Source organism: Paucibacter aquatile, from assembly GCF_002885975.1.
In the GTDB taxonomy this organism is placed as follows: domain Bacteria; phylum Pseudomonadota; class Gammaproteobacteria; order Burkholderiales; family Burkholderiaceae_C; genus Paucibacter_A; species Paucibacter_A aquatilis.
In genome coordinates this window covers 2,159,491-2,215,610 of the sequence record NZ_POSP01000003.1, presented here as the reverse complement: position 1 = coordinate 2,215,610, position 56,120 = coordinate 2,159,491, and the positions used below count along the sequence as shown (strand labels likewise).

50 protein-coding genes and 1 pseudogene (2 of these 51 only partly in view) are annotated in these 56,120 nt (G+C 65.7%); 28 read left to right on the top strand and 23 right to left on the bottom strand.

What is annotated here, in order from left to right:
- The gene (locus C1O66_RS12770) for an IS3 family transposase (protein WP_102767821.1) occupies positions 1–607 on the top strand (it extends 613 nt beyond the left edge of the window). Within the gene, positions 1–607 belong to an annotated coding region that runs on past the window's edge; the region does not span the whole gene.
- A gap of 286 nt (positions 608–893) precedes the next feature.
- Here C1O66_RS12770 and C1O66_RS12765 read toward each other — a convergent pair.
- The 6 genes from C1O66_RS12765 to C1O66_RS12740 all read right to left on the bottom strand — a co-directional run bounded on the left by C1O66_RS12765 (position 894) and on the right by C1O66_RS12740 (position 5,078).
- Positions 894–1,748 (bottom strand): AraC family transcriptional regulator, encoded by an 855-nt coding sequence (locus tag C1O66_RS12765; RefSeq protein ID WP_102769629.1) that lies wholly within the window; start codon positions 1,746–1,748, stop codon positions 894–896.
- Positions 1,749–1,829: 81 nt separating this feature from the next.
- Positions 1,830–2,300 carry a DoxX family protein gene (locus tag C1O66_RS12760; RefSeq protein ID WP_243392787.1) on the bottom strand — a complete coding sequence of 157 codons (471 nt, stop codon included), beginning with the start codon at positions 2,298–2,300 and terminating at the stop codon, positions 1,830–1,832.
- Between the two features lie 94 nt (positions 2,301–2,394).
- On the bottom strand, positions 2,395–3,171 hold the full coding sequence (locus C1O66_RS12755) for an HvfC/BufC N-terminal domain-containing protein (protein WP_102768227.1): 777 nt from the start codon (positions 3,169–3,171) through the stop codon (positions 2,395–2,397).
- A 149-nt stretch (positions 3,172–3,320) separates the two neighbouring features.
- Positions 3,321–4,154: an MNIO family bufferin maturase gene (gene bufB / locus C1O66_RS12750; RefSeq protein ID WP_243392786.1), complete on the bottom strand. Its 834-nt coding sequence runs from the start codon at positions 4,152–4,154 to the stop codon at positions 3,321–3,323.
- A gap of 31 nt (positions 4,155–4,185) precedes the next feature.
- Positions 4,186–4,500 carry a BufA1 family periplasmic bufferin-type metallophore gene (locus C1O66_RS12745; protein ID WP_102768225.1) on the bottom strand — a complete coding sequence of 105 codons (315 nt, stop codon included), beginning with the start codon at positions 4,498–4,500 and terminating at the stop codon, positions 4,186–4,188.
- 74 nt (positions 4,501–4,574) lie between these two features.
- Positions 4,575–5,078 carry a YHS domain-containing (seleno)protein gene (locus tag C1O66_RS12740; RefSeq protein WP_102768224.1) on the bottom strand — a complete coding sequence of 168 codons (504 nt, stop codon included), beginning with the start codon at positions 5,076–5,078 and terminating at the stop codon, positions 4,575–4,577.
- A gap of 561 nt (positions 5,079–5,639) precedes the next feature.
- On the opposite strand from C1O66_RS12740, the gene C1O66_RS12735 reads away from it, so the two are divergent.
- The 3 genes from C1O66_RS12735 to C1O66_RS12725 are packed head-to-tail and all read left to right on the top strand — an operon-like array spanning position 5,640 to position 7,901.
- Positions 5,640–6,014 carry a DsrE family protein gene (locus C1O66_RS12735; RefSeq protein WP_102768223.1) on the top strand — a complete coding sequence of 125 codons (375 nt, stop codon included), beginning with the start codon at positions 5,640–5,642 and terminating at the stop codon, positions 6,012–6,014.
- A gap of 22 nt (positions 6,015–6,036) precedes the next feature.
- Entirely contained in the window at positions 6,037–6,969 is a 933-nt protein-coding gene (locus C1O66_RS12730; RefSeq protein WP_102768222.1) for a pyridoxamine 5'-phosphate oxidase family protein, read from the top strand.
- Positions 6,966–7,901 carry a PDR/VanB family oxidoreductase gene (locus C1O66_RS12725; protein WP_102768221.1) on the top strand — a complete coding sequence of 312 codons (936 nt, stop codon included), beginning with the start codon at positions 6,966–6,968 and terminating at the stop codon, positions 7,899–7,901. Before C1O66_RS12730 ends, C1O66_RS12725 begins: the two co-directional genes overlap by 4 nt.
- Positions 7,902–7,926: 25 nt before the next feature.
- Here the strand turns inward: C1O66_RS12725 and C1O66_RS12720 are convergent, their stop codons facing one another.
- Positions 7,927–8,946 (bottom strand): zinc-dependent alcohol dehydrogenase family protein, encoded by a 1,020-nt coding sequence (locus C1O66_RS12720; RefSeq protein WP_102768220.1) that lies wholly within the window; start codon positions 8,944–8,946, stop codon positions 7,927–7,929.
- Between the two features lie 140 nt (positions 8,947–9,086).
- On the opposite strand from C1O66_RS12720, the gene C1O66_RS12715 reads away from it, so the two are divergent.
- Positions 9,087–9,755, top strand: a complete 669-nt coding sequence (locus C1O66_RS12715; RefSeq protein WP_165794593.1) for a TetR/AcrR family transcriptional regulator — start codon at positions 9,087–9,089, stop codon at positions 9,753–9,755.
- 113 nt (positions 9,756–9,868) lie between these two features.
- Here C1O66_RS12715 and C1O66_RS12710 read toward each other — a convergent pair whose 3' ends face one another.
- From C1O66_RS12710 to C1O66_RS12695, 4 genes are all read right to left on the bottom strand, one after another.
- Positions 9,869–10,354, bottom strand: a complete 486-nt coding sequence (locus tag C1O66_RS12710) for a nuclear transport factor 2 family protein (RefSeq protein ID WP_102768218.1) — start codon at positions 10,352–10,354, stop codon at positions 9,869–9,871.
- Between the two features lie 98 nt (positions 10,355–10,452).
- A complete protein-coding gene (locus C1O66_RS12705; protein WP_102768217.1) occupies positions 10,453–11,064 on the bottom strand; it encodes a glutathione S-transferase family protein in 612 nt (203 codons plus the stop codon).
- Between the two features lie 8 nt (positions 11,065–11,072).
- The gene (locus tag C1O66_RS12700; protein ID WP_102768216.1) at positions 11,073–11,696 is read right to left on the bottom strand and encodes a glutathione S-transferase family protein; all 624 of its coding nucleotides are present in this window, start codon (positions 11,694–11,696) and stop codon (positions 11,073–11,075) included.
- A gap of 37 nt (positions 11,697–11,733) precedes the next feature.
- Entirely contained in the window at positions 11,734–13,176 is a 1,443-nt protein-coding gene (locus C1O66_RS12695) for a dihydrolipoyl dehydrogenase (RefSeq protein WP_102768215.1), read from the bottom strand.
- A 316-nt stretch (positions 13,177–13,492) separates the two neighbouring features.
- Between C1O66_RS12695 and C1O66_RS12690 the strand changes: the two genes are divergently transcribed.
- The gene (locus tag C1O66_RS12690; protein WP_102768214.1) at positions 13,493–14,152 is read left to right on the top strand and encodes a pyridoxamine 5'-phosphate oxidase family protein; all 660 of its coding nucleotides are present in this window, start codon (positions 13,493–13,495) and stop codon (positions 14,150–14,152) included.
- A gap of 22 nt (positions 14,153–14,174) precedes the next feature.
- Here the strand turns inward: C1O66_RS12690 and C1O66_RS12685 are convergent, their stop codons facing one another.
- The gene (locus C1O66_RS12685; protein ID WP_102768213.1) at positions 14,175–15,074 is read right to left on the bottom strand and encodes a LysR family transcriptional regulator; all 900 of its coding nucleotides are present in this window, start codon (positions 15,072–15,074) and stop codon (positions 14,175–14,177) included.
- Between the two features lie 145 nt (positions 15,075–15,219).
- Between C1O66_RS12685 and C1O66_RS12680 the strand changes: the two genes are divergently transcribed.
- Positions 15,220–15,774 carry a carboxymuconolactone decarboxylase family protein gene (locus C1O66_RS12680; protein ID WP_102768212.1) on the top strand — a complete coding sequence of 185 codons (555 nt, stop codon included), beginning with the start codon at positions 15,220–15,222 and terminating at the stop codon, positions 15,772–15,774.
- Between the two features lie 61 nt (positions 15,775–15,835).
- On the opposite strand, the gene C1O66_RS12675 is transcribed toward C1O66_RS12680, so the two are convergent.
- Positions 15,836–16,738, bottom strand: coding sequence for an HD-GYP domain-containing protein (locus tag C1O66_RS12675; RefSeq protein WP_102768211.1), 903 nt, complete (start codon positions 16,736–16,738; stop codon positions 15,836–15,838).
- 196 nt (positions 16,739–16,934) lie between these two features.
- Between C1O66_RS12675 and C1O66_RS12670 the strand changes: the two genes are divergently transcribed.
- From C1O66_RS12670 to C1O66_RS12655, 3 genes are all read left to right on the top strand, one after another.
- The gene (locus C1O66_RS12670) at positions 16,935–17,423 is read left to right on the top strand and encodes a GreA/GreB family elongation factor (RefSeq protein WP_102768210.1); all 489 of its coding nucleotides are present in this window, start codon (positions 16,935–16,937) and stop codon (positions 17,421–17,423) included.
- 178 nt (positions 17,424–17,601) lie between these two features.
- Positions 17,602–18,624: a tRNA pseudouridine(13) synthase TruD gene (truD, locus tag C1O66_RS12660; protein WP_102768208.1), complete on the top strand. Its 1,023-nt coding sequence runs from the start codon at positions 17,602–17,604 to the stop codon at positions 18,622–18,624.
- A gap of 93 nt (positions 18,625–18,717) precedes the next feature.
- Positions 18,718–19,068, top strand: a complete 351-nt coding sequence (locus C1O66_RS12655; RefSeq protein ID WP_102768207.1) for a DUF1428 domain-containing protein — start codon at positions 18,718–18,720, stop codon at positions 19,066–19,068.
- A gap of 55 nt (positions 19,069–19,123) precedes the next feature.
- Here C1O66_RS12655 and C1O66_RS12650 read toward each other — a convergent pair whose 3' ends face one another.
- On the bottom strand, positions 19,124–20,365 hold the full coding sequence (locus C1O66_RS12650) for a GTP-binding protein (protein WP_102768206.1): 1,242 nt from the start codon (positions 20,363–20,365) through the stop codon (positions 19,124–19,126).
- A 49-nt stretch (positions 20,366–20,414) separates the two neighbouring features.
- Complete coding sequence (locus C1O66_RS12645; protein ID WP_165794592.1) at positions 20,415–21,161, bottom strand: ZIP family metal transporter; 747 nt, start codon at positions 21,159–21,161, stop codon at positions 20,415–20,417.
- 413 nt (positions 21,162–21,574) lie between these two features.
- Here C1O66_RS12645 and C1O66_RS12640 point away from each other — a divergent pair, with 413 nt between their 5' ends.
- Genes C1O66_RS12640 through C1O66_RS12625 form a run of 4 tightly spaced genes read left to right on the top strand, consistent with a single transcriptional unit; the run spans position 21,575 to position 27,396 of the window.
- On the top strand, positions 21,575–23,776 hold the full coding sequence (locus C1O66_RS12640) for a TonB-dependent siderophore receptor (RefSeq protein ID WP_102769628.1): 2,202 nt from the start codon (positions 21,575–21,577) through the stop codon (positions 23,774–23,776).
- A 16-nt stretch (positions 23,777–23,792) separates the two neighbouring features.
- Positions 23,793–24,554 carry an ABC transporter ATP-binding protein gene (locus C1O66_RS12635; protein ID WP_102768204.1) on the top strand — a complete coding sequence of 254 codons (762 nt, stop codon included), beginning with the start codon at positions 23,793–23,795 and terminating at the stop codon, positions 24,552–24,554.
- A complete protein-coding gene (locus C1O66_RS12630; RefSeq protein WP_102768203.1) occupies positions 24,551–25,981 on the top strand; it encodes an ABC transporter permease in 1,431 nt (476 codons plus the stop codon). Before C1O66_RS12635 ends, C1O66_RS12630 begins: the two co-directional genes overlap by 4 nt.
- Before the next feature lie 5 nt (positions 25,982–25,986).
- The gene (locus C1O66_RS12625) at positions 25,987–27,396 is read left to right on the top strand and encodes an ABC transporter permease (RefSeq protein WP_394341040.1); all 1,410 of its coding nucleotides are present in this window, start codon (positions 25,987–25,989) and stop codon (positions 27,394–27,396) included.
- Between the two features lie 11 nt (positions 27,397–27,407).
- Here the strand turns inward: C1O66_RS12625 and C1O66_RS12620 are convergent, their stop codons facing one another.
- On the bottom strand, positions 27,408–28,154 hold the full coding sequence (locus tag C1O66_RS12620; RefSeq protein WP_102768201.1) for a copper homeostasis protein CutC: 747 nt from the start codon (positions 28,152–28,154) through the stop codon (positions 27,408–27,410).
- Positions 28,151–29,185: an ROK family protein gene (locus C1O66_RS12615; protein WP_207795948.1), complete on the bottom strand. Its 1,035-nt coding sequence runs from the start codon at positions 29,183–29,185 to the stop codon at positions 28,151–28,153. The genes C1O66_RS12620 and C1O66_RS12615 overlap by 4 nt, the downstream gene beginning before the upstream one ends.
- A 540-nt stretch (positions 29,186–29,725) precedes the next feature.
- On the opposite strand from C1O66_RS12615, the gene C1O66_RS12610 reads away from it, so the two are divergent.
- From C1O66_RS12610 to C1O66_RS12585, 6 genes are all read left to right on the top strand, one after another.
- Entirely contained in the window at positions 29,726–32,872 is a 3,147-nt protein-coding gene (locus tag C1O66_RS12610; RefSeq protein WP_102768199.1) for a TonB-dependent receptor, read from the top strand.
- Positions 32,873–33,022: 150 nt separating this feature from the next.
- Positions 33,023–34,585, top strand: coding sequence for a tryptophan halogenase family protein (locus C1O66_RS12605; protein WP_102768198.1), 1,563 nt, complete (start codon positions 33,023–33,025; stop codon positions 34,583–34,585).
- On the top strand, positions 34,582–37,239 hold the full coding sequence (locus C1O66_RS12600) for a beta-mannosidase (protein WP_102768197.1): 2,658 nt from the start codon (positions 34,582–34,584) through the stop codon (positions 37,237–37,239). Before C1O66_RS12605 ends, C1O66_RS12600 begins: the two co-directional genes overlap by 4 nt.
- On the top strand, positions 37,239–39,716 hold the full coding sequence (locus C1O66_RS12595) for a glycoside hydrolase family 31 protein (RefSeq protein ID WP_102768196.1): 2,478 nt from the start codon (positions 37,239–37,241) through the stop codon (positions 39,714–39,716). Before C1O66_RS12600 ends, C1O66_RS12595 begins: the two co-directional genes overlap by 1 nt.
- A 51-nt stretch (positions 39,717–39,767) precedes the next feature.
- Positions 39,768–41,576 (top strand): PNGase F N-terminal domain-containing protein, encoded by a 1,809-nt coding sequence (locus C1O66_RS12590; protein WP_207795947.1) that lies wholly within the window; start codon positions 39,768–39,770, stop codon positions 41,574–41,576.
- Positions 41,577–41,876: 300 nt separating this feature from the next.
- Entirely contained in the window at positions 41,877–42,713 is an 837-nt protein-coding gene (locus C1O66_RS12585; protein WP_165794591.1) for a DUF3667 domain-containing protein, read from the top strand.
- A gap of 173 nt (positions 42,714–42,886) precedes the next feature.
- Here C1O66_RS12585 and C1O66_RS12580 read toward each other — a convergent pair whose 3' ends face one another.
- On the bottom strand, positions 42,887–43,918 hold the full coding sequence (locus tag C1O66_RS12580; RefSeq protein WP_165794590.1) for a glycoside hydrolase family 18 protein: 1,032 nt from the start codon (positions 43,916–43,918) through the stop codon (positions 42,887–42,889).
- 311 nt (positions 43,919–44,229) lie between these two features.
- Positions 44,230–44,445, bottom strand: a complete 216-nt coding sequence (locus C1O66_RS24720) for a helix-turn-helix transcriptional regulator (protein WP_394341039.1) — start codon at positions 44,443–44,445, stop codon at positions 44,230–44,232.
- Between the two features lie 47 nt (positions 44,446–44,492).
- Here C1O66_RS24720 and C1O66_RS12570 point away from each other — a divergent pair, with 47 nt between their 5' ends.
- Positions 44,493–44,930, top strand: coding sequence for a peptide-N-glycosidase F-related protein (locus tag C1O66_RS12570; protein ID WP_207795946.1), 438 nt, complete (start codon positions 44,493–44,495; stop codon positions 44,928–44,930).
- Positions 44,931–46,141: 1,211 nt separating this feature from the next.
- Here C1O66_RS12570 and C1O66_RS24405 read toward each other — a convergent pair.
- The 3 genes and pseudogenes from C1O66_RS24405 to C1O66_RS12560 all read right to left on the bottom strand — a co-directional run bounded on the left by C1O66_RS24405 (position 46,142) and on the right by C1O66_RS12560 (position 48,780).
- Positions 46,142–46,981 (bottom strand): AAA family ATPase, encoded by an 840-nt coding sequence (locus C1O66_RS24405; protein WP_243392783.1) that lies wholly within the window; start codon positions 46,979–46,981, stop codon positions 46,142–46,144.
- 600 nt (positions 46,982–47,581) lie between these two features.
- Positions 47,582–47,773 (bottom strand): annotated as a pseudogene (locus C1O66_RS24715) (AAA family ATPase); the annotation flags it as partial.
- A 176-nt stretch (positions 47,774–47,949) separates the two neighbouring features.
- On the bottom strand, positions 47,950–48,780 hold the full coding sequence (locus C1O66_RS12560; protein ID WP_102768189.1) for a helix-turn-helix transcriptional regulator: 831 nt from the start codon (positions 48,778–48,780) through the stop codon (positions 47,950–47,952).
- Between the two features lie 172 nt (positions 48,781–48,952).
- On the opposite strand from C1O66_RS12560, the gene C1O66_RS12555 reads away from it, so the two are divergent.
- Positions 48,953–50,053 carry a serine hydrolase domain-containing protein gene (locus C1O66_RS12555; protein WP_207795945.1) on the top strand — a complete coding sequence of 367 codons (1,101 nt, stop codon included), beginning with the start codon at positions 48,953–48,955 and terminating at the stop codon, positions 50,051–50,053.
- 164 nt (positions 50,054–50,217) lie between these two features.
- Here C1O66_RS12555 and C1O66_RS12550 read toward each other — a convergent pair whose 3' ends face one another.
- Positions 50,218–50,661: a hypothetical protein gene (locus tag C1O66_RS12550; protein ID WP_102768187.1), complete on the bottom strand. Its 444-nt coding sequence runs from the start codon at positions 50,659–50,661 to the stop codon at positions 50,218–50,220.
- A gap of 416 nt (positions 50,662–51,077) precedes the next feature.
- Between C1O66_RS12550 and C1O66_RS23920 the strand changes: the two genes are divergently transcribed.
- From C1O66_RS23920 to C1O66_RS12525, 6 genes are all read left to right on the top strand, one after another.
- Positions 51,078–51,248, top strand: a complete 171-nt coding sequence (locus tag C1O66_RS23920) for a hypothetical protein (protein WP_165794589.1) — start codon at positions 51,078–51,080, stop codon at positions 51,246–51,248.
- Complete coding sequence (locus tag C1O66_RS12545) at positions 51,245–52,246, top strand: LacI family DNA-binding transcriptional regulator (protein ID WP_102768186.1); 1,002 nt, start codon at positions 51,245–51,247, stop codon at positions 52,244–52,246. The genes C1O66_RS23920 and C1O66_RS12545 overlap by 4 nt, the downstream gene beginning before the upstream one ends.
- A gap of 90 nt (positions 52,247–52,336) precedes the next feature.
- Entirely contained in the window at positions 52,337–53,581 is a 1,245-nt protein-coding gene (locus tag C1O66_RS12540; RefSeq protein ID WP_102768185.1) for an AGE family epimerase/isomerase, read from the top strand.
- Positions 53,574–54,515 (top strand): carbohydrate kinase family protein, encoded by a 942-nt coding sequence (locus C1O66_RS12535; protein WP_102769627.1) that lies wholly within the window; start codon positions 53,574–53,576, stop codon positions 54,513–54,515. Before C1O66_RS12540 ends, C1O66_RS12535 begins: the two co-directional genes overlap by 8 nt.
- On the top strand, positions 54,512–55,996 hold the full coding sequence (locus C1O66_RS12530; protein ID WP_102768184.1) for a glycoside hydrolase family 47 protein: 1,485 nt from the start codon (positions 54,512–54,514) through the stop codon (positions 55,994–55,996). The genes C1O66_RS12535 and C1O66_RS12530 overlap by 4 nt, the downstream gene beginning before the upstream one ends.
- A gap of 24 nt (positions 55,997–56,020) precedes the next feature.
- Positions 56,021–56,120: the beginning of a GH92 family glycosyl hydrolase gene (locus C1O66_RS12525; protein ID WP_102768183.1), read on the top strand. 2,378 nt of this gene lie beyond the right edge of the window; the window shows 100 of its 2,478 coding nt (coding positions 1–100); the start codon lies at positions 56,021–56,023; its stop codon lies beyond the right edge, outside the window.

The following is a 56,120-nucleotide window of genomic DNA, read 5'->3' as shown; positions in this document are numbered from 1 at the left end:
TGTGCGCCGAGGCAAGGCCGTGCGCACCACCATTCCCGATCCCAAGGCGCCATGCCCGTTGGACCGCGTCAATCGGCAGTTCCGGGCCGAGCGGCCGAACCAGCTGTGGGTCTCGGACTTCACCTATGTCTCAACCTGGCAGGGCTGGGTGTATGTAGCGTTCGTCATCGACGTGTTCAGCCGGCGCATCGTGGGTTGGCGTCAGAGCAGTTCGATGCACACCGAGTTCGTACTCGACGCATTGGAGCAGGCGCTGTACGACCGCAAGCCGTCCGATGGCCTGGTGCATCACTCCGACCGTGGGTCGCAATACGTGTCTATCCGCTACAGCGAGCGGTTGGCCGAGGCCGGAATCGAGCCCTCAGTGGGTTCCAAGGGCGACAGCTACGACAACGCACTGGCCGAGACCATCAACGGGCTGTACAAGGCCGAGGTCATTCACCGGCGCGGGCCTTGGAAGACCAAGCAGGCGGTGGAACTGGCAACACTGGAATGGGTCGCCTGGTTCAACCATCACCGGCTGATGGGGCCGCTGGGCCATGTGCCGCCTGCTGAGTTCGAAGCCAATTACCATCGTCACCGCGCTGGTCAGGCCGCGACCGCCTGACTTAAACCAACAGGCCTCCTCGGAACCCGGGGCGATTCAGTCAGCAACCGATCTATTGGCCGGCATTGATCCCACAATGCAAAAAACGTCCGACGAACTTTCTTTTTATCCGACGGACTTTGTTTGTTGGCGTCATTGTTTTCTTGGAAAGAAGCAAAGCCTGTCACTGCTGAAGCAAGTCAGTCGGGGCTGAAGAAGAGGCCGAAAGGCCTCTTCTTCGTTTTGGGCTGGTGATTGATTGAGTGAGTGAATGAATGAGTGTGTGTGCGAGCCTGCGAAAAAGGCATCAGGTGCTGTGGAGCGCAGCGCGTGCACCTGCTCGCTTGCTTGCCAACCATTCGGTGGGCGCCAGACCCGTCTTGAGGACGAAAGCCCGGGTCAGCGCAGAGGCACTGCCGTAGCCCACCTCGTCTGCGATGTTCTTGACCTGGCGGCCCTTGCCGAGGAGGCTCTGTGCCAGGCCAATGCGCCAGCTCGCGAGGTAGTCGCCCGGTGATTGCCCGATGATCTGAGTGAACTGCGCTGCAAAGCGTGCGCGCGACATGCCAGCCACGATGGCCAGCTGCTCCAGCGTCCAGGGTCTTGCCGCGTCGGTGTGAATGGCGTGCAAGGCCCGGGCCAGGCGAGGATCGGCCAAGCCGCCGAGTACGCCGGCTTTCAAGTGCCCTTGCTTCAGCACCTCCCTCAGCAGATGGATGAGCACCAGCTCGCTCAAGCGGTCGACGGCGGCCGCTCGCCCCTGGCGTTCGGCGAAGGCTTCGTCAAACAGCAGCTGCAGGCTCATTTGCAAGCCAGGGTGGTCCTCCAAGGGCACGGCCAACATGGCGGGCAGCTCTGCCATCAGCTGCTGACCCAGCGCCGCACCGCAGACCACCGATGCGCAGATCAGATCGGGCCCGTCGACCTCGGGCGCGCGCAGACGGTGCGGCGTGGCGCGCGGAAAGAAGAGGGCTGCCGGAGCACTCACGGTTTGTACCGAGCCGTCGGGCAGCAGGACATCGAGCTGCCCCTTTCGCATCACATGCAAATGGCCCACACCCTGTCCGTCATCGAAGTTCGCGACGCCGCAGAGTTGCCCTGAGAAGAACACACGCGTTCTCAGCTCGAAGCGTGTCAACAAGGTATCGATTTCGTCTGACATGGAGGCCTGCATCTGTGCCGGGGAGATGCCGCATCATCGACGGCATGAGCCATCGGCACCAAGCGCATCCATCGCAAGAGCTCATTGCATGGGGCGGAACAATCGCTTGGACAGCATGGCGTCGACGGACAGTGCTCCGGCACCCCGGGCCAGGATCAAGGCCTGCAGGCACAACCAGCTGAGGTGCGTGGGCCACGCGTCCGGGTAGACCAGAAACTGGATCACCAGGGTCATGACGAGCAGACCCATGGATGCATAGCGTGTGGCCAGACCCAGGATCAACAGGATCGGCAGCGCATGTTCGGCCAGCGCGGCCAGCAAAGCAGCCTGCCCAGGTTCCACCCAAGGCAGCTGGTACTCCTCCGCGAACAAGGCCACGGCCGAGTCACTCAGGGTGAACCATCCGTCGACCTTGGTTCGCCCGGAGCGCCAGAAGATGCCCGCGAGCGCCAGGCGAGCTGCCAGCAGGAGGACGGTGTCAGAGAAGAGGCGTCCGGCCCCGTGAATCAGGGCTTGGTGCGCATGCGAGAGCGTGGGAAGGCGGGCGTTCACGATGGGTTCCTTGTGGGGGGATGCTCGGTGACATGAAAGTTGCGGGTGGGGGCGGCGAGGCGCAGCCGCTTGATTCCGTCAGGGTCAGGGGTGCCTAGGGCATCAGCAGGGCGCCCTTGTCCAGCAAGGGGCTCAGCGCCGCCTGCAGATCGAAGGGACGGTCTGGCGATGCCTTGCTGCTGGCATGGGCCGCGGCTTCGGCAAGGCATTGCCCGGAGGCCAGCGCTTCCAGCAGATGCAAGCTCGCCAGCGGAACCTCGTGCACCCAGACATGGTCCTCAGGCCGGGTCACCAGCACGCCGGTGAGCTCCTGGGGCTTGATTTCGATCTCGGTGCGCCCGGCGCGTGCCTCGCGCCAGAGCTCGACCAGTGCATATCCAGGCGCAGGCTTCCAATGGGTCGACGGTGCCACCTTCAGTTGCAGGCCTGGCAAGGCATCGGCTGGAAGCGTGGCCAAGCGAGTCGCGGTCAGCGGGAGGTGGTCGCCTGCTGCATGGGCGCGCATGCACATCCAGTCGACCCAGGCCAGATCGCTGGTGTAACGGGCCAGTTGAGCGTGCTCCAGCGCGGCCAAGAACTCGGGGAAGCCATCGCCGTACAGAAACAAGCGGCCTTCTTGAGGCGGGTGGGCACGCGCGAATGCGGTCGCCGCCGGCCAGAACCAGGGGCCGCCCAACCATTGGGCGACGCTGAGGAAGTTGGCTTCCAGGGCCTCGATGGCCGCGCGCAAACCGGTGTTGGCATACACCGCGGTGGCCGCTGGCGCCGGGGCCAGCCCGGCTTCGACGTCGGTTCCGGCCAGCAAATGCCAGCCGTCGATGCTGGTCAAGAACTGGGTGTAAAAGCTCGAAGGGCTAGGGAAGCTCTGCATAAATCGGGGCGACACCGTGGAGTGCGGATCGGGATGGGCTGCAAGGCGCAGCTGGAAGCCAATAGCCGTAGCTATTGGCGAGAGGTGCAAGGCGGCAGACCGCCCGAGGCCGCGCTGGCAGGGGCCGGCCTGATGGATGCAGAGCTTCCCTAGTCATGGGCGAAGCTCCAGGCTGGAGTGGCGGCCTGCACCCGCTCGCGCTCTTGCCAGAGCACCGAGAACTCAGGCACGTCTGCGTCCCACTCCAGCAGCGTGGGGCGCGGACCGATGCGTTGGCACAAGGCGGCGTACAGAGCCAGCACCTCCTCAGAAACGGGGCGATCGTGGGCATCGATCAGCAACCGGGGGCCGAGTTCGGGATCCTCGCTGTGCCCCGCGAGGTGGATCTCGCTGATGGCCTCGATGTCAATCTCCGCCAGCCAGTCGCTGGCGTGCTGCTGGATGTTGACGGCGCTGACGTGGAGGTTGTTGACATCGACCAGCAAGCTGCAGGCCGTGCGTCGCACCACCTCGTTCAGGAACTGCGCTTCGCTGAACTCGTGGCCCTCCAGGCTCAGGTAGTGACTGGGGTTCTCCAGCGCCAGGCGCATGCCTGTCAGCTGCTGCACCTGGTCGACATGGGCGACGACCCGTTCCAGCAAGGCGCGGGTGCGCGGTGCCGGCAGCAAATCAGGCACATAGCGTGTTCCGAGGCGAGACCAGGCCAGGTGCTCAGACAGCCGGACCGGTTTGATCCGGTCGATCAGATGTCGAAGGCGGCGCAGGTGCTGCAGATCCAAGGGCTCCGGCCCGGCCAGTGAAAGCGAAACACCGTGGAGCGCCACCGGGTGGCGCTCGGCCAGCGCTGCCAGCATGCGCGGGCGCGGCCCGCCGTCGGCCATGTAGTTCTCGGGGTGGACCTCGAACCACAGGCCTTGGGCTTGCGCCTGCATGGCTTGCTGAAAATGCTGAGGCTTGAAGCTCAGCCCGATACTTGGCTGCACGATGGCGCTCTCTCTTGCGGCGAAACAGGGGCTAGATCGGGGTGACCCGCGTGATTCGCGTGATCGCCGTGATCGGCGTGAGCGATCCCTGGCCTTTCGGGGTCTTGGTGGTGACGCAGGTACCGACGGGCACCTTCTTCCAGGCATTGCCTTGATAGTCCACCTTGGAGGTCCCGGCGCAACTGGTGCCAGGGCCAGCGGCGCAGTCGTTCTGCCCGGCCAGTGAGATGCCGTAACACTTTTCCATGGCAGGCTTGCTGCTTGGCTTGTTCTCTGCGGCCTGGGCTGCGCCCTGCACAGCCGCAGCCAAAGCCAGGGCTGTGATCACATGTCGTCGAGTGCTCATGATGTGTAGGGAGTCGGTTGGGGAGAGGGAAGGAAGGACGCGCCGGGCTCAAGTCAGCGCGCCCCGCTTCAGGATCAAGCCAGGGACTTGGGGGTCTTGGCCTTGATCGAGGGCCAGTTCGCATCGGCCTTCTTGTTGTTGCCCGGGACGTCTTCCAGCCACTTCTTTTGAACGTCCTTGTTGACGTTCAAGTGCAGCTTGCCGTCCACCAGCTTCCAGGCTGCCGGGTCGCCGTCCAGCTTCTTCTCCAGGGCCACACCCATGGCGCAGAAGCCGCCGTAGGCCGGTTCGTACTTGTCCGGGTTGGCATTGAAGGCATCGCGGTTGGCGGCGCTGGCGAACAGATAGGTCACGCCCTTGTGTTTGGCGGAGAACTCAGCCTTGCCCGCCGTCGGCGCGCCCACGGTGTGATAGGCCACGGGGTCATGGCCACGCAGGCCAACACCCTTGCTGTCGATATTCACGACAGCGGCAGAGTTCTCGTCATAGGCGAAGGCCGCAGACGGGGCGAGGCCGGCCGTCAGTGCGGCAGCGGCGGCGATGGAAATCAGGGAAACACGGAAATAGCTCTTGGACATGATGTGCCTTTCTTGGGCGGATCGGTTGGTGGTTTTGAATGACTCGGCTCAGGCCAACCCCTGAGTACAAGCTGAAGTGCTGAAGTTGCTCGGCGTGCAACGATGAAAGTCGCCGCGACTTCGGGTGTCACAGCAGCTGGGGCAGGGCTTCTTGCGTTTGCATGTCCTGGCCCGACTGCATGGACTGAACTTTAGGAATCGAAGCGCTTGCTGAGGTGACTGCGCGTCTCGTTCGCTGTCCCATTCGTCTCGGGCGGCCGAAAAGGCGTTCACTGCGCCTTGCGCGGCGCAGGAGGTGAACGGGTTTCGCCTGGGGCCAGGCCGCACATCCGTGGCCATCGCCGTGATCTCCCATCCCATCTCATCTCATTCCACCTATCCGAGGCTGCCGAAGCAAGCCCAGCAGGCCTGCAGCAGGGCGGCCATTCTTCCGCGCGCCGTAACAGCCCATTGCCGTGCAAGTGATTTCTGAAGTGAGGCTCGATCCCTAGAGTTCAGTCCCAGGCCTGCAGCACACCGCAGGACCTGAATCACTCTGAATCCAACCCACCAAGGAACCCCATGAAAGCAGCCATCATCATCTTGTCCGACCCGAAGAACGGCGGCGAAGACGCGCTCGGTCGCATGTTCAACGGCCTGGCCGCCGCCTATGACTTCAAGCAGCGCGGCACGGACGTGTCCATCTACTTCCAAGGCGCAGGCACCCGCTGGCCCGGTGTGATCAGCCAGGCCGACCATCCCGTGCATGCCCTGTTCAAGGCGGTGGAAACCGAGATCGCTGGCGTGTCCTGCGGTTGTGCCGATGTGTTCGGCTCGCGTGAAGAGGCGGTGAAGAGCGGCTTTGACCTGATCACCGACAACAGCGTGCCCGGCACCTCCGGCCTGCCCAGCCTGGGCAAGCTGGTGGCCGACGGCTTCACCGTCTTCACGTTCTAAAGCAAGACAAAGGGAGACGACCATGGCCTATGCATTCCATGAAGGCGAGCGTGCCGTGCAAGCACGCGCCGGAGAGTCTGCGATCGCAGTGCGCAATGCCGGTGTGATCACCGACACAGTGATCGCCGGCGCCCGCCCCTTCATCGAAAAGCAAGTCATGGTCGCCACCGCGACCCGTACGGATCGCGGCCAGGTCTGGGCTTCGCTGCTCTTCGGGCCACCTGGCTTTCTGCGCAGCCCCGAAGGGCGCCGCATCGAGATCGCGTCGGCGCGCGCGCAGCGCCAGGCCGACGACCCCTTCTGGCAGGAGCTGGACCTCGGCTCGCAGGCCGGCCTCTTGTTCATTGAGCTCTCGACCCGGCGCCGCTACCGCGTGAACGGCCATGTCGAGCATGTCGATGGGCAGCACGTACGTGTGGCCATCGATGAGGCCTACCCCAATTGCCCCAAGTACATCCAGCGACGCCATCCGCAAGGCGTCGTTGATGAAGCATCTCCTGCGCAGCCCGCGAGCGTGCAACGCGGCCAGGCCCTCGATGAAGCCAGTGCTGCACTGCTCGATGCGGCAGACACGCTCTTCATCGCCAGCGGCGCACCGGGCGGCTCGCTCGATGCCTCGCACCGTGGCGGCCCCGCTGGCTTCATTGAGCGCCTCAGCGCACGTCGCTTGCGCGTGCCCGACTATGCCGGCAACAGCATGTTCAACACCCTGGGCAATCTCGCTCTGGATCCGGCCTGCGGACTGGTGATTCCGGACTTCGCCAATGGCCGCCTCCTGCATCTGACGGGCCGCGCCGAGCTGCTCTGGGATCAGGCAGATCCGAAGGGCCTCACCGGGGGCACCGGTCGCTTTTGGGAGTTCGAGATCGAGGCCTGGTTGCTGCGCGAGCACGCCATGGCTCTGAGCTGGGAATTCCTGGACGCTTCGCCTTTCAACCCCAAGGTCACTGCATGAAACTGATCGTCCACCAATTGCAGCGTCACGGCACGGACGTGCTTGAAATCCGCCTGCGTCATCCGCAGGGTCAGGTCTTGCCTCCGTGGTCCGCTGGCGCACATCTTCGGCTGCAACTGCCGATTTCCGACGGCCAGTGGCTGGAGCGTCATTACTCCCTCATCGGCACGGAGGGCGCCGCCGAGGAGTACCGCATTGCGGTGCTGCTCGACCCGGCCTCGCGCGGCGGCTCGCGCTGGATCCATGAACAACTGGCGGCAGGGCAAGCCCTCGATGTGGACGGCCCTTTCGACAGCTTTCCCTTGCAAGCCGAGCAGGGCCGGACCGTGCTGGTGGCCGGCGGCATTGGCATCACGCCCATGCATGCCATGGCCCACGCCTTGAATGCAGCCGGCCAGCCCTTTGAGCTGCACTATCTGGCGCGCAGCGAGGACCGGCTGGTGCTGCTCGACGAGCTGCGGGCGCTGTCCCACGCGCAACTTCATCTGCATGTGGGTGCGAACCCGCCGGCGTTGGAGGCGCTGCTGGGTACTTTCAGCGCCGGCGCCAGCCTGCACGCCTGCGGTCCGGTGCCTCTGCTGAATGCGCTGCGTGAACGCGCTGCAGAGTTGGGCTGGCCGGGCGCTGCCTTGCACTTCGAGAGCTTTGGCGTCCGATCGCAGCCAGGCGACCGGCCGATTCGCGTGCATCTGGCGCAAAGCGGCATCGCAGTCGAGGTTCAGCCGGGCACCAGCATCCTCGATGCCTTGATTGCCGCCGACGCCTTCGTGGCCTACGACTGCAAGCGCGGTGAGTGCGGGCAATGCCACAGCCGCGTGCTGGAGGGCAGCCCGCTGCACCGTGACGTCTGCCTGAGCCCCGCGCAACGCGCCGAGGGCCTGTGCACCTGCGTGGGCTGGGCCAGCAGTGAAAGCCTGACCCTGGATCTTTGACCCGATCGCAGGGGCAGACAGGCCATCAGAGGCAGATCACCAGCTTGCCGAAATGCTGCCCGGAGGCCAGGTGCGTGTAGGCCGCAGGGCTGTCCTCGAAGTCAAACACGCGATCAATCACGGGGCGGATGCGGTGCTGCGCCATGAACTGGTTCAGGCGCCGGAGCTGGGCCACCGAGCCCACGCAGATGCCGTCGATGCGGGCGTTCTTGAACTGCAGCGACTGGATGTCGGGGCGCGCATTGAAGCCGCTCAGCACGCCGATCTGTGCGATGCGCCCACCCGAGGCCACGGCACGGATGGAGCGGTCATAGGTGTCCGGGCCGCCAAGCTCGAGGATGTGGTCCGCGCCCAGCCCCTCGGTCAAGCTCAGAACTTGCTGGTCCCAGTCCGGCGTTTCGCCGTAGTGGATGGTGGCCCAGGCGCCCAGTTGACGGGCACGTTCCAGCTTGGCATGCGAGGAAGAGGTGACGATCACCCGAGCCCCCACGGCTGCAGCCAGTTGCAGCCCGAACAGCGCCACACCACCGGTGCCTTGCACCAGCACCGTCTCGCCGGCTTGGACCTGGCCGCGCTCAAACATGGCGTGCCAGGCGGTCAAGCCAGCACAGGGCAGGGTGGCGGCTTCTTCATCGCTGAGGTGCGCAGCGGGTGCCACCAGCGACTGAGCCGACACCAGCAGCTTCTGGCTCAAGACCCCGTCGGTGTTGCCGCCGCCCAGGGCTTGTTGCAGATGGGAAGGGTCGAAGCGGCCATCCACCCAGGCCGGGAAGAAGTTGGGGCTGGCGCGATCGCCCACCTGCCATCCCCGCACGCCGTCGCCCACGGCCAGCACCGTCCCGACGGCATCAGACAGAGGCACAAGGCCATCGCGCGCCGCCCCGCTGGCAGCGCCTTGCAAAGTGAGCAGGTCGCGGTAGTTCAGGCTCGCCGCGCTCACCTGCAGAAGCACCTGGCCGGCAGCGGGCTCGTGAGGGGCTGCGCCGGTATGCGCCTGCAGCTGCGCTTTGGCGTCCTTGATGCGAATCTGGAATTGCTGATTCATGATTTCCTTGTTGTGTAGTGATCGATACAGAAATGGTACTTTCAAAAGCGGGTCGAGGTGTTCCGCGTGGCGAAAGACTGAATTTCTCGCGCCTGGAATCTCCGCGCATTCATTTGTGTAGGGATCAATACAATTCATCCATGCCTAAGCCGAGATCAGCCACCACCTCTACCCATGACTCAGAGGGCAGCCGCCTGCCTGGGCGCCCGCGCGGCTTTGATCGTGCCTCGGCCCTGGACTTGGCGCTGGATCTGTTCTGGCGGCATGGCTACGAGGGCGTGTCCACGGCCACGCTGGCGAGCGCGATGGGCATCGCGCCGCCCAGCCTGTATGCAGCCTTTGGCAACAAAGAATCGCTCTATCGAGAATGCCTGGATCTCTATGCGCAACGCCACGGCGCATTTCTCGGTGACGCCTTGTTGTCCGATCTGCCGGCGCGTGCTTGCATGGAGCAGGCCTTGCGGGCGGCCTGCCGCCAGTACACCGACCCCAGTCATGCGGCGGGTTGCATGGTGTCGGCCGCCGGCCTGCAGGGGGCGCCCGCCCATGCAGCCCAGCATGCACAGACCGAAGCCATGCGCTTGCAGGCCAGGCAGGCCATCGAGCAAAGGCTCAAGCGCGCTCGCACCGAGGGTGAGTTGGCCGCAGGCACCGACTGCGCGGCCCTGGCCGGCTACTTTGCGCTGGTGATCCAGGGCTTGGCGATCCAGGCGCGCGATGGCGCCAGCACCAGCAGCTTGCTGCGCATGGTGGACGTGGCCATGGCGGCCTGGCCGGCAGAGGCGAGCACAGGGGTTCGTGGCGGCTAGGGCGAGCCGCTCGCTGTCTTGCGTGCGCCCGAGTTGCGGCCGCCTAAGAAAAAAAGGGCGCCCCAGCTGGGGCGCCCTGTGGCGAGAGCTCGTCTGAAATCAGGCCCGGGTGTTCACAGGCCCAGATCACTCAGCGAGGGATGATCATCCGGGCGGCGGCCTTGGGGCCAGTGGAACTTGCGCTCTTCGGGCTTGATGGGCAGGTCATTGATGCTGGCATGGCGCACCGCCATATAGCCCAAGGCGTCGAATTCCCAGTTCTCGTTGCCGTAGGCGCGGTACCACTGGCCCGAGTCGTCGCGCCATTCGTAGGCGAAGCGCACGGCGATGCGGTTCTCGCTGACGGCCCACAGTTCCTTGATCAGGCGGTACTCCTGCTCCTTGGCCCATTTGCGTTCCAGAAAGGCCTGGATGGCCTCACGACCCTGGAAGATCTCTGCCCGGTTGCGCCATCGGCTGTTGGCCGTGTAGGCCTGGGTCACGCGCTTGGCATCGCGCGTGTTCCATGCGTCTTCTGCCGCGCGGACCTTTTGAATCGCCGTCTCACGGCTGAACGGAGGCAATGGGGGGCGCGGGGCGTCGGGGGATGTTGTGCTCATGGTGTTCGCAAAGCTGGGGTGGAGAAATCCGGCGGCGGCGCTTGCGGCGCCAGCCACAAGCAAGTCCCGCCGGGTGAGATCGGGGCTAAGGGTGTTGTTCATTCTTTGGGGCTGGGGCGCCACAGGCCCGGCATGTCCACATGGCCGGGCAGGGCCTGCATGCGAGACAGCCAAGCCACCAGATGGCGGTGAGGTGAGAGATCTAAGCCGCCCTCGGGTGCGAGTGCGATATAGGGGTAGACGGCCAGGTCGGCGATGCTGGGCTGATCGCCCTGCACCAGCCAGGGCTGATCGCGCAACTGCGCATCCAGCAGCTTGAGCAAGGCCTGGCTGCGCTGCGTGGTGGCCTCCAGATCGATGGGGCGGCCGAACTTGCGGTGCATGCGCAGCAGGGCCGGCCCATGCGCCACCTCATTGGCGGCCGTGGACAGCCAGGCCTGAATGGCCGCCAAGCGGGCCGGGTCCGCCGGCCACCAGGCCGGGCCGCCGTAGCGAGCCGCGAGATAGACCAGGATGGCCTGGCTGTCACGTACCACCACCTCGCCGTCCACCAGCACCGGCACTTGGCCGAAGGGGTTCATGGCGAGGAACTCGGGCTGCTTGTGCGCGCCGCCGCTGGGTACTTCTGCCTCATGGGGCAGCCCCAACAGGGACAGCATGAGGCGCACCTTGTGTGCATTGCCGGACAGTGGGAAGTGATACAGCTTCATGAGCTTCCTCAGTTGCTAGGGACGGGGTGGAGGGCTCGCTGAACCGCGGGCCGACTTGCGATGCGTTGGAGCCAGTCCTGTACCGCAGGGTAGTGATCAAGTTGAACGCCGGCATAGTCGGCCACGCGCAGCCAGCCGAAGTGGGCAATATCGGCCACCGAAAAGCTCTCGCCGGCCAGCCAGCGGGCTTCTTGCAGCCGTGTCTCCAGCACGGCCGTCAGGCGGCGCGATTCCGCCTGATAACGGTCAATGCCCACGGTGATGCGCTCGGGCTGGCGCATGAACCATCCTGCTTGCCCGAACATGGGGCCGACGCCGCCGACCTGGAAGAACAAATACTCCAGCGCCCGAATGCGCTCCCTTGGATCGGAAGGCATCAAGCCGCCAAACTTGTCGGCCAGGTAGAGCAGGATGGCGCCGGACTCGAACACCGACACCGGCTCGCCGCCCGGCCCATCGGGGTCGACGATGACGGGGATGCGGCCATTGGGATTGAGCGCCAGAAAGTCCGGGCGCTTTTGCTCTTCACGGCCCAGATTGACGGGCACGAGGCGATAGGGAACGCCCAACTCTTCGAGTGCGATGGGGATCTTCACGCCATTGGGCGTGGGGGCGTAGTAGACGGCTATCATGGTTGACGGTGTTTTGGAGGTGATCAATGGGTGGCACTCAAGCGCCCGGTCCGCAGTCCAGGCAACGTTCCACGGGCGGTGGGCCCATGCGCAAGTCGCGCTGCAACAAGCGCAGCGCGGTGCGCAGGCCTTCTTCGATGACCGGGTGGTAGAAGGGGCTGTCCAGCATCTGCTGCACGGTGTCACCGCGCTGCACCGACCAGGCGAGCAGATGGGCGAGATGCTCGGCGCGTGGCCCTAGCATCTCTGCGCCCAGCAAGCGCCCGCTGCCCACTTCGGCGTAGATATGCAGCGCGCCGCGGTTGACGCCCATCACGCGGCTGCGGCCCTGGTCGGCAAAGGACACCTGGCCGGCGAGAAACGGCGTGCCCGCCGCCTGCAATTCGGCGTGGCTGCGCCCGGCGATGGCCATTTGCGGATCGCTGAACACGATGGCCAAGGGCGCACGGCGTGGCCGCACGCGCACATCGGGCCAGCGGCCGGCGTTGTCGCCCGCAATGCGGCCTTCGTCGGCGGCCTCATGCAGCAGCTCCCGCTCACCATTGGCATCGCCAGCGATGAAGACCGGGCTGTTGCCGACCTGCCCGGTGTGGGGGTCGAAGGGCAAGCGCCCATCGGCTTGCAGGGGCAGGCCGCTGTGCTCCAGCCCCAGGCCTGCCAGTAGCGGATGGCGCCCTGCGGCCGCCAGGGCGAAGTCAAAGCGCTCCACACGCCCGTCCAGTTCCAGCAGGACCTCATCGCCCTCGCGCCGCAGATGGGGGGTGGCTTGGTTCAGGGACAGCGCCAGTTCGCTGCTGAACAACTCGCGTGCCAAGGCCTGCAGCGCCGGGTCGGTCAGCGGGCCCACGCGCTGGCTGCGGCCGAGCACGCGCACCCGAACACCCAGGCGATGCAAGGCCTGGGCCAGCTCCAGCGCAATCACGCCAGTGCCCAGCACCAGCACCGCTTGGGGCAGGGTCCGCCAATCGAACAGTTCATCGTTGCGGATCAGCCGGTCACCCAGTGCTGCTGACCAGGCCGGCTCGATATGAGGCTCGGAGCCGGTGGCGATGACGATGCGCGCTGCATGCACCCGATGCAGTTCGCCGTCATGGCCTTTCACTTCTAGCGTCTGGGGTGCGGTGAAGCGCGCCCAGCCCTGCAGGCGGTGTTCCGGTGCCCAGGCCTGTACGGCTTCGGTGACAAAGCCCACAAAGCGATCGCGCTCGCTGCGCACCCGGGCCATCACGGCGGCGCCATCGATACGAGCAGGCCTGTCGATGTACACGCCAAAGCGCCCGGCTTCGGCCACGGCGTGGGCCGCCTCGGCGGCTGCGATCAGCAGCTTGCTGGGCATGCAGCCCACACGGGCGCAGGTGGTGCCGTAGGGGCCGCCTTCGATGGCGAGCACTCGGGGGCTATGTGCCAGGGCCGCACGGTAGGCGGACATGCCGGCCGTACCGCTGCCGATGATGGCGACGTCAACATGGTGCTCACGCATGCAGCATTCCTTCGGAGGGCGAGGGTGTCAGCCAAGCGCCAGCCGCTCGGCAAGGCCTCCACTGTGCGCAGTTGTCGCCCTCAGGAGAAGCCCCATTGCAGCGAAGTCACTGCTACGCAGAGCGGAACAATGGCTGGCTTGAGGCTGCCGCCGTGCAATCCGTGCGCCAAAGACTTGCCGGCATTGTTCCGGTGACGGAAACACTGTCGTCAGCTCCGCGTGGATTCACAGACCGGCCGAGTTCGCGCACAGTGGCAGGCCTCACCATGCCAGCCGCCAGGGCTGTCTCACCCCTACTGCTGCTGAAGGACCCCTCATGAGCCGAGCCTATTCCGACCTCGCATTCACGCCGACCGTGCGGGCCATGCAAACCCGCATGGGCAGCCGCTCCGCCTACGAAGCCCTGGATCACACCGAGGATCGCCGCGACGCACTCACTGAGCGTGAGGCTGAGTTCATCCATGCCCGCGACGGCTTCTATCAAGCCACGGTGGGAGAAACCGGCTGGCCCTATGTGCAGTTCCGCGGTGGGCCTGCTGGCTTTCTCCAGGTGCTGGACGCCAAGACCCTGGGCTATGCCGACTTCCGCGGCAATGTGCAGTACATCAGCGTCGGCAATCTGCAGGGCAATGACCGCGTTTCCATCATCCTGATGGACTACGCCCATCAACGCCGGCTGAAGATCCTGGGGCGCGTGAGGCTGGTGACGGCCGCTGAAGACCCGGCCCTGCTGGCCCGGCTGGCCCTGCCGCAGTATGAGGCGCGTGTGGAGCGCGCCATGCTGATCACCGTCGAAGCCTACGACTGGAACTGCCCCAAGCACATCACACCCCGTTTCACCGAGGCCGAGGTGAATGCAGCGGTGGAGCCGCTGCGCGCCGAGCTGCTGCAAGCCCGCGAGGAATTGAAGCGCTTGCGCGAGGCGGCCTCTGCATCAGGCGCCGAACCGGCGCGCGGAGCCGAGCCTCTGGCTTGAACCCTCAGCGGCGGGGCCGTTTTCAGTCCAGCGCCTTGCTGGCGCGCAGACGCTCGATCGCCAGATCCAGGAAAGCGCGCGCCTTCTGAGAGGCATGGCGGCCCTCGCGGTGCACCAGATGCACGGGCAGAGGCGCCGTTTCAAACTCGCTCAGCACAATCTGCAGCCGCCCCGCTTGCACATGCTCGGCCACCTGGTAAGACATCAGCCGGGTGAGACCAAAGCCGGCCACGGCAGCCGCCACGGCAGAGTCATTGGTGGTGGTGCTCATGCGCGGCTGCAGCTTGACGAGCTTGGGCGCGCCGTTTTCCACCAAGCGCCACTCTGGCGTGGGGGTGACGCCGCTGGCCGACACGATGGTGTGTGCTGTCAAGTCGTCCGGGGTTTGCGGGGCACCATGGCGCTTCAGATAGCTGGGCGCCGCACAGATCACGCGGCGGACCCGTCCCACCCGGATCGCTTGCAAAGAAGAGTCGGGCAGCTCCCCGATGCGAACCCCGATGTCCACGCCCTCGTCGACCATATTCACCACCCGGTCGAGGAACCAGCAGGACGCTGTCACCTCCGGGTAACGCTGCAAATACTCGGTCACGATGGGGGTGACGAACAGCGCCCCAAACAGCACCGGTGCGGTCAGCGTCAGGCGGCCGCGTGGCGCGGCGTGCAAGCCGCTCACCGATTCATCCGCCTCGGCCAACTCCGCCAGGATGCGGCGGCAGTCCTCCACATAACGAGCCCCCGCCTCGGTCACACGCACCACGCGGGTCGTCCGTGTCAGCAGGCGCACGCCCAAATGAGCTTCCAGCTCGCTGATGGCGCGGGTCACAGCGGGCGGCGAGATGTTGAGCTTGCGCGCAGCGCCCGCGAACCCGTTCGCATCGACCACCGCGACGAAGACATTGATCAGGTGCAATCGGTCCACTGTTTCTCCTCGCGCAATGGTGTCTTGAATTTCTGGGTGATTCTAAATGTCGAGCGATTCAAGGACAGTTCACCCATTCGCTGAAACCACAGCGAATCGATCCCCAACCCTGTCACCCCAAGCCACTCAGAACCGGAGTTAGACCATGTCCCGTCTCAGCATTCCCCGCCTTGAAACCTCGCTCGACGCCGCCAAACCACTGCTGGCCGCCGTGCAGCAGCAACTGGGTGTGGTGCCCAATCTGATGAAGCTCCTGGGACACAGCCCTGCCGCATTGGAAGGGTATCTGTCCTTGAACTCGGCCCTGGCCAAAGGCAAGCTGAGCGTGCAACTGCGCGAACGCATTGCCCTCGCGATCGCCGAATTCAATGCCTGCGACTACTGCCTGTCCGCGCACAGCTACCTCGGCACCCACGTCGCCAAGATCAGTGCTGCAGAAATCAGTGCCGCCCGCGATGGGCACTCGGAGGATGCACGCAGCGCTGCGGCTCTGCGCTTTGCCCTCCAAGTGGCCGAGCAACGGGGCCGCGTCACGGACGCTGACCTGGCCGCCTTGCGCGCCGCTGATTTCGATGAGGCCAGCGTGCTGGAGATCGTGCTCCATGTGGCCTTGAACGTCTTGACCAACTATGTCAACAACGTCGCGGCCACGGACATCGACTTCCCTGTGGTCCAAGCCAAGTCAGAGCAAGGGCGCTGAGGCGAGCCGATTGTGGCGACGGACGGCTGGCTGGCCGCCGAGCCCGCAAGCCGTGCCTGAGTCACTCCGGGCCGGCAATCGCGTCCGCCCAGTCGAGCACCAAGGCCTCGATCTGGGCGCGGTCCAGACCCGGCTCCAACTCCTGCGCGCTTGCACGCTCCCCGGTGGGAACGGCCCGCAAGTCTTGGTCGGCGTGGGTCCACACAAAGCGCGCTGAGCAGGCCGGGCAGCCCAGGTGATCACCGGCACGCACCGCGCGTGTGCGGACCAGCGTCGGCCCGCATGCCGGGCAATGTTGCAGAGGGATGCCCTCGTCACTGTGGCCGACGATGGCGTCGAAGGCAGCGTCGCGCCCCATGCGAACAAACAGGGCTCCGAGGGACGGGTCGAACTGTCTGCCGAGTTCGGACTCGATGATGTTGAGTGCCTTGAAGATGGGCATGCCTGCACGGTAGGGCCGCGTGCTCGTCATGGCGTCGAACGCGTCGCAGATGCCGACCAGGCGGGCATCCAGAGGTATCTCGGCGCCCACCAAACCCATGGGGTAGCCCAGACCATTGGGCATTTCATGATGGTGGTGGACCACGCCGACGACCAATTCCGCCAAGGGGTGGCCGGACAAGATGCGCGCCCCGACCCGAGGATGCGTCTTGATCGTTTCGAACTCCGCTTCAGTGAGCCTGCCCGGCTTGCGCAAGATGGCGTCAGGAATTCCAACCTTGCCCAGATCGTGCAGAAAGCCGGCCATGGCGATGCGGCTGGCTTCGCGCGGTGCGCAGCCGGACTCGAGGGCCAGGGCATGCGCCATGCGTGCCACCCGCCAGAGGTGCCCGCCTGTGTAGGGGTCTCGCGCTTCGACCACCCAGGCTGAAACCAAGAGGCTGGCCAGCAGCGCCTGCCGTTGAGCCGCCAACTCCTGGCGGAGGCCACCCAGTTCATCCTGTTTCGCTTCCGAACGGGTCATTGCGTACTCCTCCCGGTGGTGAGCCGGGCATGCTGGCATGGTATCTCCAAGGCTTCGCGAACGGAGGAGTCCTTCGAGCCCGAGTTCAACGATGGCGACGGGCAAGGCGAGCTCTTGTTCGCCGGTGAGCCCGGTATGGCGCCCGTCATAATCGTGAGCCCGTTACCCTTCGTGTTTGAGTCGCCTCTCCTACTTCATGGACAAAACTCTGCTGCAGCAGCAGGTGCTGGATCGGCTGACCGAAGACCTGCTGCAAGTGGAGCAGGCGGCGCGGGCAGCGCATGAGACGGCGACTCACGAAGAGAACATCGCCGAGAACAAGTACGACACCCTGGGTCTGGAGGCCGCCTATCTGGCCACCGGCCAAGCTCGACGCGCCGAAGCCATCCGTCAGGCGATGCTCAGCTGGCGCCGGTTCCGCCCGCAGCCCTACGACGCCGGCAAAGGTGTCCAACTCGGCGCCTTGGTCTGCCTGGTCGATGTCGAGGACGCGCGGCAGCAACGGCTGCTCTTTCTCGGCCCGGCAGGCGGCAGCATGACCTTGCTTTGTGGCGAGCAAAGGGTTCAGGTCATCAGCAGCGACGCGCCCCTGTGCAAGGCGGTGCTGGGCAAGTTCGAAGGCGATGAGGTCTCTCTCCAGATCGCTGCGCTTCGCCAGCACTTTGAGCTGCTGTGGGTGCAATGAACCGCAAGCCGGCTCAGGCCGAGCTCTGCAACCGCAGCGCCCCTCCCTCGTTCGGTTCAGATCGGGAGCCCCTCGCCCAAGGCCGGCAGGCCGTGAAAGAGGACAATCGCGCCCTCGACAGCCCCTGGTCGGATGGACATCCTGCCTCCATCGCCAGTTGGCGCCGTCAGGCCGCCCCATGACCGACGTCTCATCCCCCTACACGACCCTGCCGCTGTGGCCCAAGGCCTATGCGGCCAGCGGTGCCAGCGCCACGCTGAAGCTCCTCAACGAGGACTTCACCGTGACCGAACTGCCGCTGCAGCTGCCCTCGGGGGCGGGCGAGCACATCTGGCTGGACGTCGAGAAGAATGGGGCCAACACCGCCTTCGTCGCGCAGCAGCTGGCCGCGGCCGCAGGTGTGCAGGAATGGGATGTGGGCTATGCCGGGCTCAAGGACCGCTACGCCATCACCCGCCAGTGGTTCAGCATCTATCTGCCCAAGGGTGAGACCCCTGACCTGACCCAGCTCCAGCACCCCGAGTTCAAGGTGCTGAGCCAGAGCCGCCATGTGAAGAAACTGCGCCCCGGTGATCTTCAGGGCAACCGCTTCCGCATCGTGCTGCGAGATATGGTGGGCGATCGTGCCGCCATCGAAGCCAATCTGCAGGCTGTGGCCTCTCAGGGTGTGCCCAATTACTTCGGCGCGCAGCGCTTCGGCCATGAGGGCGGCAATGTCGAGCAGGGGCGGGCCATGCTGGCGCGCGAGATCCGCGTGCGCAATCCGAAGAAGAAAGGCATCTACCTGTCGGCGGTGCGCTCTTTTGTCTTCAATGAAGTGCTGGCCCTGCGCATCCAGCAAGGGATTTGGGGTCAGACCTTGCCTGGCGATGTGTTGGACGCCGCGGGCCGGCCGACCGGGCCGCTCTGGGGCCGGGGCCGCGTGAGCAGCAGCGAACAAGCACAGGCACTGGAGAACGGCGTGGCCGCCCGTCATGCCGCGCTGTGCGAGGGCATGGAGCATGCGGGTTTGGATCAAGAGCGCCGCGCCCTGGTGGCGAGCCCGGGTGAGCTGTCATGGGATTGGCCGCAGGCCGATCAGCTGGTGCTCAGCTTCAGCTTGCCCGCTGGAAACTATGCCACCTCGGTGCTGAACGAGATCCTCCACACCACGGAGCCCGAACGGCACACCGAGGGCGAGCCGTCTGCGGCGGTTGAGTGAGCGTCGTGCCGCCGCAGCCATGGCCGGCATGGGCGGCTGATAGTGCTCAGCATTCGGGTAGTCTTGCTGCTTCAACCTCATCGGAGAACTGACATGGCTTACGTCGATGGATTCGTGGCTTCCGTTCCCACCGCCCGGCGGGCTGACTTTCTGGCGCATTCGCAGCAAATGGGCCAGATCTTCAAGGAATACGGCGCGACCGCTGTTGTCGATTGCTGGGGCGACGATGTGCCGCAGGGCAAGCTGACTTCGTTCCCGATGGCCGTGCAGTGCCAGCCCGAGGAGACGGTCGTGTTTTCCTGGATCACCTGGCCCTCGCGCGAGCTCCGCAATGCCGCCTGGGACAAGGTCATGGCCGATCCACGCATGGCCGCCGCGGGCGAGCCACCCTTCGACGGCAAGCGCATGATTTTTGGCGGGTTTGAGGTGATCTCGGAGTCCTGAGGCGCGGCCTCCTCGCTGGCGCCAGCGCGAGGCCGGGTTCGGGGTCGCTTGCCGCTCAGGCGGCGGCCGCCTCGGCTGCCGTTTCTTCCCAGCCCGGATAGGGGTCGGGCAGCTCACGCCACGCGGCCATGCCTTTTCGGGTTTCGGTGAAGTTGAGCAGGCAGCGGTCCAGTGCGGCGCTCAGGGCCTGGCGGTCGAGTTGCTGGCCGATGATGACGAGCTCTTGCTTGCGGTCGCCGTAGGGCTCGGTCCAGTGGGCGAGGATGGCTTGGCGCGTGGCTTCGTCTTCCGGCCAGCGGCTTCGGGGCGCAGCGGCCCACCAGCGGCCGACGGGCTGCACATCGCACATGCGGCCAGCGCCCGAGACGCAAGCCACCCAGTCCGGTCGGCTCGCCAGCCAGACATAGCCCTTGTAGCGCAGCACGCCGGGCAGGGGCGTGGCGAGCAAGTCATGCAGGCGCTGGGGGTGGAAGGGTTTGTCCGCGCGGTAGACGAAGCTTTCGATGCCGTAGGTGTCGGCCTCCGAGTCGTGGTGGCCCTCCAGCTCCTGGGCCCAGCGCGGCATGGCTGCGGCCTTGTCGAGGTCGAAGAGGCCGGTGCCCAGCACTTCGTCCAGGTCCACCGCGCCGTGGCGCGCGTCGATGATTTCCGCCTCGGCGTTCAGGGCCTTGATCAGCGCATGCACCTGATCGAGTTGCTCCAGGCTGACCTGATCGGTCTTGCTGACGACGATGACGTTGGCGAACTCGATCTGCTCCACCAGCAGGTGGACCAGACGGCGTTGGTCCTCCTCGCCCGCAGCTTGGCCGCGGTCGGCCAGGAACTCGGCGCTGCTGTAGTCGCGCAGGATGTTGAGGGCATCCACCACGGTCACCATGGTGTCGATGTAGGCCACATCGTTGAGGCTTTCCCCCGCCTCGCTGGTGAAGTCGAAGGTGGCGGCAATCGGCATGGGCTCCGAGATGCCGGTGGATTCGATCAGGAGGTGATCGAAGCGGCCCTCGGCGGCCAGGCGCCGGACCTCCTGCAGCAGATCGTCGCGCAGGGTGCAGCAGATGCAGCCATTGCTCATCTCCACCATCTTTTCCTCGGTGCGGGACAGGCCCACGCCGGCGGCCCTGGCGCTGTCGCGGACCAGGGCTGCGTCGACATTGACTTCGCTCATGTCGTTGACGATCACGGCCACGCGCTTGCCTTCTCGGTTGCGCAGGATGTGGTTGAGCAAGGTCGTTTTGCCGGCGCCGAGAAAGCCGGACAGCACGGTGGTGGGCAGGCGCTTGGGGGCGGAGTGAGACATGCAGATCACCTTTGCGGGTCGTGTGGAATGGCGTGAGCGTGGCTGCCGCTCAGTGCAGCCAATGGCCCACCACGGGAACGCAGGCCAGGCCGGCGCTCAACATCGCGGTCTGGGCCAGGAAGCCGTCTTGCCGGTGACGGCGGTGCAGGGCCGGCAGCAGATCGGCCACGGCGATGTAGAGAAAGCTTGCCGCAGCCACGGCCAGCACATAGGGCAGGGCGGCCTGGGCGCTTTCCAAGGCCAGCCAGCCCAGCACACCGCCCACGAGCGAAGCCAGGCTGGACAGGCCATTGGCCAGCAAGGCCCGCCGCTTGCTCCAGCCGGCCGACAGCAGCAGGGCAAAGTCGCCCAGCTCTTGCGGCACTTCATGCAAGGCCACGGCCAGGCAGGTGCTCAGGCCCAGCCAAGGGTCAGCGAGGAAGGCGGCGGCCATCAAGACCCCGTCGACCAGGTTGTGCAAGCCATCGCCCAGCAGCACCACCCATGGGGTGCCGGTACGGGCCGAACCCGGCTCGCCCGCATGGGCGTGGCGCCACAAGGCCAGGCGCTCCAGCAAGTAGAAGCCGATCAAGCCGGCCAGCAGCGTGGCCAGCACAGCCTCGCTGTGGCCGGGCGCCAGGCTCAAGGCCTCGGGCAGGATGTCCAGCAGGGCCGCGGCCAGCATGGTGCCGGCAGCAAAGGCAATCAGGCGATGCAGATGCCGAGCTTGCAGCCGAAAGGCCAGGATGGCGGCCAGCAGCAGGCTGAGGAGCCCGCCCGCAAAGCAGGCGGCGAGGATGGCGGCAAGGCTTGACATGGGGTGGCGAGAGCTGGCTGCGGTGAGAGAGTGACGGGCGGAGTTGAAGGGCGCCGAGGGGGCGTCCATGGGGCTTGAGTGCGCTCGCTTCCGAGGGCCGTGGCGCCTCCTCAGGCCTCGGCCTTTCCATGCCTGGCATGAATTTGATTTTGCAAATGATAATTCATTCGCAATAATGGCGCCATGCCACGTCCACGTTTCTGCCCGCCCTCAAGCCGCCCCTCCACCTGCCGCCACGCGTGTGTACGCACGCTCGCTAGGCGCGCGGTCGGTCGCCTTTCCTGAGCCTTCTCGCTTGAGACCCCGCCATGCCCTGGCCGGGCTTGCCGAATTGGGGCTGTGTACCAGAGCTGGCCTTTTCTTTCCTCCTCCTGTTCTTTCTTCTCCCCACCCTCTTCGTGAGCCTCTTCCCCATGCCGACCCACTTCCGCCCGGCGCCTGGCGCCCGTCTTCCCTTGCTGCTGGCGCTGGCCAGCTGCTTCGCGGCCAGCGCCCGCGCCCAAACGCCTGCGCCCGAACGTGCGCCGGCTGAAGCCGCCCAGCCTGCGCCGACCGCTCCGGATGCCAAGAGCGCCCAGCTGCCCGCGGTCAACGTGGTCGGCCGCGCCGAATCGGGCACCTACCATGCGGCCGATGCCGCCGGCGCCAAGACCGAGCTCGCCCTGCGCGAGCTGCCGCAATCGGTGCGCATCGTCACCCGTCAGGCCATGGACGACCTCGGTGCCACCAAGCTCGACGATGTGCTGGATTACGTGGGTGGCGTCTCGCGCCAGAACAGCTTTGGCGGCCTGTGGGACAACATTGCCATTCGCGGCCTGCCGGGCAACGAGAACACCGGCATGGCCACCTTGTTGAACGGGTTCTCATCGAACCGCGGCTTCAATGCCCCGCGCGATCTGGCCGGTGTCGAGCGCATCGAGTTCCTCAAGGGCACGGCCGCTGCGCTCTACGGCAGCAGCGAGCCGGGCGGCACCTTGAACATCGTCTCCAAGCGCCCGCTCTGGCAGGCGGCCCATGCGGTGGAAGCCTATCTGGGCAGCTATGGCCTCAAGCGTGGCGCTCTGGACAGCACCGGCCCCTGGGGTGAGAACTTCGCCTACCGCCTCAATGTGGCGGTGGAAGACCGCAGCAGCTTCCGCGACCATGTCAGCGCCCGGCGCGAAGTGCTCGCCCCGGCCTTCACCTGGAAGCTGGGCCCTGCCACCCAGCTTGACTATGTCGGTGAAGCCCTGCGCCACGCGACACCCCTGGACCGTGGTGTGGTCGCTGTCAACAACCGCCTGGGTGCGGTGCCGCGCAGCCGCTTCCTCGGCGAGCCTGCCGATGGGCAGGTGACCGTGCGCAACCAGACCCACCAGCTCATCCTCTCGCACGAATGGAGCAGCAACTGGCGCAGCCGTCTGGGCCTGTCCTACCGCGAGACCGGGGTGAATGGCTATTCCACCGAGCCCACGGCGCTGCGCCCCGATAACGTCACGCTGACGCGGCAACGGCGCCATCGCGACTACGACTCCAACGATGCCGCCGTGCAGGCGGAGCTGCAAGGCCTGGTCAAGCTGGGCGCGGTCGAGCATGAGCTGCTGATCGGTCTGGAGAGCTTCCGCTTCCGCATGGATTCGGTGATGCGGCGCGTCAATCCCAGCGCCGGCAAGCCCTATGCCATTGACATTCAACAGCCGGCCTACGGCCAGGCGCTGCCCGAGCCGGGCCCCAACACCAGCACCCTGGAGCATCAGCGCAACACGGCCGTCTATCTGCAGGACGCCATCAAGCTGGCCCCCGCCTGGCGTCTGGTGGCCGGCCTGCGTTTCGATGACTACCGCCAGACCCTGGCCAATCGCCTGAACAGCACCACGGCACGCCAGCAGCCGAGCTCCCGCTCGCCCCGCATCGGCCTGTCCTGGCTGCCCTCGCCGCAATGGACGTTGTATGCCAATGCCGGCCGCTCCTTCCGCCCCAATGTAGGCGCCGATGTCGCAGCCCAAGGTTTCAAGCCCGAGACCGGCCGCGCCCTGGAGCTCGGCAGCAAATGGGAAAGCGCGGACCGCCGCATCGGTGCGACCGCTGCGCTCTTCGACATCCGCAAGCGCCAGGTGCTGACCGCCGACCCGGCACATGCCGGCTTCTCGATCGCTGCCGGCGAGATCCGCAGCCGAGGCCTAGAGTTCGACCTGGCCGGACAGCTCAGCGCGCATTGGCGCATCAACGCCAGCCTGGTGCTCAACGACGTGGAGGTCAGCCAGGACAACACCCTGGAGCGCGGCGGACGCCTGCTCAATGTGCCCAAGGTCAATGGCAGTGTGCTGGCCGTGTACGAGGCCAGCCTCTCGCAGGGCCAGCGCTACAGCATCGGCGGCGGGCTCACCCACATGGGCGCCCGCTTGGGCCAGGCCCGCACCCAGGCCGAGGCCAATGCGGGCACGCCCGCCTTCGAGCTGCCGGCCTACACCACGGCCAAGCTGGTGGCCTACTGGCGCGCCAGCCCGACGCTGCGCTGGACGCTCGATGTCGACAACCTCTTCGACACCACTTACTACACCAGCTCCTACAGCCGCTTGTGGGTGACGCCGGGCACGGCCCGCAGCTTCACCCTGGGCCTGCAGGCCAAGTTCTGACGCGAGGCCCGCCATCATGAGCGAAACCCTGAACCCAGATCCACCCGCCGCTGCTGCAGTGCCCCCTGCGCTGGAGGCCCGCGCGGTGGTGGCGGGCTACCGCGAGCGCACCATCTTGCGAGGCCTGGACCTGACCGTGCAGCCAGGCGAGATCTACGCCCTGCTGGGCGCCAACGGAGCCGGCAAGACCACCACCCTGAGCCTGTTCCTGGGCTTTGTGCGGCCGGCCAGCGGCCAGCTGCGCGTCCAGGGCATCGACCCGGTGAACGAGCCCAGCCGCGCGCGCCGCCAGATCGCCTACATCCCCGAGAACGTGGCGCTGTACGAGCACCTCAGCGCCCGCGAGAACCTTGCCTACCTGCTGCATCTGGCCGGCCAGCCGGCCAGCGCGCAGGCCATCGATGAGGCCTTGTCCGCGGCCGGGCTGGATGCCGCGGCCCATGGCCAGCGCGTCGCCGGCTTCTCCAAGGGCATGCGGCAGAAAGTCTCGATCGCACTGGCCCTGGCGCGCCATGTGCCCGTTCTGCTGCTGGACGAGCCCAGCTCCGGGCTGGACCCACAGGCCAGCAGCGAGCTCAGCCGCCTGCTGCGGATGCTGCGCGGGCAGGGTGTGGCCATGCTGATGGTGACGCACGATCTGCTCGGCGCCGCCGATGTGGCGGACCGCATCGGCTTCATCGAGGCCGGCCGGCTGATCGAAGAGGTGGCCGCCACGGGCGAAGAGCGCTTTGACGTGCGCGCGCTGCACCGTCGCTACGCCAGTGCGGGGGCCTCATGAGGGCGGCCGTGTTCAGAATTGCCGTCGAGGAATGGCGTTTGCTGCGCCGCGATCGCGTCGCCGCGCTGGGCCTGGCTTTGTTGCTGCTGCTGAGTGCCGTGGCCTGCTTCACCGCCTGGGAGCAGCGCAGCAGCGCGGCGGCCGCACGGGCCCGTTACCAGGCTCAGGTCGATCATGAGTTCGAATCCCAGCCTGAGCGTCACCCCCACCGCATGGTGCACTACGGCCACTTTGTGTTCCGGCCCCTGAGCCCGCTGGCGGCCCTGGATGCTGGTGTGGATGCCTACACCGGGCACACCCTCTACCTGGAGGGCCACCGCCAGAACAGCGCCAACTTTGGCGACGTGCGGCAGTCCTCGCTGCTCCTGCGCTTTGGCCAGCTGACGCCGGCCTTTGTGCTGCAAGTGCTGGCGCCGCTGCTGCTGATTTTCCTGGGCCATGGCGCGCTGGCGCGCGAGCGCGAATCCGGCACCTTGCGCTTGCTGCTGGCCCAGGGCATACGCCCCTGGCAGCTGGTGGCCGGCAAGGTCCTGGCGCTCAGCGGCGTGGCCGCGCTGGCCCTGTTGCCCGCCTGGCTGGCTTTGCTGTGGATGGCGGCGGCCACGTCGGCTCCGGGCATCTTGCTGCTGACGCTGGCACTCGGCTATGGCCTGTGGCTTCTGCTCTGGGCCCTGGGCATCGTCGCGCTGTCGGCCTGCCTGGCCCGCGCCCGTGACGCCCTGGTGGCCTTGCTGGCCGTCTGGTCCCTCGGCGTGGTTTTGCTGCCGCGCTGGGCGCCCGAGCTGGCGTCTGCTTCGCTGGCCCTGCCCACCCGCTTTGAGACCGACATCGCGGTGGCGCGCGAGCTGGCGGCGCTGGGCGACAGCCACAACCCCGATGACCCCTACTTCGCCGAGTTTCGCAAGCAGGTTCTGGCCCGCTACGGCGTGGCGCGCGTGGAAGACCTGCCGTTCAACTACAAAGGCTTGGTGGGCATGGAGGGCGAGCGCCTGAGCAGCGCGCTGTTTGCACGTTATGCCCACGCCAGCTTCGAGCGCCAGGCCGCGCAGCTGCAGCAGCTCGACCGCTTTGCCTGGCTGAGCCCGGTGCTCGCACTGCGTCGACTGTCCATGGCCGCGGCGGGCACCGATCTGCAAAGCTACCGCCGCTTTGTCGAGCAGGCTGAAGCCCATCGCTACCAGCTGGTGCAGTCGCTCAACCGCTTGCAGGCCGAGAAGTTGAAGTTCGCCAGCGACCGCTCCAGCCGCGACAACCGCATCAGCGCCACGCATTGGCAGGGCATGGCCGACTTCCAATACGAGCCGGCGCCACCGGCCGAGGCCTTGCAGCGCGCGGCACCGGCCGCCGTGGTGCTGCTGAGCTGGCTCGCCGCCTTGATGGGCGCTCTGGCCTTGGCGACGCATCATTTGGGGAGACGCACGCGATGAGCGCGATGGCATGGATGAGACCGGCCGCAAAGCCGAAGGAGCCGAGACCCGCAGACGCCTGGCGGCATGAGCTGCGCTTGCTGCTGCGCTCGCGCCTCGTGTGCGTGGCGCTGGCGCTGCTGTTTCTGCTGGCCTCGCTGGCGGTGTGGTCGGGCCTGCGTGAGGTGGCCCGCCAGCAGCAGACCATCGCCCGCCTGGCCGATCTGCAGCAGCAAGACCTGGCGGCCCAGGCGCTCAAGCATGGGCGCAGCGGTGATGCCGGTTCGGCCGCGTACTACACCTTCCACAGCAGCTGGGACCCGCCGTCACCCGCGGCCTTCTTGGCGCTGGGTTTGCGCGATGCCGTGCCCTATGTGCTGCGCATCCGCGCTCTGGCCCTTCAGGCCCAGCTGCACGAGGGTGAGAGCTTCAACCCCGAGCTGGCGCTGGCCGGGCGTTTCGACTTCGCCTTTGTGCTGGTCTATCTGGCGCCGCTGTTCCTGATTGCGCTGCTCTACGAGCTGGTCTCGGGCGAGCGTCGCGCCGGCCGGCTCGACACCTTGCTGGCCCTGCCCGGCGGCGGCCGCGGCCTGTGGCTGCGCCGTGCAGGCCTGCGCGTGGGCTTGGTCTTCGCCTGTCTGGTGCTGCCGGTGCTGGCCGGCGCGGCATGCAGCGCCATGCCTCTGCCTGCCCTGGCCAGTGTGCTTCTCTGCACCGCGGCCTACCTGGCATTCTGGAGCGGCCTGTCGCTGTGCCTGGCCGCGGGCGGCCGCAGCTCGGCCGCCCAGGCGCTGTCGCTGATGGGCTGCTGGGCGCTTCTGACCCTCGTTCTGCCGACGCTGGCTCAGGCCGTGCTGGCGCGGGCTGTGCCCGTGCATCAGGGGGTGGACTTGATGCTGGCGCAGCGTCAGGCCGTGCATGGCGCCTGGGATCTGCCGCGCGAGGCCACCCTGGCGCAGTTCTTCCGCAGCCACCCCGAGTGGCGGCAGACGGCGCCCTTGCCGGCGGGCTTCCATTGGAAGTGGTACTACGCCTTCCAGCAGCTGGGCGACGAGCGTGTGGCGCCCCAAGTGGCGGACTACCGCCAGGGCCTGATCGCGCGGCAGGCCTGGACCGAGCGCCTGGGATGGCTCTTGCCCGGCGTGGGGGTTCAGGCTGCGCTGCACCGTCAGGCCGAGACCGACCTGCGCGCCCAGTTGGCCTATCAGGACGCGGTGGCTGAGTTCCATGCCCGGCTGCGCGCCTTCTACTACCCCTTCCTGTTTCAGGAGCGGCGCTTCACACCCGAGGACTTTGTGGCGCAGCCGGTGTTCCGGTCGCGGCCTGCGGCCTCGTCGTGGCCGGCCGGCTCTCTGCTGGGCCTGGGCTTGATCGCCGGCCTCGCCTTGGTTTTGGCGCTGCGGGCCTTGGGCCGGGTGCGCCCAAACCGGACTTGATCCGGGCGTGTTCAGTGCGCTTTCGGGGTGCCATGGCTGCGGATCTGCAGATGCATGGCCCGCACCGTGTCGGCCGCGCAGAGCCAGGCCTGAGCTTCGCTGAAACCCAGGGCCAGCAGCTCGCCTTCAGGCGTCTCGCGCGCCGGTGCGCGGCAGGAGGCATGCACCTCGTGCACCCCGGTCGCGGCCAGCAAGCCGGCCACGTTGTCGGGCCGAATGCCGCTGCCGGCGAGGATGCGGATGCGGCCCTGGCTTTGGCGGACCAGGGCCGCCAGCTGCGCGGCGCCCGCCGGGGCGGTGGGGGCGCCGCCCGAGGTCAGCACGCGCTGGAAGCCCAGTGCGATGGCCGCCTCCAGCGCCGCGCCGGGTTCGCGCACCAGGTCGAAGGCGCGGTGCAGGGTCAGCTGCAGGCGGCCTGCTGCCGCGCGGATCAGGCGCTCCAGCAGGGCGAGGTCCAGTTGGCGTTCGGGCGTGAGTGCGCCAATGGCCACGCCGGCCAGGCCCAGCTCGGCCGCGCGGGCGATGTCGTGCTGCATCACGCGCGCCTCGGCCTCGCTGTAGACGAAACCACCGCTGCGCGGGCGGATCAGGGCGATCACCGGCAGGCTGCGTCGGGCGGCTTCGGCCATCAAGCCGGCCGAGGGCGTGAGCCCGCCGCAGCCCAGGCTGCTGCAGAGCTCGATGCGATCGGCGCCGCCTTGCTGTGCGGCATCCAGGCCGGCGATGTCATCCACGCAGACTTCCAGCACACAGCTCATGGGCGCACTTCCGGGTGACTGGCCTCGGGCTCGAAGGCCAAGGCGGCGCCGATCAGGCCGGCCTGGTCGTTCAAGACACTGGGTCGCAGCAGGGGCAGGTCTTCCGCGTCGCGCCGCAGGATCTGCTGGCGCACGGCGGCATCGAGTGCTGCGATAAGGGGTGTACAACGGCTCAGCCCGCCGCAAACCGGCACGACGCTGGCGCCTGTGACATTGAGCACCAGGGCCAACGGACTCGAGAGCAGTTCGATCCAGGCGGCGACCGTGGCGCTGGCCGCGGGCTCCCCGGCTTGCCAGTCGATCAGCAGCTGATGGCTGTTGCGGGGCGCGTCGGCGTTCAGCGCCAGATGCATGCGTTCCAGGCCGCGCGCGCCGCCCACGGTGTCGAGGCAGCCGATTTGCCCGCAGCCGCAGGCCCAGCGTGGCAGCTGCACGGGCTGGCCGTGGCTGTTCCACAGCGTGGTCTCGCGCAGGATGGGCCCATGGCCCCATTCGCCGCACAGGCCGCCCGCGCCCCGCACCAGCTGCCCGCGCACCACCAGGCCACCGCCAACGCCGGTGCCCAGCACGGCGCCGAACACCACCTCATGCCCGGCGCCCACGCCCACCCGGGCTTCGGCCAGGGCGGCGCAATCGGCGTCGTTGTGGGCCTGCACCGGCAGGCCCAGCCGGGCCGTCAGCTCCCGCGCCAAGGCATGGCCGCGCAGCGCGGGCAGGTTGGCGGCCTGGACCTCGCCGCTCGCCGGCGAGACCACGCCGGCGATGGCGATGGACAGGGCGCTGTGCGGGCCGGCGTGCAGCAACACGGCCGCGTGCAATGCATCGCAGAAAGCCGACCAGTCCTGCGCCGGTGTGGCCCTCTGCTGCAGCAGCTCGCAGTGGCTGCCGCCGAGGTGGCGGGCGATGCGAATGTGCGAACCGCCGATATCGGCCACCAGCAGCTCGTGCGGCGGCATGGCGTGGATCGAGCTGGGCGCAGCAGCATCAGAAGAGGCGGCGGAGGGGAAAGAGGAAAAGGGCTTCAGGCTCATGGATCAGGGCTGTTGCACAGCGGTGCCCGCCGCTTCTGCGGCGCAGAGGAAGAGGGGGCCTGGCGCGCAGTCTAGGACCCGCTGCGCGGCCGCGTCCAGGCCGAATCGCCCCATTTCATGCGCTGTCGCAAGACCGCCTCGTTTCGTTTACTAAACAAAACTAAACTGAATCCAAACTGTGAAAGTTTGTTGAAGGCGCCTGTCATCCTTTGTATAAATTTCCCTGGGTGGAATGCACTGCCCAGCGAGAAGTCAGCGGTTTTTGCGTCGTTTAGTAAATCTACAGGGTTCTCCCGAAACTGCGCCGGGCGCGCCCTGAAAAACGAACAGCAGCTGCCGATTCCAGGCCCCGGTCTGGCGCGCTGGGCCTTGCGTCGAACCAGGAGTTGGAGTGCTTGCCGCGTTCGCCCCATCGGGCGCAGCGGCAGCCGAACTTTTCGCCTTGTGAAGCGGGGCGTGCCGTCTGGTTCTCAGGCGATGTGGACCTCGCTTCCGCCATACAAAGCCCGCCACAAGGGCACGATCAGGAGACGACAGATCATGACAAGCAAGAACACGCACGAATCTCGACAGCGTCGCTGGGCCTTCACGGCGAAGACGCCGATTGCCTCGGCCGCGGCCCTGGCTTTGCTGGCCCTGGCCGGCGGTGCGCAGGCGCAAAGCGCCGCGGCCGACAAGCCCGCCGACAAAAAGGCCGAGACCAAGGCCGAGCCCGCCCAGATGGACACGGTGGTCATCACCGGCTACCGCAGCTCGATCGAGAAGAGCCTCGACCAGAAGCGCAATGCCAATGCCATCGTCGAGGTGGTCAATGCTGAAGACGTGGGCAAGTTCCCCGACAAGAACGTGGCCGACGCGCTGCAGCGCGTGCCCGGCGTGGTGGTGGACCGCAGCGGCGGCGAAGGCAAGAACGTCAGCGTGCGTGGCCTCTCGTCCGAGCTGACCCTGACCCAGCTGAACGGCAACTACATCGCCACGGCCGAGTCCAACGGCGACCCGACCCGTTCCTTCAACTACATGCTGATGCCGGCCAATATGCTGTCCAGCGCCGAGCTGTTCAAGTCGCCGGAAGCGCGGCTGGACGAAGGCGGCGTCGGCGGCACGGTGATCCTGCACACCCGCCGCCCGCTGGACATGAAGTCCAACAGCGGCTTCTTCACTGCCGAGGGCACCTGGGCTGACACCACGCACAAGACCGACGGCCAGTTCTCCGGCCAGTACGCCTGGCACGACGAGGCCAAGCGCTTCGGCGTGCTGGTGGGCGTGACGCAGCAAAAGCGCACGACCCGCACCATGGGCGCCAGCACCGAAAACTGGCAGTGGTACGGCGACAACTACAAGACCCACCCCGCCACCGATGTCAACGGCAAGCCCTCGGGCATGAGCAGTTACTGGTGGGGCCAGTCGGGCTTCTACGACCAGAGCGGCAAGTACTACCAGAACTTCATGATGCCGACCTCGGTCAACCTCAACGTGAAGAGCGAAGAGCGCGAGCGCCAAGGCGGCCAGCTGACTCTGCAGGCCAAGCCCATCGACCGGCTGACCCTGACCGGCAATTACTTCCGCTTCAACCTGTCGCAGAACTCGCAGACCAACATCCTCAAGGTGCCCGAGTGGAACCTGGCCCGCTACGACGGTGATGGCAACTGGCCGAGTGGCCGCCTGCTGGACAGCTTGACCTTTGATCCCAGCGGCACCATCGTGACCGGTGCGCAGTACAGCGCCCGACCCGGCAAGACCTATTACTGCAGCGAGGCCGCCGCGGCGGCGGGCGGCCAGAAGCCCGGCGGCTGGGGCCCGGACGATTGCACCGTGCCCACGCCGCAGATCACCGGCAGCTACAACCGCGAGAAGGCCTTGTCGCAAACCGCCGACATCGCCGCCGAGTGGAAGGGCGACAGCATCGACGCCAGCTTCAAGCTGGGCCGCACCTGGGCCAAGGGCGGGCCGGACATGCAGTTCACCATGCCCATCAAGCCGCGCCTGCAGAACGCCAACGGCAGCTGGACGATGGGCAACACCGCCAGCGCCTGGAGCCTGGTCGGCACACCGACCATGACTTTCGCGCCCGAGCTGATGGCCAATCTGCAGAAGGGCATTGGCGAGATTGACCTGGGCTCCACCTCCTCGTCCTGGACCAAGAACGGCACCGAGCAGAAGTACGCCCAGGCCGACTTCACCTGGCGCCAAGACAGCGAGTGGCTCGACTCCCTGCAGTTCGGCCTCAAGTTCCGCGATGGCGGCACGCGCCGCAGCACCGGCAACAACTACTGGGTCTGCCAGGGCGCCGATCCGGCCAACTACGACAAGCGCTTCCAGAACGGCTGTGATGCCACCGCCTCCAAGTTCCAGTCCTCCTTCCTGTACGGCGATTCGCTCAGCCATCTGGCCGGCGGCCTCAATGCCAGCGCCTTCCCGGCGATTGACTACCCGGCCTATATCGCGCACCTGAACAAGACCTACGGTGCGATGCAGACCCGCCAGGAAGACAACTTCGTCTACAACGTCGGCGAGAAGATTTCGGCGGCCTACCTGCAAGCCAATATCAGCACCGACCGCCTGCGCGGCAATATCGGCCTGCGTTTCGTTCGCACCAAGCAGCACGCCGATTCGACCGACCAGGTCGACTACTACAAGGACTACTTCTTCGACGGCCCGGATGGCAACCCCGCGCCCTGCCTGCCCGGCAATCTGCCGGCAGCCGGTGCACCGGCAGGCTCGGGCTGCGTCAGCGGCTTCACCAAGCTGCCGGACAGCAACAGCAACCCGGCCACCGGCCATGTCTCCTCCTTCGTGGTCAGCTCGCTGGACCGCAGTTACACCGATGTGCTGCCCAGCCTCAATCTGGCCTATGACCTGAGCCGAAACCTGCTGCTGCGCGCTGCGGCGTCCAAGGTGGTGGCCCGCCCGAGCTATGGCGACATCGCCACGCCCGGCGGCCTCAAGTCCTACAGCCAGGAGTACGTCAATGACCGTCGCCTGATCGGTGGCGCCGACAAGGTGGGCTGGTTTGGCCAGGGCAGCAACAAGAGCCTGGAGCCCTATAAGGCCACGCAGGTCGACCTGGGCTTGGAGTGGTACTTCCACCGCGGCTCGGTGCTGGGTGCCGGCTTGTTCCGCAAGAACGTCAGCAACTTCTCGGTGCCCGTGGTGCGCGATATGGTGATGGACGTGGGCGGCACCAGCGTCACCGTGCAGAACTACGCCACCAGCGCCGGCGGCCGCGACGCCGTCTCGCAAGGCATCGAGCTGTACGGCCAGCACACCCTGGACTTCGGCCTGGGCTTCCAGTTCAACTACACCTACAACAAGACCAACCAGGCCGAGATCACCCTGGCCGATGGCAAGGTGATCGGCAAGTCGCCCCTGGTCGGCAGCGCCAAGAACCAAGGCAATCTGACGGTGTTCTACGGCAACGACCAGTACCTGCTGCGCGCCTCCTACAACCGCCGCGGTGTGGTGGTCGGTGGCCTGGTCAATGGCTTGAATGTCTACTCGGACCCCTACAGCCAGATCGACCTGAACGCCGCCTACAACGTCAGCAAGGCGCTGAGCCTCACGGCCTCGGTGCTCAACCTGACCAAGCAGGAAGCCCGCTCGCACCTGGGCAATGACACGCAGGATCGTTTCTACGGCAACAGCTACGCTGGGCGCGTTGCCTATGTGGGCTTGACCTACAAGTACTGACGCACCGGCCGATTGCACGATGTTCCTCGACCCCTCGCGCTGACCTCGTGAGGGGATCTCCGGTCGGCATGGGCTGCAACCCAGGCCGACCTTTTTCTTTGTGGGCCCGAGCGTGAGCCGCGCTCGGGCCCGGCAGAAGGGTTCTCCAGCATGAGTGAGAGCAGCAGTCTCGACAAGGACGGCAGCAGCCGCAGCCCATCCCCGACCCACGGCCCCATCCGCCGCGTGGTGGTGGTCGGGGGCGGCAGCGCCGGCTGGATGGCCGCCGCCACCCTGGCCACCTACCTGGGCCGGCAGGCCTCGGTGCGTCTGATCGAATCCGAAGAGATCGGCATCGTCGGCGTGGGCGAGGCCAGCGTGCCGCACATCCGCATGTTCAATGGCCAGATGCTGGGCATCGACGAGGCGGAGTTCGTTCGCCGCACCCAGGGCACCGTCAAGCTCGGCATCGAGTTCCGCGACTGGGCCCGCATCGGCGACCGCTACACCCATGGCTTCGGCGTCATCGGTCGCTCGCGCGGGCCGCTGCCGTTCCACCAGTTCTGGCTCAAGCTGTTCCTGGCCGGCCGCGCCGGGCCGATTGGCGACTACTCCCTGCAAACCGTGATGGCGCCGCAGGGCAAGTTCATCCCCGGCGACCCCTCGGCGGCGCCGGATTCGCCGCTGGCGGACATCGCCTACGCCTACCATTTCGACGCCAGCCTCTACGCCCGTTTTCTGCGCGAGATCTCCGAGCGCCGCGGCGTGCAGCGCATCGAAGGCAAGATCGTGCGCGCCCTGCAGCGCACTGACGACGGCTTCATCGAAGCCGTGCAGCTGGAAAGCGGCGAGCGCGTCGAGGGCGACCTCTTCATCGACTGCTCGGGCTTTCGCGGCTTGCTGATCGAAGAGACCCTCAAGACCGGCTACACCGACTGGTCGCATTGGCTGCCTTGCGACCGCGCCCTGGCTGTGCCTTGTGAAGGTGTGAGTCCCATAACGCCATATACCCGCGCCACCGCCAACACCGCTGGCTGGCAATGGCGCATCCCGCTGCAGCACCGCATCGGCAATGGCTATGTCTTCTCCAGCCAGCACCTCAGCGAGGACCAGGCCGCCGCCACCCTGATGGCCAATCTCGACGGCAAGCCCCTGGTCGACCCGCGCCTGCTGCGCTTCACCACCGGCATGCGCAAGCAGGTCTGGAACAAGAACGTGATCGCCCTGGGCCTGGCCAGCGGATTCCTGGAACCGCTGGAATCCACCAGCATCTACCTCGTGCAATCGGGCCTCAGCCGTTTGCTGAGCCTGTTCCCGGGGCGTGAGTTCAACCCGCAGTTGGCCGAGCGCTTCAACCGCGAGACTGCGTTCGAGTACGAGCGTGTGCGCGACTTCCTGATCCTGCACTACCACGCGACCGAGCGCGACGATTCCGATTTCTGGAGCGACTGCCGCACCATGTCCGTGCCCGACAGCCTGAGCGAGGCCATGGACCTGTTCCGTGCCGACGGCCGCTACTTCCGCCACGGCGAGGATTTCTTCGCCCTGCCCAGTTGGGTGCAAGTGATGCTGGGTCAGCGCATCCTGCCGCGCAGCTACCACCCCATCGTCGACGACATGCCCGAAGACCGCCTGCTCGCTTTCGTGGAAGGAACCCGCCACATCCTGAGCGACGCCGTGGCCGCCATGCCCACCCACCAGCAGTGGATTGAGCGTTACTGGAGGGCCGCATGAAGTTTCAGAACTTGCTTGGTCGCGCAGCCTGTTTCTTGTCCATGCTCTCGCTGGCCATGCCTGCCTCCGCCGCCGAGCTTCTGCCCCTGACCCAAGCCTGGCAGTTCCGCCTCAGCCCCGCCAGTAGCCAGGCCGCCGCCCATGCCGAAGCCACCGCCTGGCGCCCGGCCCAGGTGCCCGGCACGGTGCACACCGACCTGCTGGCCGCCCAACTGATCCCCGACCCTTTTGTGGCCGCACCCGAGGCAGCCCTGCAATGGATAGGCCTGGCCGATTGGGAGTACCGCACGCGCTTTGATGTGCCGCGCGCTCAGCGGGCGCAGGCACGCCAGGAGCTGGTCTTCGAAGGCCTGGACACGTTTGCCGAGGTGCGGCTCAACGGCCAGCCCTTGCTCAAGGCCGACAACGCCTTCCGTCGCTGGCGCGTGCCGGTTCAAAAAGGCCTGCTGCGCGCGCAGGGCAATGAGCTGAGCATCGTCTTCCGCTCGCCGATCAACAAGCTCCTGCCCCAGGTGCAGGCCATGCCGGTCAAGCTGGCCGGCAACTACCCCTCGCCCTACGGCGACGAGCCGCCCGATGCCATGACGGGAAATTTCGTCCGCAAGCCGGGCTACCACTACGGCTGGGACTGGGGCCCGCGCTACGTCACCGCCGGTATCAGCCAGCCGGTGACCCTGCGGAGCTGGAGCGGCCTGCGCATCGAATCGCTGCAGCTGCTGCAGGATGAGGTCACGGCCGAGCGTGCCCGCTTGCGCGCCCTCGCCACGCTGGAGCTGGCGCGCGCCGGGCACTATCAGCTGCGCCTCTGGCAGACCGCCCCTGATGGCCGCCGCCAGCTGGCCGCCGAGCAACGGGGCCATGCCACGGAAGCCGGCCTGCAGAAAATCGAGCTGCCCCTGCAGGTCGAGCAGCCGCGGCGCTGGTTCCCGAACGGCTATGGCGAGCAGGCCCTGTACCGCTACGAGCTGGAGCTCTTGCAAGCCGGCCGGCGCGTCGATGCGTTGAGCCAGCGCACCGGCCTGCGCAGCGTGGCCTTGAAGCGCGAGCCCGACGCGCAAGGCCGAGGCTTCCACTTCGAGGTCAATGGCATCCCCGTCTTCGCCAAGGGCGCCAATTCCATTCCATTCGATATGTTCCAGCCGCGCGTCAACGCTGCGCAGCTGCGCCGGGTGATGGTTTCGGCGCGCGAGGCGAACATGAACATGATCCGCAGCTGGGGCGGCGGCTACTACGAGAGCGAGGCCTTCTTCGACCTGGCCGACGAGCTGGGCCTGATGATCTGGCAGGACTTCATGTTCGGCGGCGGCATGCAGCCGGCCTACGACCCGGCCTTCCGCGCCAATGTGGTGGTCGAGGCGCGCGAGCAGGTGCAGCGCCTGCGCCACCACCCCAGCCTGGTACTCTGGTGCGGCAACAACGAGCAGGAGATCGCCTGGAAATATTGGGGCCATGGCCGCGATATGAAGGCCGCCGACCCGGCCCTGGCCGAGCGCGTCTGGCAGGGCTATGTGCAGCTCTTCGGCCGCGATCTGCGCCAGGTGGTGGCGGAGGAGGGCGGTGGCATCGCCTACTGGTCCAGCTCGCCCGGTGACGACCTGGCCGAGGTGGCCAACACGCCCGCCAGTGGCGATATGCACTACTGGGAGGTTTGGGGCAACCCGGCCCATCCGGTCAGCAAGTACCTGGAGATCACACCGCGCTTCATGTCCGAGTACGGCCTGCAGGCCTGGCCGGTGCAGGCCACGGTGGATGCGTTTGCGCCGCGCAGCGAGCAGGGCATCAGCGCGCCGCTGATCACCGCGCACCAGAAGTTCATGGCTGGCAAAGGCAATGAGCGCTTGCTGAAATACATCCGCGAGGAGTTCGGCGAGCCGCGCGACTTTGGCGATTTCATCTACCGCAGCCAGCTGATGCAGGCCGAGGGCATCCAGCTCGCCGCCCTGCACCACCGCGCCAGCCGGCCTTTCACCATGGGCTCGCTGTACTGGCAGCTCAACGATGTCTGGCCCGGCGCAGCCTGGTCCAGCATCGACCATTTCGGCCGCTGGAAGGCCTTGCACTTCCAGGCCCGGCGCTTCTTCGCGCCGGTAGCGGTGGCGGCGCTCCGCGAGGCCTCGGGCCAGACCCGGCTGCACGTGATCAACGATCGCGCCGAGGCCCGCCGCGGCGAGCTGCGCCTGCGCGTGATGACGCTGCAAGGCCGCACCCTGCGCGAGGAGCGCCAGGCGCTGACCTTGGCGCCGCTCTCGTCCCAGCTGCTCACGCGTTATGCCGATGCCGATTTGCTCGGCGATGCCGACCCGGCCTCTGCCGCGGCCGTGTTCGAGCTGCAGATCGAGGGCGAACCGCCTTCGCGCAGCGTGGTGTATTTCAAGCCCGCCAAAGACCTGGCTTGGCCACAAGCCTCAGCCGTGCAGGCCCAGGTCGAGCGCGTGGGCGGCGAGCTGCAGCTGCATGTGCAAGCGCGCAGTCTGGCGCGCGGCGTCTGGATTGAGTTCGAGGGCTTGGACGTGGATGTGGCTGACAACGCCTTGACCCTGCTGCCCGGCGAGTCGCTGCGCCTCAAGCTCAAGCTCAGCGGAAACGGCAAAGCCACCGTGGAAGACCTGCAGCGCGCCCTGCGCCTGCGTGTGCTGGGGAGTGCGGCGCTGTGATGATCATATGGAGCCCTCTGTGCGCTGCGGCATTGCTGTTCGCTGTGTTCGCACCGCTGCCGGCCGAAGCGGCCCCGCGCAGCCTCGGCCCGGTCACGCAGTCCAGCCCGCGCGAGGACGGCGTGGACCTGCGCCTGGCGCGTGGCGCCCGGGCCCGCATCAGCTTCGTCACGCCCGAGGTGCTGCGCGTGCGCATCAGCCCCAGCGGCGCGCCTTTCGAGCCCGACACGGCCAGCTACGCGCTGACTGAATCGCCGCCGCAGGCCAAGGCAGTGCTGCGCCGCATCGGCCCGCAATTGCTGGAGCTGCGCTCGGCCAGCGGCACGCGGGTGCAGATCCGCCGTGCCCCTGAGCTGCAGCTGAGCGTGTTCGACAGCGCCGGCCGCCTGATCAGCGCCGATGACCCGGCTCGGCCCATCGTGTTCGATCCGCAAGAGGGCAGTGTCGAAGCCACCAAGCGCCGCGACGACTACGAGCTCTACTACGGCTTTGGCGAGAAAGCCCTGCCGCTCTCGCGCCACCAGCAGCATCTGGTGATGTGGAACGCCGACGTGCCCGATTACGCGCCCGGCCACGACCCGTCCTACCAGGCCATTCCTTTCTTCATCGCCCTGCACCAGGGCCTGAGCCACGGCGTCTTCCTCAACAACAGCAGCCGCAGCTGGTTCGACATGGGCAAGACCGAGCCGCAGCGCTGGCGCTTCGGTGCGGCGCGTGGCGAGCTGGATTACTTCGTCTTCACCGGCGGCCCGGAGCGCAGCCCGGCCCGGGTGCTGCAGGACTACACCGCGCTCACCGGCCGCGGCCCGCTGCCTCCCCTCTGGGCCCTGGGCTATCAGCAGTCGCGCTGGTCGTACAAGACGCAGGATGAAGTTCTGCGCGTGGCGCGGGAGTTCCGCCAGCGCCAGATCCCGGCCGATGTGCTCTACCTCGACATCGACCACATGGACGGCTTCCGCGTCTTCACTTGGAACCCGAGCACCTTCCCGCAGCCGCGCGAGATGCTGGGCCAGCTGCATGCGCAGGGCTTCCGCGCCGTCACCATCGTCGACCCCGGCATCAAGCGCGACGAAGGCTTTGCCATCTACCGCAGCGGCCGCGAGGCCGGCGTGTTCATGCGTGGCGCCGATGGCCAAGAGCTGCATGCCAAGGTTTGGCCCGGCATCTGTGCCTTCCCGGATTTCACCTCGCCGGCCGCGCGCGACTGGTTCGGCCAGCTCTACGCCGCGCCGCTGGAGCTGGGCGTCGATGGCTTCTGGAACGATATGAACGAGCCGGGCGTGTTCGCGCCCGATGGCTTCAACCAGCCGGAAATCTCGCTCGGCCCGCAAAAGACCCTGCCGCTGGACGCTCGCCATGCCGGCGACGGCCGGCCCGGTGATCATGCGCGTTATCACAATGTCTACGGCCTGCAGATGGCCCGCGCCAGCTTCGAGGGCCTGCGCCGCCTGCGCCCCGAGCAGCGGCCCATGGTGCTGACGCGGGCCGGTGCCGCCGGTGTGCAGCGCTATGCGGCGGTCTGGACGGGCGACAACTCGCCCAGCTGGACGCATCTGGCGCTCACCATTCCCATGCTGAGCAATCTGTCCATCTCGGGCGTGCCGTTTGTGGGCGCCGATGTTGGCGGCTTCATGGGCAGCCCCAGCGCCGAGCTGCACAGCCGCTGGCTGCAGGCGGCCGTGCTCACGCCCTTCTTCCGCACGCATTCCAACGATGTCTCGGCGCCGCGCGAGCCCTGGGCTTTTGGCCCCGAGTTCGAGCGCATCAACCGCGCCACCATCGAGCTGCGCTACCGCCTGCTGCCCTACCTCTACAGCCTCTTTGAGGAGAACGAGCGCAGCGGCCTGCCGCCGCTGCGGCCGCTGTGGTTCAACTTCCCGCGCGATGTGCGCGCCAGCCTGGTGGATGACCAGTTCCTGCTCGGCCGCGACCTGCTGGTGGCGCCGGTGCTGCGCGAGGGCGAGCGCCAGCGCCGCGTCTACTTCCCCGCCGGCGAAGCCTGGCTGGACTGGTGGACCGGCCGCCGCTTCGAAGGCGGCAGCGAGGCCACCGTGGCCGCGCCACTGGACCGCCTGCCCCTGTTCATCCGCGTGGGCGCCGCCGTGCCCACGCAAGCGCTGCTGCAGCACACGGGCGAGATGCGCGCCGCGCCGCTGGCCCTGACCGTGGCCTGGGGCCGCAGCGGCCGCAGCGAGGTGTTTCAAGATGCCGGTGAGGGCTATGGCTATCGCCGGGGGGCGGCACGCCGCATCGGCATCCGCCAGGATGGCCAGGGGCTGACGCTGGAGCTTGATCTGCCCCCGAACGCTGGATTTCAGCGGCTGGCGCGGCTGGAGATTCTGGGCCTGGATCGTGCATCGCCCTGGCGTTTCGACGGCCAGCCGCTGCCTGCTCAGAAGGACGAGACCGGCCGGCTGCGCCTGGAGCTGCCCGCCGCGGCAGATGAGGGCCTGCACCAGCTGCGGCTGGCACACTGAGGCCAACGGCCGAATGCCGAGAGCAACACGACGACAAGATTGAGGACGACGATGCGAGCCATACGCCCGATGTTCAACAAAGCCCACCTGGCCGGCGTTCTGCTGGCGACCCTGGCCGCCCTGGCGCCCAGCCTCGCCCTGGCCGCGCCCACCGAGGGCTGGAAGCTGCGCTACCAGCGCAGCTACAACGGCAAGCCGGTCGAGGGCCAGGACCCGATCTGGGTGTTCGCCGCCAAGGGCGAGGCCTTGATCAGCTCCGAGGCCATCCTGGCCGGCAAGGCCGGCTTTCCCTTCGAGCAGCAGTTCATCAAGCCCGCCGCGCAAGAGCTGCTGCAGCTGGCCCGCCTGAGCCCAGGGGAGGGCATCGCCACCCTGGACCGCGAATCGCTGCCCAAGCAAAGCTACGAGTTCAGCGAAGAGACGCGCACCATCCTCGGCTACCGCTGCAAAAAGGCCAAGACGGTGGTGAACTCCAACACCATCGAGCTCTGGTACACGACCGAGCTGCCCGCGGCCGGCGCGCCCACCGTGCTGGGCCACCAGCTGGGCCTGGTGCTGGAGCTGGTGCGCAACGGCAACTTCGTCATCAGCGCCACGCAGATCGAGCCTTTCCAGGGGTTGGATCTGGCCGAGATGGCCCAGGGTGGAAAGCTTGAGGCCGCGCCCCTGCTCGACGGCCTCAGCTACAAAGACCGCGTCTGGCGCAGCCGCTTCACGACCATTCCGGTGTTCCAGGACCAGATCGTCAACTTCTCGGGCGAGGACCGCGAGCCGCGCGAGGGCGTGACCCGTTACGCAAACGGCACCGTGGTGCTCAAGACCGTGCAGCTGCCCGAGATCGCGCCGGGCAGCCAGGTGTTTGTGGACCTGCTGGCCCGCTCCAATGGCGATGCGTATGACCGCACCGGCTCGGTCTTTGTGATCCCGCTGGGCACGAAGGAGGTAGAGAAGGGAAAGAAGGCCACGCGCAACTTCCTCGATGGCCTGCAGCGCGGCGTAGCCGCCTTGCCGGCCTATCAGAACGGCAATGGCCGGACCTACCGCGGCGTCGTCGCCACCGAGGACTACGCGCCCTTGATCGAGCTGATGCGCTTCTTCACGCCTTTTGGCGTCAAGCACTACAACCACCTGCAGCTCAAGGGCAAGACCTGGCACGAGGCCGCGCCCTACCGCATGGACATCACCGATCTGGCCCAGCGCCTCTCGGGCCAGCAACTGGCCCTCGGCGTGTTCATCGGCAACTACGACAAGGGCGGCCACAAGCTGGACCTCAACCTCACCATCCACCCCAGCGACGCCGCCACCGCCATGTTCTCCAAGCCGGTGAGCCCGAGCACGGGTGCCGCGTCTTCTTCGGCTTCTTCTTCATCAGCTCCACGCCTGATCCCGCTGTTCAACACCACCAATGTGATGGAGATGGCCGAGCAGGACTACGCCACCATGTTCGACAAGCCCAAGGGCCTGGAGGTGGATTTCACCCTCGACCGCCCGCTCAAAAACGCCCGCCTGCGCTACATCAGCACCGGCCACGGCGGCTGGACCAATGGCGACGAATTCGTGCCCAAGAAAAACACCATCCTGTTGAATGGCAAAGAGGTGTTCTCCTTCGTGCCCTGGCGCCAGGACTGCGGCGCTTTTCGCCTCTTCAACCCCGCCTCCGGCAACTTCAACGACGGCCTTTCGTCCTCCGACATCAGCCGCTCCAACTGGTGTCCCGGCACCGCCACCAACCCGATCTACATCGACCTCGGTCACATGAAAGCCGGACGGCACCGCATGACGGTGCGGATTCCCCAGGGGCCGCGCGAGGGGACCAGCTTCAGTTCGTGGAATGTGTCGGGGGTGTTGGTGGGGGAGTGAGGCAGCCGAAGGTCAGCGCTGTTCGCTGATCTGTGTGATCTGGGGTCAGGTGTTGCCTCGAAATGCAAGGCCTGGCTCCGATGACTTGCGATCTAGCTAGCCCTGGCAAGCAGTCGCGCCCATCGGGTGCGCTTTCGCGGTATGTGATTCACCCAGGAATTCACCAAGGTCAGACCGCCGCCATCGCCCCTATCATCGGCGGCGATGGACACGCCGGCTCCCTCCCATTGCCCCAACTGCGGCAGCGCGCTGTCTCTCCCCAAGCCGCGTTATTGCGGCGAATGCGGTCAGGAAACGACCTTGCAGCCGCCCTCCGTCCCCGTGTTTGTTCGGGAGTTCACCGGCCAGTACCTGTCGACGCAAGGGGCCTTGCTGCGCAGCTTGCTCACCCTCCTGAGACCGGGTGAGCTGACGCAGGAGTACCTGCGCGGGCGCCGTCGCCACTATGTCTTGCCCTTGCGCTTGTACATGGCCACCAGCATGGCAGCACTCCTCTCGATCTGGTTGATCAGCGTGCTGCTGCCCTTGCCCGAAAGCCATCGCCATGCCCGGACATATGACCCTCAATTTGCGCGGCACAACAACCTGGACCGACGCGAAGCCACCTACCTGACCTATGGTTTGATCGTGCAGGTGGGGCAACGTGCTGGCGAGTTTGTCTGCAGGGGCCTGCCAGCATCGCGTTGCCAGGATCTGCGCCATCAGTGGGAGCAAGATCCTCAGTCCCTCGCCCGCGAGCAAGCCCTGCGCACCACCCAGCTGAGCAAGCAGGCACACCTGCTGTTCTTGCTGCTGGTGCCATTTCTCGCCCTGGGCACCTACTTGGCCTACTTCAGCCGCAAGCTCAGCTATGGCACCCACCTGGTGGCTTCGCTGCATGTGCATGCGGCTGGCGCCTTTATTTCACTGACCTGGTCCCTGATCTTCCACATCACCGCCGCCTCGAGCAACGTCATCATGGCGGGCTCATTGCTGAGCAGCCTGCTGTACCTGACGCTGTCCTGCCAGCGCTGGCTAGGGGGGCGCAGGTGGGCCACGCTGATACGGGTCCTGCTGACCATGGTCATCTGGCAGATCAGCTACTTTGCCCTGTACTTGCTGTGGCTGGACGCCCTGTGGTGGCGCCCCATGTCCTGAGGCCAGGGCGGCCCCTCAGTCCGGTGCCTGCCGGGTCATGTCCATGGTCCAGTTCTGCACCCTGCTGCGCCCCAGGAGCGGAGGGTCACAGGAGCTGAGAACAGAGCTGAGCGAGCGGAGGGCCAAGCGAGCTGAGGGCCAGGGCCCCATGCCTGATCCGGTGCCGCACACCATCAGGGGCGGCGGCCGCAGGCGGTCGGTGAGATCACTTGCATGCTGGCAAGGCTCAGGCTGTGCGGCGATTGCAGCGCGTCCATGCTCAGCTCGAACATCATCAGCCCGGCAAAACTCTGGTCGCGGGCGAACTCGGCCTTGGCTTTCACCAGCGCCGGGGTTTCAAAGTAGGTGTGGCCCAGTTGGCCCTTGGCGAGCGGCGCGAGATCGGCGCCCATGCGGCTGAGGATGTCGCGATAGGGCTGGTCGCGCACCTCCTGCGTGCGGCCCTGGATGAACTCCTTGCCGTAGAAGGGCAGGCCCAGCAGGATCTTCTCGCGCTGGAAGCCGCGCTTCAGCAGATCCTGGGTGGCGGCCTCGAAGGTCTCCAGATCGGCGTGGTGCCCGACCGCCGAGCCCGACCAGGCGCCGGTGAAGTCGTAGGACATCAGCGCCACATAGCTCACATGCTTTTGCAGCTCACTCAGGTACTGCGGGCCGATCCAGGGCCCGGCAAACACCGATGCGCTCAGGTCCACCGAGGCCGGCAAGGCGGCGCGCAGCTCGGCCAGCAGCTGCACCAGCATGGCGCTCTCCACCGGGTCATTGCCACCCTGGCCCAGCTGGTGCTGGCGGGTCCAATGCTCCCAGTCGATGTCAATGCCGTCGAGCTGCTGTGTGTCAACAAAGCGCCGGACCTGTTCGACAAACTTCTGCCGCTTGCCCGCATCGCGGCCCAGGGCCTGAAAGGCGTCGCCCACACCGTTCGCGCCACCGATCGAGACCCACAGCTTGCGCCCGTGCTTGCGCGTTTCGGCCCGCAAGCCTGGCAAGAGCTCGTCCAGCTCCTGGGTGCGCAAACCACCGTCTGCTGTTGGCAAGGCGAACACCAGGGCCAGATGCGTGAAGCGCTCCCAGGGTATGGCAGTCAGCGGCAAGGCCAGGGCCTTCCAGCTCGGGTAGACCGCGACCACCGGCCGGCAGGCTGCGGCTGGTGCGGCCGGCGCAGGCCCTGCTGCAGCGCGGGCCGAGGAGCCGGCTGCGAGGATCACGCATGCAGCCGCAAGCCCAAGGCTGCCGCTCAGCCTTGCGATGAAAGACAGCAGCCCGTCGGGTCTATGCAAGTGGTGCGTCATTTGAGTGCCTTCACTGGTTTGCGCTGCGAAAGGGTCGAGCGGAACCGTGCATGGGCCGGTGGGTGCCTTCAGGGCCGGTGGATTGCTCAACTCGCGCAATGTAGCGAGGCACCTGCTTTGCAGCGCCGGGAGGTGCGACAGACTGCATGCAGATGTGGATGGGCCGTTGATGGCATGGACGGGTTGCGCTGAAGCACTGGCCGGCAAGACCTGACCCTCGCCGCTCTTCAACCCGCCCGAACCCGGTACTCACCCGGTGTCATCCCGAAACGCGCTCGGAAGGTGCGGCTCAGATGGGGCTGGTCGAAGAAGCCGCAGTCCAGCGCCACCTCGCTGAGGCTGAGGCGGCTGTGCGCCAGCAGCTTGGCGGCGCGCTGCAGGCGGTGCTGGCGCGCGAAGTCGCCGGGTGAGCAGCGGAAGTGGCTGCAGAAGGCCCGCGCCAGATAGACGGGGTGCAGGCTCAGCTCCTGCGCCAGTTTGCACAGCCCATGTGTTGCCTACGGTTTATTGGCTTCGACAAGCCCAAGGCCCTGGAGCTGAGCTTCACCTCGACCGCCCGTTCAAGAACGCCCGCCTGCGCTACATCAGCACCGGCCACGGCGGCTGGACCAATGGCGACGAATTCGTGCCCAAGAAAAACACCATCCTGTTGAATGGCAAAGAGGTGTTCTCCTTCGTGCCCTGGCGCCAGGACTGCGGCGCTTTTCGCCTCTTCAACCCCGCCTCCGGCAACTTCAACGACGGCCTTTCGTCCTCCGACATCAGCCGCTCCAACTGGTGCCCCGGCACCGCCACCAACCCGATCTACATCGACCTCGGTCACTTGAAAGCCGGACAGCACCGCATGACGGTGCGGATTCCGCAGGGGCCGCGCGAGGGGACCAGCTTCAGTTCGTGGAATGTGTCGGGGGTGTTGGTGGGGGAGTGAAGCGAATCATGGCCTCGGCCCGTTGTACGCCTCTGACCGGCTGGGGTCAGGTGTTGCCTTGAAATTTAACGCCTGACCCTCACGCCTGACCCTCACGCCTGTGTGCGTGCAAACCTAAATGCGACGCGGTGGAAGACCAATGCCGTATGAAGCAATCGCGCTACCTAGCCGTTTCCAGTCTGAATCATTGGGGGACGGCAAATAGTGACTGGCGCGGTTGCTAGATCGGTTATCTGCAAGCCATTGTCCTACGTCAGAGAGCATTGAATTCCCGTAGCCTGAATGAAGGCGGAGTTTGCATTGTGGAATATCCGGTGCGCCACAGCTCGACTCGCAGCACACCAAGTCAGCTGCTGATGCTTTTAACGCTGATCGCCAGTAAATTTGACAATTCGTTGAGTGTTTGCGGAGCTCGTAGCCGCAAATGCCTCGTTTTAGATTTAAGTATTTGGTAGAGGTTTTGGTTCTTTGTTCAATTTTTGCGAGCTCCTCGGATGGCCGTGGATTGAGGGAAGGGCGAACCTTGTCAATTAGCTTCCAGGGTATTGAGTTTTCAATGGTCCTTCCCTCAGTAACTTGAACTGCAAAAATTCCGGGGCCTTGATAGGCCGCGCATGGGCTAGCAGTCGCCCCCAACGTGTCATGAGGCGATTGCCTGTCGGAATCCACTACGCATATGCATATTTGTTTACGTATTCTTGTTACCTCTTCAAGCACGCGATGAGTATTACCTCCTCCTCCAGGACTACTGGATAAGCGAATTCTGAACGCATGTAGACGGCGATCGGTAAGACTATCTACGCCTGCTTCCCTAAGCACGCTGATATCATTTAAGTCTTCGCATACGATCTGTGTGTCATGAAGTGGGTTTGCAGCGAACCAAGTAAATGGAACCTTCCAAACCTTACCAGCAAGCGCGGGTTCAAGACCTTCGGTTACGAGTTCTATGTAGCTCTCGACTAGATTTGGTAGTGCGCCATACTCGGAGTATTTATTGCGAATCCTTTTGGCTGTCGCACGATCTTCTGCCGAATAGCTGCTGTTTCCCTCAATTTGGCGGCATAGCGAGGCCTCCATTATTAATACGTGTAGACCATCGGCATGGCTTGACAGAAGTCGTGCTATTGCGATGTGTAGAGCAGGTATTGGCGCCGCCGAAGATAGTAAGTCGGCAATCTCTGAGTTTACTTTTATCAGCATTTCTGGCCGGCCTAGTAGTCAAAAAAGCCGATAGGCCAATTCTGCAGAACGCCATGCTCATCGAAAGAGGCCACTTCTATTCTTGTCCCTCCGGACGTTTCACGTGAAGGCTCAAAGACTAGAACTTGGACGTCCTCGGCGCTCAATAGTCCTTCATCAATCAGCTCCCCCAATCTATTTATTAAGTTTGGGCTATGCGTTTCTGCCATGATCTTCACATTTTGGCCATGCCTGCCTCCCTCATCTGGTTCTGTAGGTGCTATGCAAGAGGCAAACACGTCAGCCAACTTGGCTTGGTAAGCGGGGTGTAAATGTAGTTCTGGTTGTTCAATGACGACAATTCCGCCGTACTTGACTCGACTATTAATAATGGCTCTGTTTCTTTGGTTGATTACGCGAATATCGTGCTTTCGACTAGCAACCCAAAGTTGAATGGCGACTGGCACTAGTTGAGAGTATCCGAGTCCCACGTCTGCCATATTTCTGCTTTCGTTCCCTGCTTCTGTTTCTATATTCAAGGAAGAGTGCCCGCCAGCAGTTTTAACTAAAAGTTTAAAGCCAAAGGTTGAGCTTAGCCATTCATTAAGCGAGTCTCGCTCGCGCTGAGTAAGTCCCTGAAGGAAGAAAGTTGTATTTAGGCCCTTTGGATCAAGCTCTTCAATTGATACTTCTTCTCTTCTGTAGTAGCGCTGAGCAGTTGCGCGCAGCGGCTCGAGATAACTGACGCCATTGCAGAATCCGAGCATGCTTTCATCCAGTTCGCTCAGAAGCTCATCGAGCTTTAGAATAGTTAAAGCGCGTTGGAGCTTTTTAAGAGGCTGGGATACTCCTTTTAGAGAGAGTAGATGCATGCTTGTGCTCCAGGTATCTGGCGCTGACCTCAGGCCTGAGCAGTGCTGAAGTAGTTTATCGAGGGGCGCTAGCGGCAATCGAAATGCAATCTCGTCCTTTCGCTCGTCCAGAGTATTTCCGTGAACGAACTCGGAAACTGCAATTCGCGCTTCGCGCTGACCGAGTTTCAGACGTCGCTGCGGTTGGAAAAGTGTTGAGTCTCTAACCGGGGCAGTACCGGCAGATTCTCGAATAAATAAGTTCATTTGAGGGAGAATAGCTCCCTGTGTAAATATCAGTCTAGTGTCTTGGAGAGGGGTAGCCGGTACTCCGTCTACAACAATTGTGGATTCTCGACTTGATATTTGTATGTCAACCTTTACTCCGAATACATTTAGATGGAGTGCTCTTAATACGGTTCTGGAGTCATCCCCGTCGGAGACAAGGGTCAGTCGAACATCAATTGGTCCTAGTTCATCCTGCGAGATCGAGGCCTCTCTGGCGCCGCGCATTCGGGCTCCATAGAACGGGGTTGACGACGAAAAACGGAGCAGTAATTCAATTTCCGGTTCATTCGCGAATGACGACAACGCCTCGTCAAATGATCCGAAATCAACGAGACGACCAAACCAAAGCAGTGGAGCTTGCTTGCGTCGCTCAGCACTCTGTTTGAGTAGCGGAAGAATTCGTGCAAATGAACTTTTCCCTGCACTATTTTTTCCGACCAGCACCGTCAGAGGTTTCAGTGGTATGAGACCTGTGTCCTCGAGGGATCGCAGATTTCGTACGCCGTAAGCTGTGAGTCTTAGCATGTTGGCCGATATTGATTGGTGGAATGTTCGATAGTACCTCGCATGGTATTTGTAGTCAGCCTAGCTAACGCGGCATGTGTTGAGCAAAGGCGGTAAGTGAGCAGGGCTCGGGGCACGGCTCGCGGCTCGGGGTCAGGCCTTTTAGTCTCAAGGCAAGACCTGACCCTCGCCGTTCTTCAACTCGCCCGAATCCGGTACTCACCCGGCGTCACCCCGAATCGTGCCCGGAAGCTCCGGCTCAGATGGGGCTGGTCGAAGAAGCCGCAGTCCTGGGCCACCTCGCTGAGGCTGAGGCGGCTGTGGGCCAGCAGGTTTGCAGCGCGCTGCAGGCGGTGCTGGCGCGCGAAGTCGCCGGGTGAACAGCGGAAGTGGCTGCGGAAGGCGCGGGCCAAGTAGACGGGGTGCCGGCCCAGTTCCTGCGCCAGCTTGCACAGGCCGTGGTTGCCGACGGTGTACTGGCTGTCATCCCGCAAGGCATCGCGGCATTGCAGCAGCCAGGGTGACGGGCGACCGTGCTGGCGTTCCAGGTCGCCGGCCACCGCTGCGGTCAGCTCGGCCGCCAGGCTGTCGAGGTCCAGTGCTTCACTGTCGGGGCTTTGAGTCAGGCGGAGCGCCCGGGCCAGCAGCTGCCGCGCCACCGGGCCCGGCAAGGCCACGGGTTCGGGCGGCAAGACCATGGCCTCGCTGAGCGAGCCCCAGAGGCCAAAGCCCAGGTCCAGCGAGATGAAGCGTGCCTCGGCCAGTGGCTGCGAGGCGGCAAAGCAATCGGCGTGCACGGTGCCTGGCGGGTTGAACACCAGCAGGGGGTCGCCTTCGCCTGCGCCTTCGTCAGCCGCCCCGCGCGCCGTGCTGGCATAGCGGCCGCGCGCCACCAGCACGAACTGGGGCTCGATGTGGCAATGCTCGGGAACCTCATGCGCGGCCAGCGAGGGCACGCAGTGGCTGAGCGCCAGGTCGTGGGCGTGCAGGGCGTTCAAACGGTGGCCGATGGGTTGGGGCAAAGGCATGCGGGACAGTATGTCAGTGGCACTTACCTGGCCCAAAAGCCATGGGCCTGCCCTGCTAGCAAGCGAACAAGAAAACAAAAGAACAAGCACCCGCTCAGGTTGCTTGCGTACAAGCCAGCAGCTCAGGGCCTTTGCTAGGCTGGGCCCCAAGTTCAACGCCCTGGAGCCCTGTGTGAAGCGACCCGTCCATCTTGTCGTCCTGTCCTGCTCTTTGCTGTTCTTGTTGGTGTTCAGCGCGGAAGGCGCCTCCGCGCTGACGCCACCGCTGCAAGCGGCCGATGCCGCAGTGCGGGCCGGCCAGTTCCAGGCGATCACCAGCATCGTGATCGCCCGCAAGGATCAGCTGGTCTTCGAGGCCTACTACGACCCGGAGGGGCGCGAGGCGCTGCGCAACACGCGCTCGGCCACCAAGTCGGTGGCGGGCATGTTGCTGGGCCTGGCGATTGCCGATGGTCATGTGGCCAGCGTCAAGGCCAGCGTGCTGGAGCATCTGCCGCGCCAGGCCGAACACGGGCGCCGCGAGCCCCGCAAGGCGGCCATCAGCTTCGAGGACCTGATCACCATGAGCGGGCCGCTGGAGTGCAATGACTGGAACGAATGGTCGCGCGGCAATGAAGAGCGCATGTACCTGGTCGAAGACTGGGTGGGCTTCTTCTGGGAGCTGCCGATGCGCGGCTTTCCGGCCTGGGCCACCGCGCCCAAGGATTCGCCGCACGGCCGCGCCTTTAGCTACTGCACGGCAGGGGTCAGCACCGTGGGCGCGGCCTTGAGCGCGGCGGTGCGCGAGCCCCTGGCGCAGTACGCGCAGCGCCGCCTGTTCGAGCCGCTGGGCATCACGGCGGCCCAATGGCAATTCATGGCGGCCGTGCCGCAGCAGCAACCAGCCGGGCCGCCGATCCCGCAAGCCGGTGGCGGGCTGGGCTTGCGCAGCCTCGATTTGCTCAAGCTCGGCCAGCTCTACCGCGATGGTGGCCGTTGGCAAGGCCGGCAGCTGATGCCCGCCGCCTGGGTGGCGGCCTCGCTGAGCCCGCAGGCGCGCATGGAGGATGGCACGGACTACGGCTACCTGTTCTGGGGCCATCAGTTCCAGGTGGGTGAGCGCCGCATCCGCAGCTGGGCCATGAACGGCGCCGGCGGCAACACGGTGCAGATCATTCCCGAACTGGACGCCGTGATCGTGATCACCAGCAGCAACTACCAGGTGCGTAACGCCCCGAAGCTGACCATGGATTTGCTGGCCAAGCACTTGCTACCGGCCTTGCTGGCGAACTGATTGAGGGATCGGGGGGGGGCTTTGAACCGCCAAGGCCTGGCGTGCCAGCGCGAGAGGGTCAGGTCTTGCTCATGCCAGGGCTTGAGGCGGGAGGTCTGACGCTGGGCCAGGCGCGGTGACGCCGAGCCTGCGAGCCTGATCCCGGAGGGGGCTTCGGCCGGCCTTCACACCTTGGCGAGAAAAGCCGCCGCATCACCCGCTTCGCAGGGCCAGTCGGCGAAGACCCCGACCAGATTGCATTCCACGCAGTGGCAGCCGATGTAGTACCAGCGTACCTTGTGCGTGCCCTCGACCACGGAGACGCCGGACATCAGCTCGAACACCTCGTTTTCGCACACGCACTCGTGCGTTTCGGGTTCTGATCCTTCCAGGTGGTCCGCGCTGTCGCCCATCAGGTGCTCCTCGCCGCAGTCGGTGCAGGTGCGGATGGCCACGCCGGCTTCTTCATCGCTCTGCAGCGCGAAGGTGCGGCAGCCGCAGCTGCTGCATTTGGAGGCGGCGAAGCGGGTGGCCTCGTGGCGATTCGCGACGCTGTAGCTGCGCAGCTCGGCCTGGGTGTCGCCCGAGGTCGTGCCGTACCAGAACTCGCCTTTTTTCGTCAGTGCCATGGATGCGGCTCCATTCTTCGTTCGTTCATTTACTCATTCATTCATTTATTCAGGATGGGCTGAGCGGCGGGCCTGACGCCCCGTTCGCCCTGATCCGCCGGATTCTGCCTGGAGGCCCGGCGAATCGGCATCCAGGGCTCCCGGGGCGAGTGGTCGCCTGGCGGCGTGTCGCGGGATGATGAACAGAAAACCTGAAGGCGCGGTCCGCAGCCTGGCCTTCTTGCTCACGACGCAAGCCCTGCGCCGACGCCACCCCGCCGCGTCCAAATTCGCCTGTCGAGATCGAGTGCTTCGCGCTTGTTTAGTAAACCGCGCTAAAAACACCTGTCTTCCGTCGCTTTGGTTGACGCTCAAAAAAGCCCTGGATATAAACATCACCCATGAACAAAGCCGGGTGAAGTGCCTTCGCCCGCGCCTTGCAAGCGCACGATGATGCGTTTATTAAACCCAAGACCGAGAACACCGGAGACACCGTGTTGCTGCTGAAGAAGATTTCAGAACCGCCGCTGCTGGGCTTGTTGCGCGTTCGCGCAGCGCCGATCGGCGCGCCGTCTTGCCTGCTCCGGCAACCCGGAGTGCCGGCATGAGCGGAAACGGCAGCGGGGTCACCATCCGCGACATTGCCGAGGCCACGGGCTTGTCGATCGGCACCGTGTCGCGGGCGCTGAAGAACCAGGCCGGCATGACCGAGGTGACGCGCAACAAGGTGCGCGAGGCGGCGCAGCGGCTCGGTTATGACCTCTCGCAGCTGAAGAAGGGGCGCATCCGGCGCATCGCCTTTTTGCTGCACAGCCAGCACAACACGCTGGCGTCCAGCCCTTTCTTCTCGCCGGTGCTGCATGGCGCCGAGGCGGCCTGCCGGCGCGAGGGGATTGCGCTGTCCTTCATCGTCGTGGGCCCGGCGGAGCCGGTGCTGGAGCAGGTGCGGGTGCATGCGCCCGATGCCATTCTGTGCGCCGGCTTCTTCGAGCCCGAGGTGCTGAGCGCGCTGATGCTGACGGGCAAGCCCATGGTGCTGGTGGACATGAACCGGCGCGGCATGTCCTCGATCAACCCGGACAATGTGCTGGGCGGCTACCTGGCCACGCGGCACCTGCTGCGCAATGGCAAGCGGCGCATCGCCATGCTCTCGGGCTCACCCGCGCACTACAGCATCCAGCAGCGCATCCGTGGGTTCCGCCGGGCGCTGTTCGAGGCCAAGGTGCATGCCGACCCCGAGCTCGAAGTCATCGTGCCCACCATGGGCGAGGGCGACGAGGGCGTGATGGAGGCCATGCGCAGCCTGCTGGCCCTGCCCAAGCGGCCCGACGCCGTGTTTTGCTACAACGACAGCACCGCCCTGGTGGCGATGAAGACCTGCGTCAACGAAGGCTTGAAGATCCCCTACGACATCATGGTTGTCGGCTTCGACGACATCAGCAGCGCGGCCGTGGCCGTGCCGCCGCTGAGCACGGTGCATGTGGACAAGGAGGCGCTGGGTGCCTCGGGCGTGGAGCTCTTGCTGCGCCTCAAACCCGATGAGCCCCCCACCGAACTGGTTCTGCCGGTCGAGATGATCGTGCGTGAAAGCAGCAGTGACGATTGATTCATTCATGGACCCATTCCCAAGCATGCAAGGCATGGCCATGAAGCGATCGACACCCGCCTCACGCCTCTAACTTTTCAATTCACCACCATGTCCAATCTCCCCGACTTTCGCTCTCGGGCGGTGCTGCTCGCCCATGCGCAGCACAGCATGAGCTTCTACCACCCGCGCTGCATCGACTGGAGCGGTGGCATGTACCACTTCTTCAAGGACGATGGCCGGGTCTACGACGCCGAGCAGCGCCATCTGGTCAGCAGCACGCGCTTTGTGTTCACCTACGCCATGGCCTACCGCCATTTCGGCCAGCCCGAGTACCTGGACGGCCTGCGCCATGCGCTGAAGTTCCTGCGCGAGGCGCACCGCGACACCGAGTTTGGCGGCTACAGCTGGCAGCTGCGCTGCCACCCTGGTGGTCGTGAAGTGCTGGACGGCACCCAGCATGCCTACGGTCAGGCCTTTGTGCTGCTGGCCTACTCGCATGCGCTGATGGCCGGGCTGGACGAGGCGCGGCCCTGGGTGGCCGAGACTTTCGAGCTGATGGAGCGCAGCTTCTGGGAGCCCGAGGCCGGCCTCTACGCCGACGAAGCCAGCCGCGACTGGCGCGAGCGCGGCAGCTACCGCGGCCAGAACGCGAACATGCATGCCTGCGAAGCGCTGCTGGCCGCCTACCGTGCCACGGGCGAAACGCGTTATCTGGAGCGCGCCTACACCGTGGCCTTCAACATCACCCAGCGCCAGGCCGAGCGCTGCGGCGGCCTGATCTGGGAACACTACGACAGCAACTGGCAGCCCGACTGGCAGTTCAATATCGAGGACCCGGCCAATCTGTTCCGCCCCTGGGGCTACCAGCCCGGCCATTTCACCGAGTGGGCAAAGCTGCTGCTGCAGCTGGAGTCGCTGGGCGGCGCCCTGGAGCGCGACCTGAGCTGGGCCCTGCCCACGGCCGAGCGCCTGTTCAAGGTGGCGGTGGAGAAGGGCTGGCATGCCGAGCATGGCGGCCTGTGCTATTCCATCTCGCCCGAGCTGAACATCTGCGACGCGGACAAGTACTTCTGGGTGCAGGCCGAGAGTGCGGCCGCCGCCGCCATGCTGGCCCAGCGCACCAAGCACCCCTTCTACTGGGACTGGTACGAGCGCCTCTGGGCCTACAGCTGGACGCATTTTGTCGACCACGAGCATGGCGCCTGGTGGCGCATTCTCGATGCGCAGAACCGCAAGTACAGCGACGAGAAGAGCCCAGCCGGCAAGGTGGACTATCACACCATGGGTGCCTGCTATGACATCGTGGCGGTGCTGGATGCTGCGGATGCGGCCGGGGAGCGAGGCCATGCATGACGCACCGCTGATGCTCTGCGCCGGCGAGGCGCTGACCGACATGATCCACCAGGGTGGGGCGCAGTGGCTGGCCCGCGTGGGCGGCTCCACCTGGAATGTGGCGCGTGCGCTGGCGGCGCTGGGCGAGCGCACGGCTTTTGCCGGGGCCGTCAGCGCCGACCGCTTTGGCGATGAGCTCTGGGCCGCCAGCGAGGCCGTGGGCCTGGACCTGCGCCTGATGCAGCGCGCGCCGCGCTCGCCCCTGCTGGCCATGGTGGAGCAGGGCGAGCCGCCGCGCTACTTCTTCATCGGCGACGACAGCGCGGACCTCTATTTCGACCCCACGGCCCTGCCCGAGGGCTGGTCGCGCAAGCTGCGCTGGGCGCACTTCGGCGGCATCAGCCTGGCGCGCGAGCCGCTGGCCGGCCGCCTGGTTGCCCTGGCCGAGCATTTGAAAGAGCAGGGCGTGGCCATCAGCTACGACCCGAATTACCGCAAGGTGATGGACGAACGCTACACGCCGACGCTCCATCGCATGGCCGCCGTTGCCGACCTGATCAAGGTCTCGGACGACGACTTGCGCGGTTTGTTCCCAGGGCTGGAACTGGATGCAGCGCTGCAGCGCCTGCGCGCGCTCAACCCCAGTGCGCTGTGCCTGCTGACCCGCGGCGGCCACGGTGCCAGCCTCTACCGTGGCGAGGAGCGCGTGGACGCCACAGCACCGGCCGTGGCGGTGGTGGACACGGTGGGCGCGGGCGATGCCAGCGCCGCCGGTCTGCTCTACAGCCTCAGCCGCCACCCCGATCGCCCTTTGCAAGCCCATCTGCATGCGGCCCTGGCCGCCGGCTCCGCCGCCTGCCTGCAGTCGGGCGCCACCCCACCGACACCGCTGGCCATGGGCCAGTTGTTCGATCAGCTTCAAGAACAGCACGCGAAAGACAAGGTTCCCTCATGAGTCACCATTTCTTGCCCTTGATTTCTTTGTCCTCGATTTCTTTGCCCTCGATTTCCTCGTCCTGGGTTCCGGCTCCGGCGCGCCGCGCGCTCAGCGGCCTGTGCCTGGCTGCCGTGGCCACCCTGGCCACCTCGGCCCAGGCCGCGCCGCTGCCCGCGCTCAAGCCCGTCAGCGAGGCCGAATCGGCCCAACTGGCCCAGCGCGTCAAGGAAGAAACCCGCCACGCCTGGCGCGGCTACAAGCAGTACGCCTGGGGCCAGGACGCCCTAAAGCCCCTGAGCAAGAGCAGCCACAACTGGTACAAGAGCTCGCTGCTGATGACCCCGGTCGATGCGCTCAGCACCTTGCTGGTGATGGGCCTGAAGGAAGAGTCCGACGAGGCGCGCGAGCTGATCGCCAGCCAGCTGAACTTCGACCAGGACCTCTCGGTGCAGAACTTCGAGATCACCATCCGCCTGCTCGGCGGCCTGGTGTCCGCCTACCAGCTCAGCGGCGATGCCCGATTGCTGGCCAAGGCGGAAGACCTGGGCAAGCGCTTGCTGCCGGTGTTCGAGTCGCCCACCGGCCTGCCCTACACCCATGTCAATCTGCGCAGCGGCAAGGTCAGCGGCACGATCAGCAACCCGGCCGAGACCGGCACGCTGATCATCGAGTTCGGCATGCTGAGCAAGCTGACGGGCCAGCCGATCTATTTTGAGAAAGCCAAGCGCGCCCTGGTGGAAACCTACCGCCGCGCCTCACCGGACGGCGTGGTCGGCTCGGCCATCAACGTCGAGACCGGTCGCTGGGAGCGCACCGATGCCCACATCGGCGGCGGCATCGATTCCTACTACGAGTACCTGTACAAATGCTGGCGCCTGTTTGGTGACAACGAGTGCAAGGCCATGTGGGACCACAGCATTGCCGGCGTCAACAAGGTGCTGGGCGACGAGACCAAGACGGGCTTCTGGTACGGCCACGCCGACATGAACACCGGCCGCCGCACCAAGACCCAGTACGGCGCGCTGGATGCCTTCATGCCGGCCCTGCTGGCCATCGGGGGTGATCTCAAGCGCGCCCGCAAGCTGCAGGAATCGAACCTGCGCATGTGGCGCCTGCACGGCATCGAGCCCGAGTCCATGGACTACAAGACCATGAAGGTGCTGTCGCCCGAGTACGCGCTGCGGCCCGAGATCGTCGAGTCGGCCTACTACCTGCACCAGCTCACCGGCGACAACCGTTACCGCGCCATGGGCCGCGAGTTCTTCGAGGACTTCGTGCGCCACTGCCGCACGGAAGCAGGCTATGCGGCACTCAAGGATGTGCGGACCAAGGTGCAAGAAGACTCGATGGAGAGCTTCCTCTTCGCCGAGACCTTCAAGTACTTCTACCTTCTGTTCTCGCCGAAATCGGCGCTGGACTTTGACGCCGTGACCTTCAACACCGAAGCCCACCCGATGCGCCTGTCGGCGCCGGTGCAGGCTCCGGCGGCCGCGCGCTGATCGCGCACCCAGGAGCGCAAACAGATGGCCACCTTCCACCCCCTCAGAACCCGCGGCCTTGCGACGCTGGGCTTGCTGGCCGGTTTCTACCTGCTGCCAGCGACCGTGCCGCAGGCCGAGGCGG

Bases quoted from the DNA above. Each gene is read 5' to 3' on its own strand.
- C1O66_RS12675 (WP_102768211.1), bottom strand. From the start codon at position 16,738: ATGACCCGTTCGGAAGCGAAACAGGATGAACTGGGTGGCCTCCGCCAG.
- C1O66_RS12715 (WP_165794593.1), top strand. From the start codon at position 9,087: ATGCCTAAGCCGAGATCAGCCACCACCTCTACCCATGACTCAGAGGGC.
- C1O66_RS12740 (WP_102768224.1), bottom strand. From the start codon at position 5,078: ATGTCCAAGAGCTATTTCCGTGTTTCCCTGATTTCCATCGCCGCCGCT.
- C1O66_RS12545 (WP_102768186.1), top strand. From the start codon at position 51,245: ATGAGCGGAAACGGCAGCGGGGTCACCATCCGCGACATTGCCGAGGCC.
- C1O66_RS12595 (WP_102768196.1), top strand. From the start codon at position 37,239: ATGATCATATGGAGCCCTCTGTGCGCTGCGGCATTGCTGTTCGCTGTG.
- C1O66_RS12630 (WP_102768203.1), top strand. From the start codon at position 24,551: ATGAGGGCGGCCGTGTTCAGAATTGCCGTCGAGGAATGGCGTTTGCTG.
- C1O66_RS12605 (WP_102768198.1), top strand. From the start codon at position 33,023: ATGAGTGAGAGCAGCAGTCTCGACAAGGACGGCAGCAGCCGCAGCCCA.
- truD (WP_102768208.1), top strand. From the start codon at position 17,602: ATGACCGACGTCTCATCCCCCTACACGACCCTGCCGCTGTGGCCCAAG.
- C1O66_RS12535 (WP_102769627.1), top strand. From the start codon at position 53,574: ATGCATGACGCACCGCTGATGCTCTGCGCCGGCGAGGCGCTGACCGAC.
- C1O66_RS12550 (WP_102768187.1), bottom strand. From the start codon at position 50,661: ATGGCACTGACGAAAAAAGGCGAGTTCTGGTACGGCACGACCTCGGGC.
- C1O66_RS12590 (WP_207795947.1), top strand. From the start codon at position 39,768: ATGCGAGCCATACGCCCGATGTTCAACAAAGCCCACCTGGCCGGCGTT.
- C1O66_RS12755 (WP_102768227.1), bottom strand. From the start codon at position 3,171: ATGCAGAGCTTCCCTAGCCCTTCGAGCTTTTACACCCAGTTCTTGACC.
- C1O66_RS12645 (WP_165794592.1), bottom strand. From the start codon at position 21,161: ATGTCAAGCCTTGCCGCCATCCTCGCCGCCTGCTTTGCGGGCGGGCTC.
- C1O66_RS12745 (WP_102768225.1), bottom strand. From the start codon at position 4,500: ATGAGCACTCGACGACATGTGATCACAGCCCTGGCTTTGGCTGCGGCT.
- C1O66_RS24405 (WP_243392783.1), bottom strand. From the start codon at position 46,981: ATGCATCTACTCTCTCTAAAAGGAGTATCCCAGCCTCTTAAAAAGCTC.
- C1O66_RS12530 (WP_102768184.1), top strand. From the start codon at position 54,512: ATGAGTCACCATTTCTTGCCCTTGATTTCTTTGTCCTCGATTTCTTTG.
- C1O66_RS12730 (WP_102768222.1), top strand. From the start codon at position 6,037: ATGGCCTATGCATTCCATGAAGGCGAGCGTGCCGTGCAAGCACGCGCC.
- C1O66_RS12600 (WP_102768197.1), top strand. From the start codon at position 34,582: ATGAAGTTTCAGAACTTGCTTGGTCGCGCAGCCTGTTTCTTGTCCATG.
- C1O66_RS12700 (WP_102768216.1), bottom strand. From the start codon at position 11,696: ATGATAGCCGTCTACTACGCCCCCACGCCCAATGGCGTGAAGATCCCC.
- C1O66_RS12655 (WP_102768207.1), top strand. From the start codon at position 18,718: ATGGCTTACGTCGATGGATTCGTGGCTTCCGTTCCCACCGCCCGGCGG.
- C1O66_RS12725 (WP_102768221.1), top strand. From the start codon at position 6,966: ATGAAACTGATCGTCCACCAATTGCAGCGTCACGGCACGGACGTGCTT.
- C1O66_RS12695 (WP_102768215.1), bottom strand. From the start codon at position 13,176: ATGCGTGAGCACCATGTTGACGTCGCCATCATCGGCAGCGGTACGGCC.
- C1O66_RS12615 (WP_207795948.1), bottom strand. From the start codon at position 29,185: ATGAGCCTGAAGCCCTTTTCCTCTTTCCCCTCCGCCGCCTCTTCTGAT.
- C1O66_RS12735 (WP_102768223.1), top strand. From the start codon at position 5,640: ATGAAAGCAGCCATCATCATCTTGTCCGACCCGAAGAACGGCGGCGAA.
- C1O66_RS12710 (WP_102768218.1), bottom strand. From the start codon at position 10,354: ATGAGCACAACATCCCCCGACGCCCCGCGCCCCCCATTGCCTCCGTTC.
- C1O66_RS12705 (WP_102768217.1), bottom strand. From the start codon at position 11,064: ATGAAGCTGTATCACTTCCCACTGTCCGGCAATGCACACAAGGTGCGC.
- C1O66_RS12670 (WP_102768210.1), top strand. From the start codon at position 16,935: ATGGACAAAACTCTGCTGCAGCAGCAGGTGCTGGATCGGCTGACCGAA.
- C1O66_RS12560 (WP_102768189.1), bottom strand. From the start codon at position 48,780: ATGCCTTTGCCCCAACCCATCGGCCACCGTTTGAACGCCCTGCACGCC.
- C1O66_RS12540 (WP_102768185.1), top strand. From the start codon at position 52,337: ATGTCCAATCTCCCCGACTTTCGCTCTCGGGCGGTGCTGCTCGCCCAT.
- C1O66_RS12690 (WP_102768214.1), top strand. From the start codon at position 13,493: ATGAGCCGAGCCTATTCCGACCTCGCATTCACGCCGACCGTGCGGGCC.
- C1O66_RS12640 (WP_102769628.1), top strand. From the start codon at position 21,575: ATGCCGACCCACTTCCGCCCGGCGCCTGGCGCCCGTCTTCCCTTGCTG.
- C1O66_RS12610 (WP_102768199.1), top strand. From the start codon at position 29,726: ATGACAAGCAAGAACACGCACGAATCTCGACAGCGTCGCTGGGCCTTC.
- C1O66_RS12650 (WP_102768206.1), bottom strand. From the start codon at position 20,365: ATGTCTCACTCCGCCCCCAAGCGCCTGCCCACCACCGTGCTGTCCGGC.
- C1O66_RS12720 (WP_102768220.1), bottom strand. From the start codon at position 8,946: ATGAATCAGCAATTCCAGATTCGCATCAAGGACGCCAAAGCGCAGCTG.
- C1O66_RS12765 (WP_102769629.1), bottom strand. From the start codon at position 1,748: ATGTCAGACGAAATCGATACCTTGTTGACACGCTTCGAGCTGAGAACG.
- C1O66_RS12620 (WP_102768201.1), bottom strand. From the start codon at position 28,154: ATGAGCTGTGTGCTGGAAGTCTGCGTGGATGACATCGCCGGCCTGGAT.
- C1O66_RS12680 (WP_102768212.1), top strand. From the start codon at position 15,220: ATGTCCCGTCTCAGCATTCCCCGCCTTGAAACCTCGCTCGACGCCGCC.
- C1O66_RS12625 (WP_394341040.1), top strand. From the start codon at position 25,987: ATGGCATGGATGAGACCGGCCGCAAAGCCGAAGGAGCCGAGACCCGCA.
- C1O66_RS12635 (WP_102768204.1), top strand. From the start codon at position 23,793: ATGAGCGAAACCCTGAACCCAGATCCACCCGCCGCTGCTGCAGTGCCC.